Below are 56,947 nucleotides of genomic sequence, written 5' to 3'. Positions count from 1 at the left end.
GCAGCCACGCCAGGTCGGTCACGGTGGCCTTGGAACCGGGCAGCACCACCAGGTCCGCGTCCGCGATCCGCGACGGCTCGGTGACGAACCGGACCGACACGCCCGGTTCGCACGCCAGCGCCTCCACGTCCGTGGCGTTGGAGATCCGCGGCAGCCGCACGACGGCGACGCGCAACCACTGCTCGCCCACCGGCGGCTTCGGCCTGCCGATCACGCCGTCCGCGGTGTAGGACAACGAGTCCTCGGCGTCGAGCCACAGGTCCTCGCGCCACGGCAGCACGCCGTGCACGGGTCGGCCGGTGAGCCGTTCGATCTGCCGCAGACCGGGTTCGAGCAGCGCGGGGTCGCCGCGGAACTTGTTGACCACGAACCCGGAGACGAGCGCCTGGTCGGCCGGGTCGAGCAGCGCGAGCGTGCCGAACAGGTGCGCGAAGACGCCGCCGCGGTCGATGTCGCCGACCACCAGCACCGGCAGGTCCGCCGCCCGCGCGAGGCCCATGTTCGCGATGTCGTTGGCGCGCAGGTTGATCTCGGTCGGCGATCCCGCGCCCTCGCAGACGACGACCTGGAAGTCACTCCGGAGGGAGTCCAAAGTGGACAGGACGGTGCGGAACAGCTCCGCCTTGCGCTCCCGGTACGACAAAGCGGACACCTCGCCCATCGCGCGGCCCAGCACGACCACCTGCGACGTGCGGTCGCCGCCGGGCTTGAGCAGCACGGGGTTGAACCTCACGCTCGGCTCCAGCCCGCACGCGGCGGCCTGCACGGCCTGCGCGCGACCGATCTCGCCGCCCTCGAGCGTGACCACGGAGTTGTTCGACATGTTCTGGGCCTTGAACGGCGCCACGCGCACGCCGCGCCGGGCCAGCCACCGGCAGATCCCGGTCACCAGGACGCTCTTGCCCGCGTCCGACGTGGTCCCCGCCACCAGCAGCGCACCCGCCACGACCGCACTCCCCCCGCCGACCGGTCCAGACTGACATCATTCCCCCCATGGTCGACGTTCCCGCCACCACGGTCCTGGTGCACAGCCCCTTCCTCGGACCCGCCACCCTCCGGCCGCTCGCCGACGCGCTCGCCGCGCACGGCCACCCGGTGGTGCTGCTCGACCTGCGGGTGAGCGTCAACTCGGCACCCGTGCACCAGCGGATGATCGGCGAGTTCGCCGACGCCGTCGACAACTCCGCCGTCGAGGGCGAACTGGTCCTCGTCGGCCACAGCGGCGCGGGGCCGCTGCTGCCCGCGTTCGCCGACGCCCTGGAGACCGAGGTCGACGCGCTCGTCTACCTAGACGCCGACCTGCCGACGCCCGGCAAGAGCTGGCGCGAGACGTTCCCGGCGGACCTGATGGCGCACATGCGGAAGATCTCCCGCGAGGACGTCATGCCCCGCTGGGACCGCTGGTTCCCGCCGGAGGTGCTGCCCGGCCTCATCCCGGACCCCGTGCAGCTCGCGGAGATCCTGGAGGAGGCCCCGGAGGTGCCGCTGGCGTTCCTGAAGGAGCAGCGGCCGTCCGTGCTGTGGAACGGCCCGTCCGCGTACCTGCGGCTCAGCGACCGGTACTCCGACGCCGCCGCGGCCGCCCTCGCCGACGGCTGGCCCGTCAGCGAACTGGACCTGCACCACCTGGCGGCGGCGACCCACCCGTCGCAGGTCGCCGCGGCGCTGGTGGAGCTGCTCAGCAGACTGTGAGGATCTCGGCCCCGTCGTCGGTCACCAGGATCGTGTGCTCGAACTGAGCGGTCCAGCTCTTGTCCTTGGTGGTGATGGTCCAGTCGTCGTCCCACGTGTCGTGCTCGATCCCGCCGAGGGTGATCATCGGCTCGATCGTGAACGTCATACCGGTCTCGATGACCGTCGGCACGTGGGGCGCGTCGTAGTGCAGCACGACCAGGCCGCTGTGGAACGAGCGCCCGATCCCGTGCCCGGTGAAGTCGCGCACCACGCCGTAGCCGAACCGGTTCGCGTAGGCCTCGATGACCCGCCCCACCACGTTCAGCTGACGACCGGGCTTCACGGCCTTGATGGCCCGCATCGTCGCCTCGTGCGTGCGCTCGACGAGGAGCCGGTTCTCCTCGGAGACGTTGCCCGCCAGGAAGGTGGCGTTCGTGTCGCCGTGCACGCCGCCGATGTAGGCGGTCACGTCGATGTTCACGATGTCGCCGTCCTCCACCACCGTGGAGTCCGGGATGCCGTGGCAGATGACCTCGTTCAACGAGGTGCAGCACGACTTGGGGAAACCGCGGTACCCCAACGTGGACGGGTAGGCCCCGTTGTCGCACAGGAACTCGTGCGCCACCGCGTCGATCTCGTCCGTGGTCACACCGGGCACCACGACCTTGCCCGCTTCCTGCAACGCCTGCGCGCCGAGCCGACCGGCGATCCGCATGGCCTCGATCACCTCGGGCGGCTGCACCCACGGGTCGCTGTTCTTCGTCGGGCCGGGCTTGCCCACGTACTCGGGGCGGGCTATGCGCGACGGAACGGAACGACGGGGGGACAGCTCACCTGGCTTCAGGGCGGCACGCACGGACATGCCTCCACAGTACGGCGCGGTACCGGATCGGCGTCACGTGGTCACCGACCACCTCGAACGGCCGGGAAGTCAGATCCGGTTCGTTCGCCGTCCACCGACCTCAGCCCGTTCAGCCCAACGCCCGCAGGAACTTCCCCGTCGTCTCCACCGCCGGGATGGAGGAGTTCGCGCCCAGGACCAGGGTCGCGAACGCCAGGTCGCCCTTGTAGCCCACGAACCAGCCGTGGGAGTTGACGCCGTCGCCGAACTGGGCCGTGCCGGTCTTCCCGCGCACGTCCGGGATGTCCGCCAGCAGTTGCGCCGTGCCCACCTCGACGACCTCGCGCATCATCTGGCGCACCGGGTCCAGGACGGCGGGCGGGACGGGGGCCGAGACGTGGTTGACCTTGGTCTCCGAGCCGCGCAGCAGGGTCGGCAGGGGTTGCGAGCCCTTGGCCACCGTGGCGGCCACGACGGCCATGCCGAACGGGCTGGCGAGGACCTTGCCCTGGCCGAAGCCGTCCTCCGCGCGTTCCACGACGTCGGACGCGGCGGGCACCGAGCCGGTGATCGTGGTGATCGCGGGGATGTCGAAGTCGACGCCGACGCCGAGCTTGTCGGCCGTCTTGGTGAGGGCGTCGGCGGGCAGGCCCGCGGCGATCTCGGCGAACGTGGTGTTGCAGGAGAACGCGAACGCGCTGTGCAGCGGGATGGTGCCCTTGTCGAAGTCGTGGTCGTTCGGCACGACGCGGCGGCCGTCGATGGTGGTCTTGCCGGGGCACGGGACGGCGGTGTCGGCCTGGACCTTGCCGTCCTCCAGGGCGGCCGCCGCCGTGACGATCTTGAACGTCGATCCCGGCGGGAACTGGCCGGTCAACGCGATCGCGCCCTGCGCGTCGGCGGGCTCGTTCTGCGCCACGGCCAGGATGTCGCCGGTCGACGGCTGGATCGCGACCAGCATCGTGGGCTGGGTGAGCGGTTCGACGGCGTCCTCCGCGGCGATCTGCACGGCCTTGCTGAGCCCGGACTTCACCGCCTGCGCGGGTTCCGACGGCTTCTCGAACAGGCCTTCCAGCTCGTCACCGCCCGCGGCGACGGTGTAGACGCGGAAGCCGGACCGGCCCGCGATCTGCTCCTCCACGGCCTTGCGCACGGCGGGCAGGATCTGCGAGCCGAAGTTCTTCACCGGCGGCAGCAGGCTGGTCTGGGTGCTGAACCGGACGCCGGGCAGCTCGTAGATCTGCGGTTTCACCGACTGGTAGTCGGCGTCGCGCAGCGCGGCCACCTGGTAGACCTGCCCCTCGGGCACCTTGGTCGCGCCCTCGGTGATCGACTGCTGGGTGATCCCCTTGTCGAACGGCGTCAACGCGGTGGCCAGCGCGGCCGTGACCGCGGGCAGGTCGGGCGCCTCCTTGCGGTCCAGCAGCACCGACACGACCGACTCGGGGGCCAGCAGCGGCGTGCCGTCGCGGTCCAGCACGGGTGCCAGGTTCGGCGTCAGCTCGGCGACCGCGAGGCTCTGCTGGGCCGCGAGCTTCGGGTGCAGCAGCGACGGCAGCCAGTGCACCTTCCAGTCGTCGTCCTCGCGGCGGAGCTCGACGGTGCTCTGGTAGTTCCAGACGTGGTTGTGCCCGAGGTTCCAGTCGAACGTCACGGTCGCATCGGCCGTGGTGCCCTCGCCGCCCGCGTTGCGGACCTGGTCGACCTTGACGGTCATCGACTCCGGCTTGAGCGCGCCGCGGACCTTGTCCAGCAGGCCCTTCGCCTGGCCCGGATCGTCGGTCAACGCCGCCGCGGCCTGGGTGTCGCCGCTGGAGAGGCGGGCGACGAAGTCGGACGTGACCTGGTCAGGACCCGGCCTCGACTGGAACAGCCCACAGCCGGTCACGACCAGCAGGGCGCTCAACACGACGGTCAACTGAGGGTTCACCCGCACGGCGGCAGTATGCCGCACACCGTCAAAAGAGAACCGTCGCGTATTGGCCTACCTGGGTGAACCCGATCCGCTGGTACGCGGCGCGGGCGATCTCGTTGTACCCGTTGACGTACAGGCTCGCGGTCCGCCCCAGCCCGCGGACCAGTCGGTCCGCCACCGCCGCGGTCGCCGCCGTGCCGATGCCGTGGCCACGCCGGTCCGGACGCACCCACACGCCCTGGATCTGGCCGACCTTGCTGGACAGGGCCCCGATCTCGGCCTTGAAGACGACCTCGCCGTGCTCGAACCGGGCGAACGCCCGCCCTCCCGCGATCAGCTCGGCGACGCGGGCGCGGTAGCTGGTGCCGCCGTCCTCCGCGCACGGGTCCACGCCCACCTCCTCGATGAACATCGCGATGGCGGCGGGGAGGTAGCGGTCGAGCTCGTCCGGCCGGACCGGGCGGACCAGCGGGTCCGGGTCGACGTTCGCGGTCGTGCCGAGCGCCATGAGCGGCTGGTCGTCGCGGACCTCCCTGGCGGGGCCCCAATCGGGCTGCAACTCCTGCCAGAGGCCCATCACCTGCTCGGCGGGACCCACGAGCGAGGAGCACATGCGGCCCCGGCGACGGGCCCGGTCCGCGAAGCTGCGCAGGGCCGACGGGTTGCCCCGGAGCGGGATCAGGTTGGGACCCGCGAAGCAGAGGCCGTCCACGCGGGCGCCGCGCAGCGCGCGGTGGTCGCAGGCCCAGACCTCACCGCCCAGCCGCCACGGGTCGAGACCCGCGACCTCGACGCGAGCGGCGACCATGCACGAGGCCACGGGATCGGCCTCCAACAGCCCGAGAACCTCGGGCAAATCCCGTCCGTCGAGCAGCCGCGCACCGGCCAACCTGAGCACGGCACCAGCCTGCCAGATGAACGGGGGATTGCGCTTGCCCCCGGTCGTGTGTCCTGGCCGATCGGGAGGGCCGACCTTTCCCGTGGAAAAGGCCGGCCCGATTCCCTAGCTGACGCTGACCGCGGGAACGGAACCCTCGACGGGTTCCATGTCCTCGGCGAGGCGCATGGCCTCTTCGATGAGGGTTTCCACGATCTGGTGTTCGGGAACGGTCTTGATGACCTTGCCCTTCACGAAGATCTGGCCCTTGCCGTTTCCGGAGGCGACACCGAGATCGGCTTCCCGCGCTTCACCGGGACCGTTCACGACGCAGCCCATGACGGCCACGCGCAGCGGGACCTCCATGCCCTCGAGGCCTGCGGTGACCTGCTCGGCCAACGTGTACACGTCGACCTGCGCGCGACCGCAGGAAGGGCACGACACGATTTCCAGCTTGCGCGGCCGGAGGTTCAACGACTGGAGGATCTGAATGCCCACCTTGACCTCCTCCACCGGAGGGGCCGAGAGGGACACGCGAATCGTGTCGCCGATTCCCTGGCGCAGCAGCGCGCCGAAGGCGACGGCGGACTTGATGGTGCCCTGGAACGCCGGACCGGCTTCCGTGACACCGAGGTGCAACGGGTAGTCGCACTGCTCCGCGAGGATTTCGTAAGCGCGGATCATCACGACCGGGTCGTTGTGCTTGACCGAGATCTTGATGTCGTGGAAGTCGTGCTCGGCGAACAGCGACGCCTCCCACAGGGCCGACTCCGCCAACGCCTCTGGCGTCGCCTTGCCGTGCTTGGCCATGAGGCGCGGGTCGAGCGAGCCCGCGTTCACGCCGATGCGGATCGGCGTTCCGTGGTCCTTCGCGGCGGCCGCGATCTCCTTGACCTGGTCGTCGAACTTGCGAATGTTGCCGGGATTCACCCGAACGGCCGCACAGCCCGCTTCAATGGCCGCGAAGACGTACTTCGGCTGGAAATGGATATCCGCGATGACGGGGATCTGCGACTTCGTCGCAATGGCCTTCAACGCGTCCGCGTCGTCCTGCGAGGGGCACGCCACCCGCACGATGTCGCAGCCGGACGCGGTGAGTTCCGCGATCTGCTGCAACGTCGCGTTGACGTCCGAGGTCAGGGTGGTGGTCATGGACTGCACGGACACCGGGAACTCGCTGCCCACGCCTACCGAACCCACCATGAGTTGCCGGGTCTTTCGACGATCGGACAACACCGGCGGCGGCAATGCCGGCATACCGAGCATTACGCCGTCACTCATGGAATAGCACCTCTCACTAGGGAAGTCTGATCGGGTTGACGATGTCGGCGGTGACGGTCAACAGGGTGATACCGCCACCGATGAAGATGACGAAATAGGTGAGGGGAAGGAGGCGCAGGTAGTTCACAGGCCCACCGGCCGGCTTGCCGCGGAGCTTGCGCAGCCAGTCTCGCACCCGTTCGTAGAGGTTCACCGCAATGTGCCCACCATCGAGTGGAAGTAGCGGCAGGAGGTTGAAAACACCGACGAAGAAGTTAAGGCCGGCGAGCATCAGCAGGAAGAACTGCCAAAGGCCCTGCTCGGCCGCGTCGCCGCCGAGCCTGCTGGCCCCGACGACGCTCACCGGGGACTCCAGGTCGCGCTCGCCGCCACCGATCGCCTTGATCACCGCGGGGATCTTCTCCGGGAACCGCAGGAGGCCTTCCCACGTGTTCGCGAACATCGTGCCGGTGAACGCGGTCGCGCCGCCGACCGCCGTGAGCGGGTTGTACTCGAAGTTGGACCGCCAGCCGACGCCGATGGCCCCGACCTCGCGCTTCTCCGTCGAGCCGTCCGCCTTCTTGTACTCGCGGGTGACCTTGGGGACGTCCATGGTGACCTTGAGCTGCTCGCCGTCCCGCAGGACGGTGAACTCGGTGGGCCCGCTGCGCGCCTGGGTCTTCTCCAGCAGGTCGGTCCACGTCGGCGTCGCCTGACCGGCCACGGCGATGATCTGGTCGTCGGGCCTGATGCCCGCGGCCTTGGCGGGTGCGGGGGCGCCGGGCACGCACGCGTCCGTCGCCGGGCCGCTCTGCACGCAGTCGCTGACCGACGCGATGACCGGCTCGCCCTTGAGGTTCGGCAGGCCCATGGTCGCGGCCATCACGTAGAGCACGACGAACCCGACGATGAAGTGGGTGATCGACCCCGCGGACAGCACCACCACGCGCTTCCACGTCGCCTGCTTGTAGAAGGCGCGCGGGGCGTCCACTGGGTTCACCTCGTCCAGCGCGGTCATGCCGGTGATCTCGCAGAACCCGCCCGCGGGGATCGCCTTCAGGCCGTACTCGGTCTCGCCCTTGCGGAACGACCAGATCTTCGGCCCGAACCCGATGAAGTAGCGGGTCACCTTCATGCCGAACGCCTTGGCGGTCAGCAGGTGGCCGAACTCGTGCAGGGCGATCGAGATGCCGATGAGCAGCGCGAACAACACGATGCCCAGGATGTTGACGACCACGTTCAGTCCCTTCCAGACTCCACCGAAGTGGCCACGAGTTCCCGTGCCCGTGCGCGCGCCCAGTCCTCGGCCGCCAGCACCTCGGCGACGTCGGCGGGCTCGTGCGCCCACCCGCCCGCCTCGTCGAGCACTCGCGAGACAGTGTCCACGATGGAGGTGAAAGCCGTGTTGCCGTCGAGGAAGACGTCGACGGCCTCCTCGTTCGCCGCGTTGTAGACGGCGGGCAGGCAACCCCCCGTCGACCCCGCGTGCCGGGCCAGTTCCACCGCGGGGAAGGTCTCGCCGTCCAGCGGCTCGAACGTCCACGCCGTCGGCACTTCGAAAGTACACCGCTCGGCGGCGCCGGGGACGCGGTCCGGCCAGCCGAGGCCCAGCGCGATCGGCAGCTTCATGTCCGGCGGGCTGGCCTGGGTCAGGATCGAGCCGTCGGTGAACGCGACCATCGAGTGCACGACCGACTGCGGGTGCACGACCACGTCGATCCGGTCGTAGGGGATGCCGAACAGCAGGTGCGCCTCGATCAGCTCCAGCCCCTTGTTGATGAGGGTGGCCGAGTTGATCGTGATGACCGGGCCCATCGCCCACGTCGGGTGCGCCATCGCGTCCGCCGACGTCACGCTCGCCAGGTCGGCGCGCGTGCGGCCGCGGAACGGGCCGCCGGACGCCGTGAGGATCAACCGGTCCACCTCGTCGGCCCGGCCGCCGCGCAGGCACTGCGCCAGCGCGGAGTGCTCGGAGTCGACGGAGACCAGCTGGCCGGGCTTGGCGGCGTTGAGCACCAGGGAGCCGCCCGCGATCAGCGACTCCTTGTTCGCCAGCGCCAGCAGCGCGCCCGTGTCCAGCGCGCGCAGCGTCGGTTCCAGGCCGCGCGAGCCGGTGATGGCGTTGAGCACCACGTCGGCGGGCGTGGACTCGATGAGGTCGAGCACGGCCGAGGGGCCCGCGAAGACGCGGGGCATCCGGAACTCGCCCTTGGCGTACCCGCGGCGCTGCGCCTCGGCGTAGAGGGCGAGCGTCACGTCCTCCGCGGCCGTCGCGCGGGACACGGCGACGGCCTGGACGCCGAACGTGATGGCCTGCCGGGCCAGCGCGGCGGGGTCGGCCCCGCCCGCGGCGATGCCCGCGACGGTGAACCGGTCGGGGTTGGCGGCGACGACGTCGAGGGCCTGGGTGCCGACCGAACCGGTCGATCCGAGGAGGAGCACCGAGCGCGGAGCAGGGCTGAGCTGCGACGCCGGTCGTGTGGCTTGCGCGGAGGAGTCCATCACCGTCCATTGTTCCGGAAGCGACCTGATGAACCGCGTGGCGGTACTCAGGTAACAGAATGATAAAGCACGAGTAGGCCGGTCGGTTCCAGGGCACTCCATCCCCGAACGCCGCGGGGGACAAGCCCCATCGCGGCCCGCTGGAAGGAGAGCCCCCGTGGGCATCTTGGGCTGGATCGTCCTGGGTCTTATCGCGGGTGCCATTGCCAAGGCGATCATGCCGGGCAAGGACCCCGGCGGCATCATCATCACGATGCTGATCGGCATCGTCGGTGCCATCCTCGGCGGCTTCATCGGCCGCGCGCTGTTCAACAGCGACATCAACAGCTTCTTCGACCTGAGCACGTGGCTGCTGGCCATCCTCGGCTCGCTGATCCTGCTGGGCATCTACCGGTTGGTCACCGGTCGACGCGCACACGTCTGACCTCCCACCACGTGGAAGAGGGCCGTCCCCACAGGGGCGGCCCTCTTCGCGTTCTCAGCCCGCCAGCCCGGCGTCCCTGGCCAGCAGCGCGGCCTGCACCCGGTTGGTGAGCCCGAGCTTCGCCAGCAGCCTGCTCACGTACGTCTTCACGGTCGCCTCGCTCATGTGCAGCCGCTGGCCCACGTCGGCGTTGGACATCCCCAGCCCCAGCAGGGCCAGGACCTCGACCTCGCGCTCGGTCAGCCCCTCGACCTGCCGCTTGGCCTCCTGCCGCCGCGGCTGCCCGGCGTGCGCGACCATCCCGACCACCCGGCTCGTCACCATCGGCGACAGGTACGCCTCGCCGCTGTGCACCGCGCGCACGGCCCGCAGCAGCTCCTCCGGCGCGGAGTCCTTCAGCAGGAACCCCGCGGCCCCGTCGGACAGCGCCCGCACGATGTTGTCGTCCTCGCCGAAGGTGGTCAGCATCACCACCCGCACGGTCGGCGCGACGGACTTCAGCTCACGGGCCGCGGCGAGCCCGTCCATCCGCGGCATCCGGATGTCGAGCACGGCCACGTCGACGCGGCGCTCGAGCGCGATCCGCACCGCTTCCCGCCCGTCACCGGCCTCGGCGACCAGCTCGATGTCGTCGGCGGTGCCGAGGATGGCCTTGATGCCCGCCCTCATGAGCGGTTCGTCATCGGCGATCAAGACCCGGATCACGGTCACTCAGATCCTTTGCACGTGGGAGTTCTTCTCGACGACCTTGCCGCCCGCGAAGCAGAAGCGCAGGACCAGTTGGCCGCCCGAGGTGTAGGTCTGCTGGTCCGACAGACGGTATTCGCACACCGAGCCGGGCGGTTCGGGAGCCGACTTGTCCCGCAGGTCGCCGATCGACGCGGCCGTCCCCCCGCTCTTGAGGTGCGCCCGCACCTCGCTCTCCGGCTGGCCGAGGTACACCGAGTCGTAGAAGGACTTCTGCACCACGTTCGTCACCGGCTGGATGCCGATCCACGTGTAGCCGCCGACCACAACGAGCACCACCAGCCCGGCGGCGATGATCGACCCGACCCCGGCCCACTTGCGCACGCTGGAGCGGCCCATCGCGGACTCCGCGACCCGCACCTCGTCGCTGTCGTCGGGCTCCTCGGCGACCGTCGTGTCCTCGTACGGCAGCACGGCCGCGATCCGGAAACCCCCGGCGGGCAACGGCCCCACGTGCAGCAGCCCCCCGGCGACCCGCACCCGCTCCCCCAGGCCGATCAGCCCGACCCCCGGCCCCCCGACCACGAACCCGGCGCGCGGCGGGTTGTTGCGCACCTCGACCACCAGCGCGTCCGGCTCGTACTTCACCGTCACCTGCACGCTCGCCCCCGGCGCGTGCTTGTTCGCGTTGGTCAGCCCCTCCTGCGCCACCCGGTACGCCGCGTGGCTCACCTTCGACGGCAGCGGGCACGGCTGGCCGCCGCGCACCAGGCTGACCCGCACGCCCGCCCGCCTGGCCCCGTCGACCAGCTCGTCGATCGCCTCGACCGTGCGCCGCGCCAGGTCCTCCTCCGGCGGGTCGTCGCGCCGCAGCACCCCGATGACCCCGCGCAACTCCTCCATCCCGGTCAGGGCGGCGCTGCGCAGCACCTGCACGGCCTCGCGCTGCTTCTCCCCCAGTTCGCCGTCGAGCGCCAACGCGCCCGCGTGCACGGAGATCAGGCTCAGCCGGTGGCCCAGGCTGTCGTGCATGTCCTGGGCGATCCGGTTGCGCTCGCGCAGGCGGACCTGCCGCGTCAGCATCGCCCGCTCGCGCCGCATCCGCTCCTCGCGCTCCTGCAACGCGGCCACGAGCGCGTTGCGCTGGGCGATGTAGCGGCCGACCAGGAACGGCAGCGCGACGACCATCCCGTAGACGGTCAGCATCACGAACGACCCGAGGAACCCGCTGAGCCCCGGAACCCCGCCCTCCCACTGGAGCATGTGCAGCGCGAGCCCGACGACGGCGGTCAGCAGCGCCCGCTGCCACGACACGATCCGGTAGCCCGCCGCGTACGCCACGACCACCATCAGCGTGATGCCGCCGTTGTCCGCGCCGAACACCACCAGCAGCGCGACGAGCAACGTGGTCGCCGGGAACGTCAACCGGAGCAGGTAGAGGGCGGTGAACAGCACCACCATCCCCACCAGCGCCATCCCGGACGGGTGCTGGTCGCTCAGCCAGCCGGGCAGCAGGTCGAGCAGCAGCACCCAGACGAGCCCGAACACCTCGCAGCCGAGCCGCCACTTCGTGACGCCCCTGATCCGCTCGGCGGTGTCCCGGAGGTAGGCCGACGGCCACTCCCGGACCCCGGCGAGTTCGGGCAGGAAGCGGTGCACGACGGTGGTCACACCCCTCAACGTACGAGATCAGGGGTGGTCCTGTCGGCGGACGTTTGTCGCTTCGGCGGACGACGAAAGTTGACTCGTCGACCCGACCGGTCCCACCCGGACCCGTGTGCGAAAATCTTCGCGGAACACCGGATCAGAAGGGTCGTGGCAGCTGTGTCTTCGTCTTCGGAGCTGGACAAGCGTCCCGCTGTCGACGTCCACGACGAGCCGTCCGCCGAGTGGGGTTGGCACGGGTCGTTCCCGAAGGCCACCCGCATCGCGGGCTGGGCCTCCACGGTCGGCGTCTTCGGTCTCCTCATCGGCAACCACCACGGTCGCACCGAGAACCTGTTCCTCGTCCTCATCGGCATCGCGATGATCGCGATGCTGGTCCGCGACCAGGTCCGCAGCCGCACGTCCTGGCGCCGCTAGGACGCCGTTGGGCGGGCCCGGCCACCGGACCCGCCCCCGCGCTCACTCCACGACGGACAGCACGATCTTCCCGGTGCTGCGTCCCGCCTCACCCAGTTCGTGGGCCTTCCCGGCGTCCTCCAGCGGGAGCACGGCCTCGATCCGCACCTTGATCTTCCCGTCGGCCACGAGCCCGGCGATCTCGGTCAGCGCGGCGCCGTCCGGCTCGACGAGGAACGCCGAGGACCGTACCCCGGCCTTCGCGGCGGCCTCGGCCACCCCCTCCTGGAGCCCGCTGGGGACGGCCACCAGGATCCCGCCCGGCTTGAGCACCCCAACGGACCGGATCGCGTTGTCGCCGCCGACCAGGTCGATCACGACGTCCACGTCGGACACGACGTCCTCGAACCGCACGGCCGTGTAGTCCACGACCTCGTCGGCCCCGATGGACTTGAGGAACTCGTGCTTCCCGGCGCTGGCCGTGCCGATCACGTACGCGCCCTTGGCCTTCGCGATCTGCACCGCCAGGTGCCCGACGCCACCGGCCGCGGCGTGCACCAGCACCCGCTGCCCGGCGCTCACGTGCGCCGTGTCGACCAGCGCCTGCCACGCCGTGAGCACGGCCAGCGGCAGCGCCGCCGCCTCGACGTGGGAGATGTTGGCGGGCTTGAGCGCGAAGTGCCGGGACGGCGCGGTCACGTACTCGGCGTAGGCCGAGGCCGCGCGCGGGAACCACGGCATCCCGTAGACCTCGTCACCCGGCTTGACCGTGGTGACGCCGAACCCGACCTCCTCGACGACCCCGGACACGTCCCAGCCGAGGATGAACGGCGGGTCGCCCAGGACCCCGGCCATGCCACCGCCCGCGCGGGACTTCCAGTCGACGGGGTTGACGCCCGCGGCGTGCACCCGGACCAGGACCTCGGTCTGGATCGGGGTGGGGCGGTCGACCTCGGACACGACGAGGACTTCCGGCCCGCCGAACGTCTGCTGCGTGATTGCCTTCATGTCCACAATGGTCGGATACCTGGTACCTGTTCGCAATTAGGCACTAATTTCCTCCCTAGGTACCCCAGGGAAACTACCCGTGACGTGGTAGAACACCATCGTGGACACATCCTGCACCCCTGACGTCCGTGACGTCTACCTCAAGCAGTGCCCGTGCCGCGAGGTGCTGGACATGGTCGCGAGCAAGTGGACCGCGCTCGCGATCGGCGCGCTCGAAGACGGGCCGCAGCGGTTCGGCGAGGTGCGCCGCAAGGTCGAGGGCATCACCCAGAAGATGCTCACCCAGACCCTGCGCGCGTTGACCCGCGACGGACTGATCACCCGAACGGTGTACCCCACCGTGCCGCTGCGGGTGGAGTACGAGCTGACGCCACTCGGCCGCAGCCTGGTTGCGCCGCTCAGCGCGCTGCGGACGTGGTCGGAACAGCACATCGACCTGATCCAGACGGCCCGCGCCGACTACGACGAGACCGCCGATCTGGACCCCTCACCGGTGCGCTGATCAGGTTTTTTTCGGTCGTCTCCCACTTACTGGGAACTGTTGCGGGTATGCGCATGCGGCAGTTGACTCGCGCCATGTCCGTAACCGATGAGCTCCTCGCCAACAACGCCGCCTACGTCGCGCAGTTCAGCGGCCCGCTCCCCCTGCCGCCCGCCAAGCACATCGCGATCCTGGCGTGCATGGACGCGCGGATCGACGTCTACCGGGTGCTCGGCCTCAACGAGGGCGAGGCGCACGTCATCCGCAACGCGGGCGGCGTCGTGACCGAGGACGAGATCCGCTCGCTCGCCATCAGCCAGCGGCTGCTCGGCACGCGGGAGATCGTCCTGATCCACCACACCGACTGCGGGATGCTGACCTTCACCGACGACGAGTTCAAGCGGTCCATCCAGGACGAGGTCGGCTCCAAGCCCGCGTGGGCCGCCGAGGCGTTCAGCGACCTCGACGAGGACGTGCGCCAGTCCGTCCAGCGGATCAGGAACAGCCCGTACATCCCGGTGAAGGACTCCGTGCGCGGGTTCGTGTTCGACGTCGCGACCGGGAAGCTCGACGAGGTCGTCTAGGTCAGCACCCAGCCGTACTGGAACTCGACGGTCTGGCCCTCGCAGTCGGTGGTGACGGAGTCGAAGTGCTGGCTGCCCGTCACGCAGCGGAACAGCGGCAGCGAGGGCAGGTCGGCGGGCTTCTCCGCCAGGACGTACCCCAGCAGGCCGTACACGGTCTGGCCCTCGCAGTTCGAGGCCAGCGACGACATGCGGTCCTGCGAGTTCTTGATGGCGCACGAGTACAGGGGTTTCGTGCCGGGGTCGGCGTTGGCGAGCAGCTTGCCGATGCCGCCCTCCACGGTGAACCCGACGGGCGGCGCGACCTTCGCCGACCCGGTGTAGTGGAAGCCCGCCGCGTTGCGGAAGCGTTGCAGCGCAACGGCTTCCGGCGGTGGCTTCACCGCGGACGTGGTGGTCACCACCGGCGGATCGGGTTCCTTGGTGACGGTCACCGTGGACGGCGTGACGGACGTCGTGGGGGCGACCGATTCGCTGGAAGGCGCGCTGCTGCTCGACGTGGTCTCGGTCGACGGGGCGGTGGACGACGAGGTGGTCGGGCTCGGCGCGGGCAGCGCGTCACCGCCGTTCGTGGGCTTGAGCAGGAACACCCCGGCGAGCACGAGCGCGACGGCGACCCCCGCCACCACGAACCACTTGCGGCGCCTGGGTTTCTCCTCGACGGGCTCGTCGTCGGCCCACGGCGGCGTGTCCACCGGCTTGGTCGCGTAGGACGTGACGGGTTCGAGGTACACCGTCTCCGGCTCGCCGGGTTTGCGCAGCATCTCCCGCACCTGCGCGGCGGTCGGCCGGTTGTCGACCGCGCGGGTCAGCAGCCGCATGATCACCGCGCCCAACGGCCCGGTCCCGTGCTTCAACACCGGCGGCTCGTAGAGGACCGCGTGCATCGTCGACGCCGTCGTGTCGCGCAGGAACGGCGACCGGCCCTCGACGGCGTGGAACAGCGTCGCCCCCAACGCCCACAGGTCCGTCGCGGGCGACGGCACCTGGCCGTTGAACAGCTCCGGGGCCATGTAGCCGGGGGTGCCCATCATGCTGCCGGTGGCCGTGAGCCGCGGGTCGTCCATCGCCCGCGCGATGCCGAAGTCCGCCAGCTTCGCCCCACCGTCGGGCAGCACCATGATGTTGCTGGGCTTCACGTCCCGGTGCACGATCCCCGCCGCGTGCGCGGTTTCCAGCGCGCTGAGCACGTGCAGCCCGATCGACACCACCTGCTCGGCGGGCAGCGCGCCGCGGCGTTTCATCACGTCGGCGAGGGTGGGCGCCTCCACCAGTTCCATCACGAGGTACGTGGCGCCGTGCTCGATGATCACGTCGTACACGCCGACCACGTTCGGGCTGTTCAACCGCCCAGCGGTCCGCGCCTCGCGCAGAACCCGTTCGGCTTCGACCGGCGAGGACGTCCGCAACTCCTTGAGCGCCACCCGCCGCCCGATGATGACGTCCTCGGCCAACCAGACGACACCCATGCCCCCACGACCGAGTTCCCGCAGCGTGCGGTACCTACCCGCAACCAGCTTCGTCGACTCCGCCACGCCCGGATGCTATCCCGAGAACCATCCACGTTCGCCCATTACGCCCAACCGCAACCGATCACCGTTAGACCGTTCGCGACCCTAACGACCTCAGGCGGACTCGCGGTACACCCGTCGCGCGATCTCCTCGACCTGCTCGACCGTGAGCACGGGACTGCTCGGCTGTTCGAGCGCCTGCGTGAGCATCCGCCGAACCAACGCCGACAGGGGAATCCGCTCAGCTTCGGCACGGGCCTTGAGCGCCATCGACAGCGAAACGGGAACTCGCAACGACAGGGCTGCCTGCTCGTTCTCGACGATGTCGGCGGCGACCGCGTCCGCTTCCTCCTCGGCGAGGTCCGCGCGCGACCTGGCGTGCCTCAGCATCCGATCACGCCTCGCCGGGTCGGCCTCGTGCTCAGCGGCGTCTCGCTGCTCGGCGATCTCCTGGTTGATGCCCGCCAGCACTTCGTCACGAGTCATCGGCTCATTCATGGTGGACCTCCCCTTCCTCGCGCTTGTTCCGGTAAGCCCGCAGGTCGGCGCCGTTGGTCTTCCAAGCGTTGATCCCCGAGTGATCCACCCGATCGATGATGACCGTGATCACGAACCCGGCCGAGGGTGAGTGACCGATGAGCCGGATGTCACCCCAGTGACTCTTGGGATCCGGATCACGGGTGATCCGATGGGGATCGGCAGCCGCCTCCAACGTCCAGGCCAGATCGATGTCGGTAGCCCTCGGGTAGCGAACCGAGCGCTTACCGACGTACTCGGTGTGCGAATCGTCCCACCACAGACCAATAGTCACACACACATTGTCACACGTCTACACACAAGCGAGGACTCAGCCCTCGGCCGCCAACTGCCCGCAGGCCGCGGCGATTTCCTGGCCGCGGGTGTCGCGGACGGTGCAGGTCACGCCTTGGGCGATGACGCGGCGGACGAACTCGCGTTCCACGGGCTTCGGGGAGGCGTCCCACTTCGAGCCCGGTGTCGGGTTCAGGGGGATCAGGTTCACGTGGACCAGTGGGCCCAGGTGCCTGCGGAGGAGTTTGCCCAGCATGTCGGCGCGCCAGCCCTGGTCGTTGATGTCGCGGATCAGGGCGTACTCGATCGACACGCGGCGGCCGGTCTTGTCCGCGTAGCCGCGGGCCGCCTCCATGACCTCGGCGACCTTCCACCGGGTGTTCACCGGCACCAGCGTGTCGCGCAGTTCGTCGTCCGGCGTGTGCAGCGAGACCGCGAGCCGCACGTGCAGGCCTTCCTCGGTCATCTTGCGGATCGCGGGCACCAACCCGACCGTGGACACCGTCACCGACCGCTGCGAGATGCCCAGGCCGTCGGGGGCCGGGTCGCAGATGCGGTGGACGGCCTCGATCACGCGCTTGTAGTTCGCCAGCGGCTCGCCCATGCCCATGAACACGATGTTCGACAGCCGCCCCGGACCACCGGGGAGTTCGCCGTCGCGCATCGCGGCGGCGCCGCGGCGGACCTGGTCGACGATCTCCGCCGTCGACAGGTTGCGCTGGAGGCCGCCCTGGCCGGTGGCGCAGAACGGGCAGGCCATGCCGCAGCCCGCCTGGCTGGAGATGCACAGGGTGGCGCGGTCCGGGTAGCGCATGAGGACGCTCTCCACGAGCGTGCCGTCGTGCGCCTTGAGCAGGGTCTTGCGGGTCGTGCCGTCGTCGCAGGCCACCGAGCGGATCTCGGTGAACAGCGGCGGCATGAGTTCCGCGACCAGCGCGGCGCGCGAGGCGGCCGGGATGTCGGTCATCGCGTCCGGGTCGGACGTGAGCCTGCCGAAGTAGTGGTTCGACAGCTGCGCGGCCCGGAAGGGCTTTTCGCCCAGCGCGGCGACGGCTTCTCGACGCCCTTCGGCGGAGAGGTCGGCCAGGTGGCGCGGCGGAAGCCCGCGCTTGGGTGCGTCGAAGACGAGGGGGAGGGCAGTCATAGCACCTACCAGTGTCCCACGGCCGGGCAGGTGCTCCCGACCACTCTTCCGACTATCGCCGTTGCATCGCGATAGGTTCCGATATATCGTTAGCTCGTACCTACCGATACACCGAGCAAGGAGACAGTCAGATGCGATCCCCCTTCAGCCACGACCACCACGGTCACCGGCACCACCGCTCCGGCGGATTCGACGACCAGCGCCGCGGCTTCGGCGGCGGCTTCGGCGGCCCCCCGCCTCCCCCGTTCCCGCCGGAGGGCGAGATGCCTCCCGGCCCCTGGGGTCGGGGGCGCGGCGGCGGCAGGCGCGGCGGGCCCCACCACGGGCCCGGCGGACGGCAGCGGCGCGGCAACGTGCGCGCGGCGCTGCTCGCCCTGCTGGCCGAACGGCCCATGCACGGCTACGAGATGATCCAGGAACTCGGTCAGCGCACCGACGGCCTCTGGCGGCCGAGCCCCGGCTCGGTCTACCCGACGCTCCAGATGCTGGCCGACGAGGGCCTGGTCGCGTCCACCGAGGAAGCGGGCGGCAAGAAGCTGTTCACGCTCACCGAGGCGGGCACGGCCGAGGCCGCGAAGAGCGAGGGCGCGACCCCGTGGGAGCAGGTCAACGACGACGTGGACATCGTCTCGGCCAAGCTCCGCACGGCGTCGCGGCACCTCGGGTCCGCGATGCAGCAGATGGCGCACGCGGGCACGCGGGAACAGCAGGGCAGGGCGGTCGAGGTCCTCAACGAGGCCCGCCGCAAGATCTACGCGATCCTGGGTGAGCTGGACGTCGCCGAGGACACCGAGTAGTTACCAGCGGCCGTGCACGTGCGGCCGCACCAGTTCGTCGTAGACGGCCGTGACCTCGGCCAACGCCTCGGGTGTGAGGGGCGCGAGGTCGGCCGCCGCGACGTTGCCCTGAACCTGGTCGGCGTTGCGCGCGCCGGGGATCACGACGGTGACACCCGGCTGGTCGACGATCCAGCGCAGCGCGAACTGGGCGAGCGTGGCGCCCGCCGGTACCAGCGGGCGCAGCCGTTCGACGGCCTCCAGGCCCACCTCGAACGGCACGCCGGAGAACGTCTCGCCCTGGTCGAACGCCTCGCCGTTGCGGTTGTACGTGCGGTGGTCGTCGTCACCGAACGTCGTCGCGGCGGTGTACCGCCCGGACAGCAGGCCCGACGCCAGCGGCACCCGCGCGATGATCCCCACGCCCGCCTCGGCCGCCGCCGGGAGCACCCGCTCCAGCGGCTTGAGGCGGAAGGCGTTCAGGATGATCTGCACGCTCACCACGTTCGGCCGCGCGATGGCCAGCAGGGCCTCCTCGACCGTCTCGACGCTCACACCGTAGGCCGCGATCCGCTTGGCCTGCACCAGTTCGTCGAGGCTGTCGAACACCTCGTCGGTCGAGTACACCGGCGTCGGCGGGCAGTGCAGCTGCACCAGGTCGATGGTGTCCACGCCGAGGTTGGCGCGCGACCGGTCGTTCCACGCGAGGAAGTTCTCCCGCGAGTAGTTCTCCGGCACCTGCTCGACCCGGCGGCCCATCTTGGTCGCCACGAAGACGCCCGAGTCGTCCCGTTCCCGCAGGAACTGGCCGACGAGCTTCTCGCTGCGCCCGTCGCCGTACACGTCGGCGGTGTCGAAGAAGGTCACGCCCGCGTCGGCGGCCGCGTGGAGGAGGGCGATCCCGTCGCCCTCCACCCCCAGGCCCCACTGGCCGCCGAGCTGCCAGCAGCCCAACCCGATGACGCCGACGGGGCGTCCGATCCTGTTCGCGCTCCGGTTCTCCACGACCGAAATCCTACGGTCAGCGAGGCGTCCGGGCGTACCGGCCGAGTTCGTCGCCGGACGGCCCGGAGAACGTCAGGTCGTCGCCGCGCACGGCTTTGCCCTCGTCCCCTGGGCGGAACAGCCTGGGCAAGCGGTCGCACGTCAGGGCAGGACGAGCCCGATCGGCTTGCGGCGCACGTGCAGCCGGTAGCCGACGTCGAACGACAGCCCAGGCGTCTCGTCGATGGCCCGCTGCGCGACCGGCGCGGAGAACTCGATGCGCAGCACCGATTCCAGGTCCTCGCGCCGCTGGAACGCCCACCGCGCGGTCACGTGCCGCACGCTGAACCCGTTGGCGGCGAAGAACTCCGCCACGGCGGCCGGGTCGTAGCGGGCCTCGTCGGCGCACAGCCACGGCCCGTACGGCGGCGCGGCCCCGTCGATGTCCACGATCGCCAGCGCGCCGCCCGGACGCAGCACGCGGTCCGCCTCGCGCAGCCCCGGCTCGCAGCCGGGACCGAAGAAGTACGCCGTGCGCGCGTGCACGAGGTCGGCGCTGCCGTCCGGCAACGGCAGCCGTTGCGCGGGACCGGCGACCACGGAGGCGTTCGCGATGCCCTCGACACGGGTCTTGGCCCGCTTGACCAGCGGCGCGTACGGCTCGACCCCGGTCGCGGAGCGCGCGGTCGCGGCGAACAACGGCAGGTGGAACCCGTCACCGCAGCCGACGTCGACGACGTCCAGCCCGGCCCAGTCGCACTCCTCGCGCAACGCCGCCCAGATCGCGCCGTCGACGTCCTGCGCGCGGTTCTCGACCTGGTAGACCTCGGGCCAGTGCCAGATGTTCGGGCTCGGCAGGACGTCGGCGGGGCGAATTGCCGCCAAAGCCGCGCGCACGAATCCCTTCACCACACAGACTGTAGAGGCCGCACGCCGATCGGACGGTGCTATTCCAGCCGAACGCGGCGTAGCGTGATCAAGACAGTTGCCCAGAGGAGGCGTCCGTGTCCATCACGCCGAACTCACCCGCCCTGGCGGACCTCCACCCCGGCGCCCCCTGCTGGGTCGAACTGCCCGTGACCGACCTGGCCGCCGCCAAGGACTTCTACACCGGCCTGTTCGGCTGGGAGTACGTCGACGACGAGGGCTACGCGGTCGCCGTGCTCGACGGGGTGCCCGTCGCGGGCCTGCCCGTGGACCGCGCGCTGCCCGAGCAGTACACGGCGTGGACCCTGTTCCTGCACACGCGGCACGCCCGCGCGACGGCGGAGAAGGTGTACGCGCTGGGCGGCTCGGTGCTGCGCAACCCGAGCGTGGCCGCCGACCACACGCAGACCACGATCGTCAGCGACCCGACCGGCGGCGTGATCGGCTTCCGGCACGTGCCCGCGGACTGGCGGTTCGGCACGACGGGCCACGGCGCGTTCGCGTGGGCCGAGCTGAACACCCGTGACGGGGCCGCGGCGGACGCGTTCTTCAAGGAGCTGTGCCACTTCGACGTGATGCAGATCGGCGACGGCCACACGGTCGACTACACGGTCTGGTCCGTCGAGGGCGAGAGCGTCCTGGGCAGGCAGCGGATGGGCCGCCGCTCGTTCCCGCCTGCCGTGCCCGCGCACTGGATGATCTACCTCACCGCGTCGCCCGAGATCGGCGCGGACTCGGTCGCGAGCCGCGTGCTCGAACTGGGCGGCCAGGTAACGGTCGAGCCGTACGACACGCCGTACGGCCGCGTGACCGAGGTCCGCGACCACGCGGGCGCCACGTTCTCGGTGATGGACTCGTCCCGCGCGATCACCCTGTCGGAGGACGAGACCGGCGCGAACGTGGACGACCCGTACGACGACTGAGGTCGGCTACGGCACGAACAGGTGCAGCAGCAGCCAGCCGACCACGGCCGACGGCAGCAGCGAGTCCATGCGGTCCATCAGCCCGCCGTGACCGGGCAGCAGCGTGCCCATGTCCTTGATGCCGAGGTCCCGCTTGATGAGCGATTCGACCAGGTCACCGGCCGTGGAGCTGATCACCAGGGCGGCACCGAACAGCACGCCCTGCCACCACTGGCCCTCCAGCAGCAGGCTCACCGTGAGCGCGCCGCCGACCATGCCCGCGACGAGCGAGCCGGCGAAACCCTCCCAGGACTTCTTCGGGCTGATCGTGGGGGCCATCGGGTGCTTGCCGAACAGCACGCCAGCGATGTAGCCGCCGGTGTCCGACAGCACGACGCCGAGGATGAACGCGATCACCCGGAACGCGCCGTCCTCCGGCACGACCAGCATCACCGCGAACGAGGCGAACATCGCGACGTACGCGACCGTGAAGATCGACGCCGTGAGGTCGCGCAGGTAGCCGTCCGCACCGTCCTTCAGGCGCCACAGCATGCACGCGAGCATCGTGATCACGAACGCGCTGAGCACGCCCGCCCGCTCGTACGGCCAGGCCAGCCACACGACGGCCTGCCCGCCGACGAGCACGGGCACCAGGGCGACCTGGATGCCCGCGCTCGTCTTGAGCGCGCGGGACAGCTCGAAGATGGACACGGCCACCGCCGCCGCGACGACGGCGATGAACACCTGCCGCACGGTGAACAGGGAGACGAGGACCACGACGCCGAGCCCGACGCCGACCGCGATGGCCGACCGCAGGTCACGCCCCGCCCGTGACGGCTTCTTCCCACCGTCCGCGCTCACAGCCCGCGCGTCCTGCTCACCACCGGCTGGCACCTGTGCTCCTATCACGACTCCCACGTCACCATCAGACTTCGAGCAGCTCGGCTTCCTTGTGCTTCACGAGCTCGTCGATCTGGTGCACGTAGTTCTGCGTCACCGATTCGAGTTCCTTCTCGCCGCGAGCGCCCTCGTCCTCGCCGGACTCGCCGTCCTTCACCAGGCGCTCGATCTCTTCCTTCGCCTTGCGGCGGATGTTGCGCATGGTGATCTTGGCGTCCTCGCCCTTGGTCTTCGCGACCTTCACCATCTCCCGGCGGCGCTCCTCGGAGAGCTGCGGGATGACGACGCGGATGATCGAGCCGTCGTTGCTGGGGTTCACGCCGAGGTCGGAGTTCCGGATCGCCTTCTCGATGGCGTTGAGCTGGCTCGCGTCGTAGGGCTTGACGACCGCCATCCGCGCCTCGGGGATCGCGATGCTCGCCAACTGGTTCAGCGGGGTCGGCGAACCGTAGTAGTCCACGACGATGCGCGAGAACATGGAGGGCGAGGCGCGGCCCGTGCGGACGGCCGCGAGGTCGTCCTTCGCCACGGCCACGGCCTTTTCCATCTTCTCCTCGGCTTCGAGGAGGGTCTCGTCGATCACGGCTACTCCTTAGTGCGAGCCGGGGCAGTACTGCCTGTTCCCAGCGGGTCTAGAAGGACGGGCGACCACCGGGGGTGCTCACCAATGTTCCGATCTTCTCACCACGCACCGCCCGCGCGATGTTCCCCTCGGTGAGGAGGTTGAACACCATGATGGGCATGTTGTTGTCCATGCACAGGCTGAACGCGGTGGAGTCCGCCACGTTGAGCCCGCGTTCCAGCACTTCGCGGTGCGTGATGTTGTCGAACATCAGCGCGTCCGGGTCGATCTTGGGGTCGGCGGTGTAGATGCCGTCCACGGCCTTCGCCATGAGCACGATCTCGCAGCCGATCTCCAGCGCGCGCTGCGCGGCCGTCGTGTCGGTGGAGAAGTAGGGCATGCCCGCGCCGCCGCCGAAGATCACGACACGGCCCTTTTCGAGGTGGCGCATGGCGCGGCGGGGGATGTAGGACTCGGCGACCTGGCCCATCGTGATGGACGTCTGGACCCGCGTGTCGATGCCGTGCTCGCGCTCCAGGAAGTCCTGCAACGCCAGGCAGTTCATCACGGTGCCCAGCATGCCCATGTAGTCCGCGCGGCTGCGGTCCATGCCGCGCTGCTGGAGTTCGGCGCCGCGGAAGAAGTTCCCGCCGCCGATGACCACGGCGACCTGGGCGCCGGTGCGGACCACGGCCGCGATCTGGCGGGCGACGACGGTGACGACGTCGGGGTCGACCCCGACCTCCCCGCCGCCGAACATCTCCCCACCGAGCTTGAGCATCACGCGCTTGTAACCATCAACGTCTTCGCTCACAGGTCCTCCTCGCGGCGCTGGAAGTCTGGACACGGCGAAGGCGGGGTTGCGATGCACTGCAACCCCGCCCTCACGCGAATCAGGCCTGGCCGACCTCGAACCGGGCAAAGCGGGTAACCGCGACGCCGGCCTCGTCGAGCACTGCCTTGACGGTCTTCTTGGACTCCTTCACCGAGGACTGCTCCAGGAGCACGACGTCCTTGAAGAAGCCGTTCACGCGGCCTTCGGCGATCTTGGCGATCGCGGCTTCCGGCTTGCCCTCCTCGCGGGCGGTCTCCTCGGCGATGCGGCGCTCGTTGGCGACCACCTCTTCGGAGACGTCCTCGCGGGTGAGGTACTTCGCGCGCATGGCCGCGATCTGCTTCGCGGTGTCGGCGGCGACGGCCTCGTCGGTGCCCGTGTACTCGACGACCACGCCGATGGCGGGCGGCAGGTCCGCGGAGCGGCGGTGCAGGTAGGTGGTGACGGTGCCGTCGAACACGGCCACGTTGCCGACCTCGAGCTTCTCGGACAGCTTCGCCGAGTACTCCTCGACCACGGTGGCGACGGTCTTGCCGTCGACCTCGCTGGTCAGCAGGGTCGCGACGTCGTTGGCGCGCGAGGCCTTGGCGGCCGCGAGCACCGTGGCGGCGAACTCCTGGAAGCCGTCCGTCTTGGCCACGAAGTCGGTCTCGCACAGCACCTGGACCATCACGCCGTCCTCGGCGGTGACGAGACCGTTGGTGGCGGTGCGGCCGGCGCGCTTGCCGACGTCCTTGGCACCCTTGATGCGCAGGATCTCGACGGCCTTGTCGAAGTCGCCGTCGGTCTCCTCGAGCGCGTTCTTGCAAGCCATCATGCCCGCGGCCGTGAGCTCGCGGAGGCGCTTCACATCAGCGGCGGTGTAGTTCGCCATCGTGCGATTTCCGTTCCTTCTGCGGTCCGATGTCGGCGGTGGCCGACGTGGGTTACGCGCGAGTTGGTGCTGAACACGCCGCGCCCACGGGTCCGTGGGCGCGGCGTGCCGCTGCTATCAGGACTGGACGGGCTGCTCGGCAGGCGCCTCGGCGGTCTCGGCGGCCGGGGTGGCCTCCGCTGCCTCGGGCGTCGTGCTGGTGAGCAGCTCCTGCTCCCACTCGGCCAGCGGCTCGTCGATGCCGGGCTCCGGCTTGTCGTCGCCGTCAGCCGCGTTGTTGCGCGCACCGGAGCGGGCCATGAGACCGGCGGCGGCCGCCTCGGCGACGACCTTGGTCAGCAGCGCCGCGGAACGGATCGCGTCGTCGTTGCCCGGAATCGGGAAGTCGACCTCGTCCGGGTCGCAGTTCGTGTCCAGGATCGCGACGATCGGGATGTGCAGCTTGCGCGCCTCGCCGACGGCGATGTGCTCCTTCTTGGTGTCGACGATCCACACCGCGGAGGGCACCTTGGCCATGTCGCGAATGCCGCCCAGCGTGCGGGACAGCTTGTCCTTCTCGCGGTTCATCATCAGGATTTCCTTCTTGGTGAAACCCTGGAAACCGCCGGTCTGCTCCATCGACTCCAGCTCCTTGAGCCGCTGGAGGCGCTTGTGCACCGTCGAGAAGTTGGTGAGCATGCCGCCCAGCCAACGCTGGTTCACGTACGGCATGCCGACGCGGAGCGCCTCGCTGGCGATCGCTTCCTGCGCCTGCTTCTTGGTGCCGATGAAGAGGATCGACCCACCGTGCGCGACCGTCTCGCGGACGAACTCGTACGCCCGGTCGATGTAGGTCAGCGTCTGCTGGAGGTCGATGATGTAGATGCCGTTGCGCTCGGTGAAGATGTAGCGCTTCATCTTCGGGTTCCAGCGACGGGTCTGGTGCCCGAAGTGCACGCCGCTGTCGAGCAGCTGCTTCATGGTGACGACGGCCATAGCCGGGTTCGCACCTTTTCGATCAGGCGCACCGGACCGGCCGGTACGCGCATTCCGGTTGTCGCGGTAAGCCGGGATGGCCGACCGCCCTAGTGCCCTGCCGCCGCCCAGACCCGAAGTTTCGTGCACCTTTGGGACCGCCGGACGCCGTGACTCGACCACACTCGAAAGGGATCGGATCAGCAGTGGCACGCGAAGTCGCCCTGTACGCAGACGGGGCGTGGAACAAGTGTACGCCGAAACCCCCTGAAGTCCGAACCGGGGCCTCCAGTTGTCCACAGGCCACCCCGTTGTCCACAGATCCGAATTACGCGATGGCGTAACCGCAGGTCAGCCCGGACCGTGAACCCATGACCACGACACCGAGCACCACCGGTCCAGAAACCACAGCGCGGGCGACGTCATGGCTCCACCACGCCCTACGCCAGGCCATGGGGAAACCCGCACCACCCCCATCACCGAGGCCCCGACCAAGCACCACCCGAACGGGCTTCATCCACTCGATCCGTCCACGCCTGGCCGGTCTCCGCACTCCTTGCCCCCGTGTCACCCGTGCAGCTTCACGCCCCACCCCGATCCCCCAGCCACTGCTCACCCCGGATCACGAGGCCTGCCTCCGCCGCTTCACCACCGGAACCACAAACCCCACCAGCGCACCCAAACCCCGACCCGCTCATGCCACCTGACCTGGCCACAGTGGGCTCACCACCACCCTCGCCGCCCCCACCGGCGCACTCCCCCACCCCACGCAACCCGTCCAGGCAGAGCACCCCACCCGCACCGGCCCGCTCCGCGCTGCCAGCGCCAGCAGCCCTACCGCTGCCAGCGCAGCCAGCGCAAACAGTGCTGGCAACGCCACCCGCGCTGCTGCTGTCGCCTGCCCTACCCATGCCAGCCACACCACCCGCGTTGCCCCTGCCACCCACCTCAGCCACGCGGCCAGCATCAGCCGCGCCGCGAGTCTCGCCTGCTCTGGCCATGCCAACTGCGCTGCTCGCACGACCCGCACCACCACTGCCGCACGATCCCGCCGCGCCACCAACACCAGCCGCCCCGCTGGTGTCACCTGCCCTACTCGCGCCGACTGCACCATCCGCGCCACCAGTGCTGTCCAAGCCAGCCACACCACCAGCCACGCTGCGGGTGCCACCCGCCCCAGCCATGCCAACTGCGCTGCCCGCGCCACCCGCACCACCATTGCCGCGTAAGCCAGCCGCGCTACCTGCCCCAGCCGCGCCACCGGTGTCGCCCGCCCTAGCCATGCCGGGTGCGCTGGCCGCACCACCTGCGCCGATGGTGTCGCCCAAGCCAGTCGCGCTATCAGCGCTAGCTGGCCTACTCGCGCTGCGCGTGCTGTCCATGCCGCTCGCGCCGCCGGTGCGATCAGCGGTACGGGCTGTGCTGTCTGTGCTGGTCACCGTGGTGATGGTCGTGTTGGCCGTGTGTCCGCCTGCTGTGGCGCGGCGGGGTGTGTACGTCTGGCCTCTTGCGCCGCCGCACCCGGTGTTGCGGGCCTTCAGTGCGCCCATGACCACCTACGGGCCGGGGCATCGGGGGGTTGACCTGGGCGGGACCGCCGGTGATGCGGTGTTGGCCGCCGGTGATGGCACCGTGCTCTTCGCGGGTGAGGTGGGTGGGCGGCCGGTGGTGTCGCTTGTGCACGGTGGTGGGGTGCGGACCACGTACGAGCCGGTGGAGCCTGGTGTTCGCGTGGGGACTTCGGTGCGGCGTGGGGAGGTGGTTGGGGTGCTTCTGGCCGGGCATTCCGGCTGTCCTCAGGCCGCTTGTCTGCACTGGGGGGCTCGGCGCGGGCTGGAGTACGTCGACCCGATTCGGTTGGTCTCGCCCGGTCGAGTGCGGTTGTTGCCCCTGCCACCTGCGGTGACTGCCGGGCGGGCTCTATCGGTGGGGAGCGGGTGAAGCGGTTCCGGCGTGGGCGTGGCCGGAAGTGCGGGACTTCCGGCCACGGACGGCTGGTGCGGACTCCTCGTGGGAGTGGTCAGTCCGACTGCTCGTTGAGCTTGGTGCGGAGGCGGAGCACCGCTCGGGTGTGCAGTTGGCAGACCCTGGACTCGGTGACGCCCAAGACCTTGCCGATCTCGGCGAGGGTCAGGTTCTCGAAGTAGTAGAGGGTGACCACTATTCGATCGCGTTCCGCGAGTTGGGCGACGGCGTCCGCGAGTTGGCGGCGGCTGTCGAGGTCGACCAGGGTGGCGACGGGGTCTTCCGCGTGGTTGTCGGGCAAGGACTCGGCTAAGGACGCGCCTGCCCCGGTACCCCCGCGACCTGCGGCGATCAGCTCGTCGAGTGCGACGACGCTGGTGAGTTGCAGCTGGGCGTACAGCTCGCGGAGCTCGGCGAGGCCGATCTTCAGCTCGGCGGCGAGTTCGCGGTCTGTCGGTGTCCGCTGCAACTGTGCGCCGAGGCGTTCCAGCGCCCGCTCGACGTCCCTCGCGCGGGAGCGGACCGAGCGCGGGACCCAGTCCTGGGAGCGGAGGTCGTCGAGGATCGCGCCGCGGATGCGCTGCATGGCGTAGGTCTCGAACTTCAAGCCGCGTTCGAACTCGAACTTCTCGATCGCGTCGACCAGCCCGAAGATGCCGGACTGGATCAGGTCGCCGACGTCGACGTGGGCGGGCAGGCCCGTGCCGACCCGGCCCGCGACGTACTTGACCAGCGGTGCGTAGTGCAGGACCAGCCGGTCGCGCACGACCTGCTCGTGCGAGCGGCCGTAGGTCTGCCACAGGGCGATGATCCCGGCTTCGACGTCGTCCGCGGTCCGCGATTCGGACGCCGGGTGGGCCGGGCGCTGGGAGCCGTTGCGCACGGCGGGCGTGAGCATGACGGAATGGCCGTTCGTCACGGCACTCCCGTTGCGGAGCGGGTCACCGTCGATGCGGTGACCGTTGGTCCCTGTCGGGGAGTGCTCCTCCGACGTGGTTCCGACGTGCGCGGCGGAAGGGGTGTTCACGGTTGCGGTCCGCGAACCTCCCCCTGCGACGTCAGGAACGGGGGTGGGTTCGGTCATGGATCGCCTTCAGCCGTTCGACAGTGACGTGTGTGTAGAGCTGAGTTGTTGCGAGCGTAGCGTGACCAAGGAGTTCTTGGACTGTGCGCAGGTCCGCTCCCCCTTCCAAGAGGTGTGTCGCCGCTGAGTGGCGAAGTCCGTGCGGCCCGAGGGGGGCCGTGCCGGGTACCGCACCCACTACATCGTGAACAACCCGTCTAGCGGTACGGGTATCCAGCCGCCGACCTTGGACCCCCACGAACAGCGCGTTCGACGCACCGGCGCTGACCAGCGCCGACCGGCCCTGTTCCACCCAACGTCGTACCGCACGTTCGGCCGGAACGCCGAACGGCACAGTGCGTTCGCGACTGCCCTTGCCCAGAACTCGAATCACCCTCAGGGAGTAGTCCACGTCGTCGAGGTCGAGACCGCACAACTCGGCGACTCGAACACCCGTTGCGTAGAGCAACTCCACCACGGCTTGGTCACGGAGCGCAACCGGATCGCCATTCTCCGCTGCGAAATCCGCTACGGACATCGCCGCCTCGGCCTGATCGGGACGCAGCACGGCGGGCAGCGTCCGGTGCGGGCGAGGAGCGGAAAGCCGCGGTCCGGGGTCGTCGGCGAGCAGCCCGACGCGAGCCGCCCAGGCGGTGAACGTGCGGGCCGCCGCAGCTCGGCGCGCCATCGTCGTCCGACTGGCACCACCGGCCAACTGCGCCGCCAACCACGAGCGCAGCGCGGCGAGGTCGACGGAGTCGACCGTCGCGTCGGCGGGGTTGTCGGCGGCCACATGTACGAGGAGTCCGACGACGTCGCCTTGATACGCACGCACCGTGTGCGGCGACAACCCGCGCTCCGCGGCAAGGTGGCGCTCGTAGCGGTCCAGGACCTCGCGAACGTCCGCGGGCAACTCGGCGCGCGACCGGACGAGGTCGACACGGCGCGTCCGCGCGGGCGGTGGCAGGGACATAGCCCATGACGCTGCGCCCTCGGTGACCCTTGGTCAAGCATCGCCACACCCTTCTAGGCATGAGAGCGCTTCCAACCGGACTCGACTCGTTCCGCCAGGCCCGCCAATTCCAACTCCGGCAGAAATGCCCTGACTGTCGACAAAGCGACTCCCGAGTCGACGGCGATCCTTTCCGCGCTGTGGCCCGACACCAGCCCCAACGCCTCGTGCACGCGTGCCGCATCTCCTTGCTGCGGACCGATGACGGGCGACGACCGCCGCGTCGCCTCGACCAGGTCGACGCCGAGCCGCCCGGTCGACTCGATCACCTCGGCGACGCTGCTCACGGCGATCGCCTCCCCGGACCGCAGGAGTTCGTGGCAGCCGGTGGAACTCATCGACGTGACCGGCCCCGGCACCGCCATCAGCACGCGCCCCAACGCGGACGTCGAAGCGGCCGTGTTCTTCGCCCCGCTGCGCCGCCCGGCCTCGACCACCACCGTGCCGTCACCGAGCGCGGCGATGAGCCGGTTCCGCGTCAGGAACCGATGTCGTGCAGGCGTTTGCGCGGGCGGGTACTCGCTGACCACGAGGCCACGCGCCGGAATCCGCGCGATCAACCCGGCGTGCCCGGCCGGGTAGGCGACGTCCACACCGCAGGCCAACACCGCGACGGTGGCCCCTTCCGCGGACAGCGCCCCGCGATGCGCACACCCGTCGATCCCGTACGCGGCCCCGGACACGACCACGACACCGGCCTCGGCGAGCCCGTACCCGAACTCCGCCGCCACGTGCTCCCCGTACCCGCTGGCCGCACGGGACCCCACCACAGCGACCGCGCGCTCGGCCAGTTCGGCGACGTTCGCCTTGCCGCGCACCCACAACGCCAACGGCGCCAACCCGCACTTCAACCCGTTGGCGGCAGCGAGGACAAGCGCGTTGAACGGCCACTCAGGCCATTCCTCGTCCTCGGGAATGACCAACCGCCCACCGACCTCCGCCACCCGTCGTAGGTCGTCCGCGGCCCGATCCTCCGCCCGCCGCGCCGACGTCTGCGTCTCCACGCTGGGAGGCACCTTGCCCGCTTTGACGAGTTCGGCCGCCCTGATCGGGCCTTCCTCGGCGACGAAAGCGGCCAGGGCGGGAGCGGGCGGCTCGGCGACACGGGAGAGGTAGGCACGGGCCAAGCGCACTCGATCAAGGCTCACGGTTGCCCCCGGTGACGGGATTTCGTTGGCGCTGCGGGGTTCTGGTGAGGGCGGGGAGGGCCGGATGAAGGGATTTGGGCATGGAGGACTCCTTGGTTGTTGGTGTGAAACGGTTTCGCGCGACGGTCGAGGTAAAGGTGTTGGTACCGAAGGGATTTGGGAGTGCATGGCGGCAGGGACCACTCGGATTTACGACGAGTGGGAGTACAGCGGGAACCTTCGGCACACGGGCAGCAAGTGGGCAGAAGGAAGCGGGCGATGAACGAGCAGGAGCGGCGCGGGATGGGTTGGCGAATGAGCCCGGATGGTGGGCTCTGGGTGTGAAGGACGGGCGAATGTGGGAGGGCACCGGAAGGGAGAAGAGGTCCGGAGGACTGGGGATGGGATAGGCCAGGGCTGGTGAGTGAGTGGTGGATGAGGAGGTGGAAGGGGTCGATGAGCCACCCGAGAGGCGACTGCGGCGAACAAGCCGGGTGAGCCCAGTGGGTGGCCCAAGCGATGACCAGATCGCTTGGGCGGTGGTCGGGCTACTCGAAGGCGGCCTGCGCGATAAGGCGGATGCCCCGCGGGAGTGAGTCCGAGCAGCAGCCTGGCGGCGAGCGGGTCGGGTGTGGTCAGGGGCGGCGTTCGCGGAATTCGAGGGCGGCTGCCACGTGGGCTGGTGTGGGTTGGGGGGCTTCTGCCAGGTCGGCGAGGGTCCAGGCGACTCGGATGCAGCGGTCCGCGCCGCGGCCGGTGAGAGCGCCTGTGGAGAGGGCTCGGTCCAAGAGGGCTGTTGTTTGGCGGGGTAGGGCGAATTCTCGGCGTAGGGCTGGGCCTGGGACTTCGGCGTTGGTGAGCCACGGTTCGCCGTGGGAGGACCAACGGGTCGCCGCTCTGGTGCGGGCCTTGAGGACGCGGTGGCGGACCACCTCCGTGGGTTCTGGGGACGAGACTTCCGCGCCGTTCATGGCGGTGAGAGGGCGCATCCGCACGCGGAGGTCCACTCGGTCCAGGAGCGGGCCGGAGAGCTTGGTGAGGTACCTGCGGCGGTCTCTCGGGGTGCAGGTGCAGTCGATCTCCTTCGGTGGGGCGCAGGGGCAGGTGTTGGTGGCCAGGACCAGTTGGAAGCGGGCCGGGTAGCGGACCGTGCCCGCTTGTCTGGCCAGGCGGACCTCGCCTTCCTCCAACGCCGTGCGGAGGGCGTCGAGGCCTACTCGGCTGAACTCGCAGGCCTCGTCCAGGAACAGGACGCCGCGGTGGGCCTTGCTGGCCGAGCCGGGTTTGGCCAGGCCGGTGCCGCCGCCGACCAGGGCCGCCACCGACGCCGAGTGGTGCAGGGCGATGAACGGCGGGGCGTTCACCAGCGGGGCCTCGGTGGAGAGCAGGCCCGCCACGGAGTGGATGGCGGTGACCTCCAGGGCCTCCGGGGTGGTCAGGGGCGGCAGGAGACCGCTGAGGCGTTGGGCGAGCATGGTCTTGCCGGTGCCGGGCGGGCCGCTGAGGAGCAGGTGGTGGGCGCCCGCCGCGGCGACCTCCAGGGCCCACCTGGCCTCGGGTTGGCCCACGACGTCCGCCAGGTCCGCCGACGGTGGCAGCGCTGGGCACTCCGGGGGCGGGGCTGGGGTCAGGGCCGTGTCGTCGCCGCGGAGCCACGTCACGACCTCGGTCAGGGTGGTGGCCCCGTGGATGGCGAGGCCCTCGACCAGCGACGCCTCGGCCAGGGACTCGACGGGGACCACGGCCTGGAGCAGGCCGGACCGGCGGGCCGCGAGCAACGACGGCAGCACGCCGCGAACGGCCCGGAGCCTGCCGTCCAGGGCCAGTTCGCCCAGCAGGACCGTGGTGGCCAGGCGGTCGGCCGGGATGGTGCCCGCCGCCGCCAGCACGACCGAGGCCAAGGCCAGGTCGTAGCCCGCGCCACCCTTGGGCAGCGCGGCCGGGGACAGGCCCAGGGTGACGCGTTGGCTCGGCCAGTCGTGGGCGCTGTTGCGGATCGCCGCACGGACGCGGTCCTTCGACTCGTGCAGGGCCGCGTCGGGCAGGCCGAGGAGCTGGGTCTTCACGGTGCCCGCGCCGACGTCCGCCTCGATCTCGACGGGCACGCCGTCGACCCCGAACAGGGCCACCGACCAAGCCCTCGCGAGGCCCACTACAACCCCTTCAGGTGATGCAGGCGGACTTCACCCTCCGGTGGCCACAGAACGGCGACGGCGTCGTACCGGACGTCCACCCAGCCGACCCGGAACGCCATCAGCCAGCGCTGGGTCGCCTTGCGGACGCGCGCCAGCTTCTCCGGGGTCACGGCCTCCAGCGGGCCGCCGAACTCGGTGCCGGATCTGCTCTTGACCTCCACGACGACCAGCCGGTCGCCGTCGGTCGCCACCACGTCGAGCTCGCCCTCGCGGCAGCTCCAGTTGCGGCTCAGCACCACCAGGCCCTGGCGCTCCAGGTACTCGCAGGCCAAGTCCTCGCCCTGCCTGCCAAGGTCCGGCCTGGTCCGGTCCACCACGGTCGTCATCCCTCGGTCCCCCTCGGTCGTCTGGTGTCGACTTTGCCGAGGGGCGGAGGGACGGGCCAGGGGGAATTCCGGAACTGTGGACAGGTGGTGGGGTTGTGGACAACTCGCGATCTTGAACGGCGAATTGTCGGTACCCGGTGCTATACGCGCGAGCGGCGGACAGCCGTCAGGGGACCCCTCCACGTGCGGAGGGGTCCCCTGACGGCAGAGGTCGGCGGATCAGGTGTCGAACGGGCCGCCCTCGGGAAGTCGCAGGTCGGGCTTGTCCAACTCCTCGACGTTGACGTCCTTGAACGTGATCACGCGGACGTTCTTCACGAACCTCGCCGGGCGGTACATGTCCCACACCCAGGCATCGGACATGCGCACCTCGAAGTAGACCTCGCCGTCCGCGTTGCGAACCTGCACGTCGACCGAATTTGCCAGGTAGAACCGCCGTTCGGTCTCCACGACGAACGAGAACTGGCTGACGATGTCGCGGTACTCCTTGTACAGCGACAACTCCATCTCGGTCTCGTACTTTTCGAGATCCTCTGCACTCATTACGCCTCCGCGCGGGTAATCATCGAATCCGCGCCCCTCCTCGTCGCGAGCCCTGCCACCCCCGCAGCAGCAGGGGGTGCCCCATTCTGGACCACGCCGATCGCGGCCACACTGCGCGCCACACGGTGTGGCGGCTCAAGTCCGTGCCGGATCGCGGCTGACGCCACGTTCGCATACGACCACCGGTGCTCCGCGCTCGGCCCGTGCTCCACCAGCGCGGAGGTGTGGACGGCGGTGCAGTACCCCTTGTGGACGTCGAAGCCGTACTCCGGGAACGTCCGGTGCATCCCGGCCATGATGCGGTCCCTGGTGACCTTCGCGAGCACCGAGGCGGCGGCGACGCAGGCCGCGACCTGGTCGCCCTTGACCACCGGCATGCTCGGCGCGGTCAGGCCCGGAACCCGGAACCCGTCCGTCAGCACGTAGCCGGGGTGGCCCTTGAGCTGGGCGACGGCCCGCCGCATGCCCTCGATGTTGGCCACGTGCACGCCGATCCCGTCGACCTCGGCGGCCGGGATCACGATCACCGCGTAGTCGACCGCACGGGCCAGCACGACGTCGTACATGCGGTCCCTGGCGGCCGCGGTGAGCAGCTTGGAGTCGGTGAGGCCCTCGAAGCGGGCGGCGTCCTTGGGCTTGAGCACGCACGACGCCACGACGAGCGGACCCGCGCACGCGCCGCGGCCCGCTTCGTCGACCCCGGCGACCGGGCCGAGCCCGCGCCGGTCCAGCGCGGCCTGCAGAGCCCAGATCCCGGCGTCCCGCCGAACGACCGCGCGGGGTGGGTTGAGGATCACCCGACGACCTTATCCCAGCGTCTTGCGGCGGAACCTGGCCCGCGCCCGCTTGCCCAGGAACAGCACCGGCCACGCGAAGGCGATGCCGACGCCCGCGGGCACGGCGGACTGCCAGCCGGGGGCTCCCATGGCCACGGCCTGGCCCTGCGGGTTGTGGTCCGTCACGCCCTGCCAGCGCGAGGGCGGCAGCACGACCGCGCGGGCCTTGCCCACGACGTTGCCGATCGGCACGAGGCCGCCCTCACGGCCGTCGCCCTGGCAGCGCGAGTCGCACGAGTCGTTGCGGTTGTCGCCGAGCACGAACAGGAAGCCCTGCGGGATCGTCAGGTCGGCGAACGACTCCTGGACCGTGCTGCGGCCCGGCTCCCAGTAGATGTACGACTCGTCGAGCGACTTGCCGTCGACCATGACGCGGTTCTTGTCGTCGCAGCACTTCACCGTCTGGCCGCCGACCGCGACGACCCGCTTGACGAAGTCCTCCTGGCTCGCCGACGGCAGGCCGATGAGCGATCCGAGGCCCTGGAGGGCCTTCTGGAACGCGTTCGTCGGCTCCTGCGTCACGAAGTCGTTCTGCCAGCTCTGCGGCCCGTGGAAGACGATCACGTCGCCGGGAGAGGGCTCGCTGAAGTCGTACGTGATCTTGTCGACCAGCACGCGGTCGCCGTAGCAGCCGTTGCAGCCGTGCAGCGTCTGCTCCATCGACTCCGACGGGATCATGTAGACGCGCGCCAGGAACGTCTGGATGAGGAAGGCGAGGCCGAAGGCCACCACCACCAGGATCGGCAGTTCCTTCCAGAACGAGCCCTTGCGCTTGCCCTTCTGGGCCTTCCGCGCGCGCGCTCGCCAAGCCTCGACCGCCTCTTCATCGCTGGAGCGATAGGGGTCTTCATCGGATGGGCCTCGGGAGGGCACGACGTCTACCACCCGCTCAGAGTACCCAGATCACGTGTGTGGGCCCGGTCAGCGACGGGTGAAAAGGCGTTTCCGCAGTCGGCGGCCGAGCAGCAGAACCGGCCATGCCGACGCGATTCCGACACCGGCGGGCAAACCGCGCTGCCAGTCCGGCGCCCCGATGGCGACGGCTTGGGGGTTGTGGTCGCTGATGCCGCCCCAGCGTGAGGGCGGGATGACGATCACGCGGGCCTTGCCGATGACGTTCTCCTCGGGCACGGTGCCCGCCACGCCGCCGCCGCCCTGCTTGCGCGAGTCGGTGGAGTTCGTGCGGTTGTCACCCATCACCCAAAGGTGTCCCGCGGGGACCTTCACGGGCTCGAACGGGTCGTGGTCCTCGGGACCGGTGCCCGGCTGCCAGTAGATGTACGGCTCGTCCAGCGGCTTGCCGTCGACGAGGAGCCGGTGCTGGTCGTCGCAGCACTGGACGGTCTGGCCGCCCACGGCGATGACGCGTTTGACGAAGTCTCGTTCGTCCGGCGGCGCGAGGCCCACCACGGAGGCGGCGCTCTGGAGCGCGGCGACGACCGGGTTGTCCGAACGGTTGGACTGGATGTCGTTCTGGCCCCACGAGTCGGGACCGCGGAAGACGACCACTTCACCAGGGGAGATGTCGGTGAAGTCGTAGGTGATCTTGTCGACGAGCACCTTGTCGTTCACGCAACCGGGGCACCCGTGGAGCGTTTTCTCCATCGACGCCGAGGGGATCACGTAGACCCGCGCCAGGAACGTCTGGATCACGAAGGTGAGCACCAGTGCCGTCCCCGCGAGGATCAGCAGTTCACGCCACAGCGGGGTCTTCTTCTTCGCCTTGGACCTGCCGCCCCCGGCCGAGTCCGGAATGGACTCGAACTCGGCCTCGGGGGTAACGGCTGGGTCGCTGACACGATCTTCACCGGAGGGTTCTGAATCGTTGTCGTCAGCGGACGAACGCACGGGGTCTGCCACGAAGGCAGGCTACGCGTAGTGCTGCGAGGTGCTGTCAGGCACCCGGCTTGGCGGTGCGCTTCTCCTTGATCTTGGCGGCCTTGCCGCGCAGATCGCGGAGGTAGTACAGCTTCGCGCGACGCACGGCGCCGCGGGTCGCGACCTCGATCTCCGAGATGTTCGGGGAGTGCACCGGGAAGGTGCGCTCGACGCCGACGCCGAAGGAGACCTTGCGAACCGTGAAGGTCTCGCGAATCCCGCCACCCTGGCGGCGAATCACGATGCCCTGGAACACCTGGACCCGCTCGCGCGTGCCCTCGATGACCCGGACGTGAACCTTCAGCGTGTCGCCCGGCCGGAAGCTGGGAATGTCGGAGCGCAGCGACTGGGCGTCAAGAGCGTCCAGGGTGTTCATCGGTGGTCCGTCCTCGTCCTCATGTGTCTCGCGTACTCCCCCAGAGCGCATTGAAGCTTCAGAGTGCGACACCTTGGGGGCGGGCTTGCGGCGCGCGCCGGAACGAATAACCGGCTGCAGCAACCTGTCCAGTGTGCCAGATGGGCACCTCCGGAATGAAATCGACCCTACTCCTCCACCGACCGCAGTCGGTCGAGCAGGGCCCGGTCGTGCTTGTCGAAGCTCTCCGCGGGGAGGGCTTCGAGCAGTTCAGGACGCCTGTGCAGCGTCCGTTCGAGCGATTGGTCACGCCGCCAGCGGTCGATCAGCTTGTGGTTGCCCGACAGCAGCACGTCCGGCACGGACAGGTCGCGCCACACCTCGGGCCGCGTGTAGCTCGGCCCTTCCAGCAGGCCGTCGGAGAACGAGTCCTCCGCCGCCGAGCGCGGGTTGCCGAGCACGCCGGGTAGCAGCCGGACGACGGCCTCGACCATCACCAGCACCGCCACCTCGCCGCCGACGAGGACGTAGTCGCCGATGGAGACCTCGTCCACGCGCATGCGGGTCGACGCGTCGTCGATCACGCGCTGGTCGATGCCCTCGTAGCGCCCGCAGGCGAACACCAGCCGCGGCTCGGCCGCGTACTCGTGCGCCAAGGCCTGGGTGAACGGCCGCCCCGCCGGGGTCGGCACGACCAGCCGCGGCGGCGGGTCGCCCGCGCACACCTGGTCGAGCGCGTCGCCCCAGATCTGCGGCCGCATCACCATGCCGGGACCGCCGCCGTACGGGCTGTTGTCCACGGCCTTGTGCACGTCGTGCGTCCAGTCGCGGAGGTCGTGCACGTCAACGCTGATCAGGCCCTTGTCGATCGCCTTGCCGAGCAGCGCGGCCCTGATCGGGTCGAGGTACTCGGGGAAGATCGTCAGAACGTCAATCCGCATCGAGCAGGCCCTCCGGCGGGTCGATGACGACCTTGCCCGCCTTCACGTCCACGGTCGGCACGATCTGCCGCACGAACGGGACCAGCAGCTCGCCACCGCCCTCGCGGTTGACGACGAGCAGCTCGGCGCCCGCTCCGTGCGCGATCTCCTTGACGGTGCCGACCTTCGTCCCGTCGAGCATCTCCACGACCAGGCCCTCGAGCTCGTGGTCGTAGAACTCGTCCGGGTCGTCGGTCGGCGGCAGGTCGTCGGTGCTGCCCAGCAGCAGCGTGCCGCGCAACGACTCCGCGACGTCCCTGGTCAGCACCTGCTCGAAACGCACCAGCAGCCGCCCGGAGTGGTTCCGGGCGGCTGCGACGGTGAGGGTGCGCGTCGTCCCGTCGCGCAGCTTCGCGACCAGTGCCGAACCGAGCGCGAACCGCGTCTCGGGTGAATCGGTGCGCACGTCAACGGCGAGTTCGCCGGTGATCCCGTGCGCCTTGGCCACGCGGCCGACGACGACGTCCATGCCCTACTTCTGTGTTCGTGTTGTGGCTAGCGGTCGGTGTCGACCACGTCGACGCGCACGCCACGACCGCCGATGCCGGCCATGACGGTGCGCAGGGCGGTGGCGGTGCGACCGCCGCGCCCGATCACCTTGCCGAGGTCGTCCGGGTGGACGTGCACCTCGAGGGTGCGACCGCGACGAGTGGTGACCAAGGTCACCCGGACGTCGTCCGGGTGGTCGACGATGCCACGAACGAGGTGTTCGAGGGCGTCAGCCAACAAACTCACGCCTCGACCTTGGGCGCCTCGGCGGCAGGTTCCGCGTCAGCCTTCTTCGCGGACTTCTTCTTCGGGGTGGTGGCCTCGGCCATCGGCTCCGACGAAGCGGCGGCGAGCGCGGCGGCGAAGAGGTCGGCCTTCGACGTCTTGGCCTCCTTCACCTTCAGCGTGCCCTCGGCGCCCGGCAGCTTCTTGAACTTCTGCCAGTCACCGGTGATCTCCAGCAGGCGCTGGACGGACTCGGTCGGCTGCGCGCCGACGCCCAGCCAGTACTGCGCCCGGTCGGAGTCGACGTCGATGAACGACGGCTCTTCCTTGGGGTGGTACTTGCCGATCGTCTCGATGGCCTTGCCGTTGCGGCGGGTGCGAGCGTCCGAAACGATGATCCGGTAGTACGGCTGACGGATCTTGCCAAGCCGCTGCAGCTTGATCTTGACGGCCACGGGTACTGGTACTCCTCAAGCTCTCGTTTACCAAGGTGCGGGCGCTCGTCACCCGAGTGGGGCACGGGTGGGAAAGCCCAAAGAACATGGCGCCACAGCACGGTGAGAGGGTCCGGCCTCGGCGAACAACAGTCCATTCTGCCAGACGGCCCGCGCTACGGCCGAATCGGTGGGGCGAAAGCCACCAGATCGACCCCCGCCGAGGTCAACGAGTCCCGCACCGCGCGGGCGTGCTCGACGGCTCCGGGGGTGTCCCCGTGCAGGCAGAGCGAGGCGGCGTCGGTCTTGAGCACGGTGCCGTCGACGGCGACCAGCTCCCCCGCCTCGGCGAGCCGCAGGGCGCGGTCGACGACCGCCGCGGTGTCCGTGAGCAGCGCGCCGGGGTCCTTGCGGGGCACGAGCGTGCCCTCCGGCGTGTACCCGCGGTCCGCGAACGCCTCGGGCACCGCGCGCAGCCCCGCGGCCTCGGCGGCGGCCAGCAGGCGCGAGCCGGGCAGGCCGAGCACCGGCAGCCCGCCGAACGCCCGCACGCCGTCCACGACGGCCCTGGCCTGCGCTTCGTGGTGCACGGCGGCGTTGTACAGCGCGCCGTGCGGCTTGACGTACGTGACGGCCGTGCCCGTCGCTCGGGCGCACGCGTCGAGCGCGCCGACCTGGTAGAGCACCTCGTCGGCGAGTTCGAGCGGGTCGACGTCGATGAACCGGCGACCGAACCCGGCGAGGTCGCGGTAGGACACCTGCGCGCCGACGGCGACGCCGCGCTCGGCGGCCTCGCGGCAGACGCGGCGCATGGTCGACGGGTCGCCCGCGTGGAAGCCGCAGGCGACGTTCGCGCTGGTGACGACGTCGAGCAGCGCGGTGTCGTCGCCGAGCCGCCAGACGCCGAACCCCTCGCCGAGGTCGCTGTTGAGGTCGATCACGACGGCATGACCCCCAGTGCGATGAGCAGGAACGTGAGGCCGGGCAGGAAGTTGTTGATCACGTGCGCCACCACGCTGGCGGTGAGCCTTCGGGTGATCAGCCGGGCGATGCCGATGGGCAGCGCGATGACGATCAGCAACGACGTGCGCAGCGGTTCGAGGTGGCTGGCGGCGAAGATCACCGTGGTGAGCAGGAACGCCGCCCAGCGGCTCCAGCCCTGCCGCTCGATCGCGCCCCACAGCAGGCCGCGGTAGATCAACTCCTCGCACACCGGGCCGAGGAAGCACACGTAGAGGAACATCACGACGGCCGCGGACACCGGCAGCGACTTGCCGTCCACGAGCTCGCCGATCGCCGACGTGGCGTTCTGGTCGCCGACGACCCGCGCCCACACCATGGCGGCCACGTAGGTCAGCAGGATGCCCAGCGCGCCGAGCTTGAGCCCGACCTTCACGTCCGCCCAGTTCCAGCCGAGGCGCAGGTCGATCAGCGGGCCGTTGCCGCGGACGTGCGTGATCACGATGGCCGCGACCGCCGCCAGGACGGTCGGCACCATCGAGCCGACCAGCACGAACGTCACCGAGCTGGAGAGGTCCGTGCCGGACGTGCTGGCGATGGCGGTGATGAACACCGCGCTCAGGATGAAAACGGCCTCCACGAGCAGGAACGCGCCGAAACCCCAGCGCTGCCCCTCCCGTCGCGGCTCCGGCTCACGGCTCACCGCGCGGACGCTGGCCAGCAGGCCCTGAGGTGGGGGTTCGAGCGGTGGGTTCACGGGACATCACCCTAATCAGGAGGCGCCGACGTACAGGTACACCGCCGGGAGCAGGTTGTTCGTGGCGTGCGCCACCATGCTGGACGACGTGCGCCCGGTGATCATCCGCGCCGAGCCGATGGCCAGGCCCTGGGCGAAGAGGCCGATCGTGCGCCAGGACTCCTCGTGCAGGAACGCGAAGATCAACGCGGTGAGGGCGAGGATGGTGAAGCGCGGGATCTTGTAGTGCTCCAGGGCTTTCCAGAGCGCGCCCCTGGTGAGGAGTTCCTCGGTGATGGGGGCGCCGACGAACACGAAGAGGGCGGCGACCGCCAGCCAGACGGATTTTCCGCCGGAGAGGAGGCCGATGTCCTCCAGGGCGGATCGGGTGTCGGCGGTGTCGCGGCGGACGCTGAGGAGGACCACGCCGACGATCCAGGCGAGCAGCAGGGACAGGCCACCACAGGCGAGGCCGACCTTGACGTCGCGGACCGTGGGCTTGAGGCCGAAGTCGACGGTCGGACCGTTGGCCTTGAGGCGCGAGACCACGGCGGGGCCCGCGCCCAGGAGGACGTTGGGGAGGAAGAGCAGGAGCAGCAACGGACCCAGCACGGGAGGGCTGGTGACGTCGAACTGCTCGAAGCGGTCGGCGGTGAGGGCCGTGACGACGAGGGTGGACAGGTAGTAGCCGGCCAAGCCGGTGAAGAAGGCGGCGAACGCCCAGTGCGCGCGTTCGGGGGTTGGTTCCTCCACTTGTACGAACGTACTGGGGCTTGGGCGCGGGTACCGAACAGGTCAACCCGGATGGAGGCGTCGGGGTCGAGAAGTCGATCTCGTCGGTGATCGCGGGCAGCGTCGGATTCCCCTTGCGCGCACGAGGGATGGGCGCAGGGGCGCGGACCGCGAAGCCGGGGAAACTCATGGCGGAGCTTCCCCGGTCCGCTAGTGGATGCGGCCCCGGAGCATGATCAGCTTCGGGTGGCGGAGGGCGTTGAGGTCGGTGCGGGGGTCGGTGTCGTAGACCACGATGTCGGCTGCTGAGCCCTCGGTGAGGTTGGGGTAGCCGAGCCAGGTTCGTGCCGACCAGGAGGCCGCTGCGATGGCCTGTTCCGTGGTCATGCCTACGCGGTGGAGGGCCTCGATCTCGTCGACGATGAGGCCGTGGGCGATGCCGCCGCCCGCGTCCGTGCCCGCGTAGACGGGGATGCCCGCTTCGATGGCCTTGGCCACCGTGGTTCCCACGCCTGCGTGGAGGGAGCGCATGTGGGTGGCGTAGGTCGGGTACTTCTCGGCCTTCGCGGCGATGCCGGGGAAGGTCTCGATGTTGACCAAGGTTGGCACTAGGGCGGCACCCGAGGTGGCCATGAGGGCGATGGTGTCGTCCGTCAAGCCCGTGCCGTGTTCGATGCAGTCGATGCCCGCCCTGAGCAAGCCCGGCAGGGCGTCCTCGCCGAAGACGTGGGCGGTGACCTTCGCGCCTGCCTCGTGGGCGACCTTGATCGCCTCGGTGAGGACGTCGTCGGACCACAGGGGGGCCAGGTCGCCCTGGGAGCGGTCGATCCAGTCACCCACGAGCTTCACCCAGCCGTCGCCGTAGGCGGCCTGCTCGGCCACGGCGGCGGGGAGGTCTGCCGGGTCCTCGACGTCCGTGCCCAGGTACGGGATGTAGCGCTTGGGGCGGGACAGGTGCCTGCCCGCGCGGATGATCCTGGGGAGGTCCAGGCGCTCCTGGAGCGGGCGGGTGTCCAGGGGGGCGCCGCAGTCGCGGAGGAGCAGGGTGCCCGCGTCGCGGTCGATCACGGCCTGCTCCGCGGCCTCGGTCAGGTCGACCGGGCCCTTCATGCCGATGCCCACGTGGCAGTGGGCGTCGACCAGGCCGGGCAGCAGGTAGCCGCCGTCCACGACGGTGCGGGCGCCGGGGACCTCGCGGTCGCGGATGCGGCCGTTGACCACCCACAGGTCGCGCTGGTCGCCGTCCGGGAGGACGACGCCCCTCAGGTGGAGACCGCTCATTTGTCGAACTTGAACTTCGACGGGTCGAAGCCGGGCGGCAGGTCGTTCAGGCCGCCGAGACCCGGAGGCAACTCCGGTGCGCCGCCGCCGGGGGGCAGGCCCGGCATGCCGCCGGGGAACATGCCGGGGAAGCCGCCCTTGATCTTGGGCTGGGTCGGGCCGCGGCCGCTGCCCTTGCCCTTCTTCCCCTTCTTGCCCTTGCGGTTCGTCTTGTTGCCACCGGGCATGCCGAAGCGGCCGGCCATCTGCGACATCATCTTGCGGGCGTCGAAGAAGCGGTTCACGAGGTCGTTGACGTCGCTCACCTTCACGCCGGAGCCGTTCGCGATGCGCAGACGGCGGGAAGCGTTGATGATCTTCGGGTCGTCGCGCTCGGCGGGCGTCATGCCGCGGATGATGGCCTGCACGCGGTCGAGGTGCTTCTCGTCCAGCATCGCGAGCTGGTCCTTCATCTGGCCCGCGCCCGGCAGCATGCCGAGCAGGTTCGCGATGGGGCCCATCTTGCGGATGGCGAGCATCTGCTCCAGGAAGTCCTCCAGCGTGAGCTGGCCGGACCCCATCTTCTGCGCCGCGACCTCGGCCTTCTCCTGGTCGAAGGCCTGCTCGGCCTGCTCGATCAGGGTCAGCATGTCGCCCATCCCGAGGATGCGGCTGGCCATCCGGTCGGGGTGGAAGACGTCGAAATCTTCGAGCTTCTCGCCGTTGGACGCGAAGAGGATCGGCTGGCCGGTCACCTCGCGGACGCTCAGCGCGGCACCACCGCGGGCGTCGCCGTCGAGCTTCGTCAGCACCACGCCGGTGAAGCCGACGCCGTCGGCGAAGGCCTGCGCGGTGTTGACCGCGTCCTGGCCGACCATCGCGTCGACGACGAACAGGACCTCTTCGGGCTGGACCGCGTCGCGGATGTCCTTGGCCTGCTGCATCAGCTCCGCGTCGATGCCGAGGCGGCCGGCGGTGTCGACGAGCACGATGTCGTGCTGCGCGCGCCGGGCTTCCTCGATCCCTCGGCGGGCCACGTCCACCGGGTTGCCCACGCCGTTGCCGGGCTCGGGGGCGTACACGGGCACGCCCGCTCGCTCGCCGACGACCTGGAGCTGCGTGACCGCGTTCGGGCGCTGGAGGTCGCAGGCCACGAGCATCGGCGTGTGGCCCTGGGTCTTCAGCCACTTCGCGAGCTTGCCCGCGAGGGTCGTCTTGCCCGCGCCCTGGAGGCCGGCGAGCATGATCACGGTCGGCGGGTTCTTCGCCAGGTTCAGCCTGCGGGTCTCACCACCCAGGATGCCGACCAGCTCTTCGTTGACGATCTTGATGACCTGCTGGGCCGGGTTCAGCGCGCCGGAGACCTCCGCGCCCTTGGCGCGCTCCTTGATCTTCGCGATGAACGTCCGCACCACGAGCAGTGCGACGTCGGCCTCGAGCAGCGCCACCCTGATCTCGCGGCAGGTGGCGTCGATGTCGGCCTCGGACAGCCGCCCCTTGCCCCGCAGGTTCTGCAGGACCGAGGTGAGCCGGTCGGAAAGGGTGTTGAACACGGTGCCGCCAGACCTCGCACGTCGTCGGATAGAGCAACGACCAGCGTAGCCGCACCGGATCAGTCGGGTGTCACGGACAGCCGCACCCGGTCCCGCCGGGTCAGCACGGTCAGCGCGTGCCAGCCGCGCGGCACCCAGCCCTCGGCGAACCGGTCGCGCAGCCACGCCGCGCGCCGGACGTGCCGGGCGAACGACGTGCCGCGCACCAGGCGGCCGCGTTCGACCTGGCCCGCCATGGCCTCCTCCGGCGTGGCGTCGAGCCAGAGGAACTGCCGGTGGCGGCCGGTGAGGACGCCGATCAGCACGAGCCACGCCCTGGTCGTCGGCCTGGTCGACGGCTCGTGGACGACGAGCAGACCGGTGCGGCCCAAGGCGTGGCGCAGGACCCTCAGCCGGTGCACCAGGTGCACCAGGGGGCGGTAGTAGCGGTAGGGCAGGCCAGCGGGGAGCACGGCGCGCAACTGGGGACGCACCTGGTCGGAGTCGAGCACCACGACCGGCGCTTCCCCCGGATCGAGGCGCGCCAACAGGGTGCTCTTGCCCGCCCCCGGCAGGCCGGCCAGGACAACGAGGGAACGTGGCCGAACCGCGACGGCAGTCATCGACTCCATAGTAGGAGGACGTTCGTCCTACTAGTCCGGTTCATCCGAAGTCGAGGGGCGGCCCAACCCCTCGACGGGCCGCCCCTCCCCACGCGGCCCGCACCCCCCTCGGGCCGCCGGTCACAGCCTGCCGGGCGGCGCGGAGGGGCGGGAGCGTGAGCACCCGGATCGGTTGTGCGTAGTCCTACGCGACTTCACCGGGACGCCGCGAGCACCAGCCTCTCGACCTTCTTGCGCAGCGCCGAGTCCAGCGCGTCGCCGTCCGTGGCCAGGCTGAACGAGTCCACGACCGTGCCGCCGAGGGTGGCGACGCGGGCCCAGAGGATGTCGACGCCGCACTGCTCCAGCGCGTCGGCGACGTGGTGCAGCAGCCCGATCCGGTCGGCCGCGCGCAGTTCCAGCACGACCGCGCCGGTGGCCTCGTCGTCGAACCACAGCACCTTCGCGGGCGGCGGGTCCTGCGGCGGGCCCCCGTAGTCGCGTTCCTTGGCGGCGAGCTTGTCCGCCAGCGCCAGCGACCCGTCCACGGCCCTGGAGAACTGCTCGCGCAGCAGCGTCACGTCCGGCAGCGAGCCGAACCGCGGCGACACGGTGAACGCGTCGACCGCGACCCCCTCCTGCGCCCGCAGCGTGGCCGCGTGCACCTCCAGGGAGTTCAGCGCCAGCACGCCCGCGGCGCGCGACAGCACGCCGGGCCGGTCCGGCGCGGCCATCGTGACCAGCGCCGCGCCGTCGACGGGCGTGATCAGCACGTCCGGCCTGCCGGAGGAGGCGACCTTGGCCGCCAGCTCGACCTGCTCGTCGTCCAACGGCTCCGGGTCGGGCAGCGGGTCGCCCGCCATCGCGGTCCGGCAGCGGCGGACCAGGTCCGCGATGAGCGAGGCCTTCCAGTCCGTCCACACGCCGGGACCGGTGGCCAACGAGTCGGCTTCCGCCAGCGCGTGCAGCAGTTCCAGCAGCACCGGGTCGCCGCCGAGGGTGTCGACGACGCGGTGCACGGTCGCCTCGTCCTCGACGTCGCGGCGGGTCGCGGTGTGCGGCAGCAGCAGGTGGTGGCGGACCATCGAGGTCAGCGTCACCACGTCCTGCGGCCACAGGCCGAGCCGTTCGCCGATCTGGGTCGCGAGCGCGGCCCCGACCTCGGAGTGGTCGGCCTGCCGCCCCTTGCCGATGTCGTGCACGAGCGCGCCGAGCAGCAGCAGGTCCGGCCGGGACACCGTGGTCGCCAGCCGCGCGGCGTGCGCGGTGGCCTGCACGAGGTGCCGGTCGACGGTCCACATGTGCGCGGCGTCGCGCGGCGGCAGGTCGCGGACCGCGCCCCACTCCGGGAAGAGCCTGCCCCAGAGCCCGGTGCGGTCCAGCGCCTCCACGACGTCGATGAGCCCGGCGCCGCTGCCCAGCAGGGCCAGCAGCTCCTCGCGGGCCTCCCTCGGCCACGGCTGGCGCAGTTCCGGTGCGGAGTCGGCGAGCCGCGACAGCGTGCCCGCGGCGATCGGGTGCTTGCTGCGCGCGGCGGCCGTGGCGACCCGCAGCAGCAGTGCGGGATCGCGGTTGGGCATGGCGTCGCGGGCCAGCGCGACCTCGGAGCCGTGCAGCACCACGCCCTCGTCCAGCGGACGACGGGCGGGCGAGCGCCGCAGCGGTGACCGGGCGAACGCGCCGAGCCCGCGCTTCGGGGCCGCGGCACGGGCCGTGCGCATGGCCACGTCCACGGCGTAGACGACCGTGCGCGCGGCCGACGACAGGGCGCGGGCCAGCGCGAACCGGTCCGTGAGGCCGAGCGCGGACGCGACCTCGTCGCCGTCCTGGGCGCGCAGCACGTCCCTGGGCTTGCGGGCGACGCGGCGCAGCTCGGTGCGCACGTCCAGCAGCAGCCTGCGGGCGTCGTTGACCTCGACCGACGCCCGGTCGGTGAGCTGGGCGACCGACAGCGCGTCGAGCAGCGTGATGTCGCGCAGACCTCCGCGGCCGTGCTTGAGGTCCGGTTCGACGCGGTGCGCGATCTCGCCGCTGCGCGCCCACCGGCGCTGCGCGGACTCGGCCATCTCGTCGAGCCGGGTGCGGACGTTCGAGCGCCACGCCTGGCGCGCGCTCTCCGCGAGTCGTTGGGACACCTCGGGATCACCCGCGAGGTGCCGGACGTCGAGCAGGCCGAGCGCGGTCCGCAGATCGCCCGCCGCCACGCGCAGGCCCTCGCCGACCGTGCGCACGGAGTGGTCCAGGCCCACGCCGGAGTTCCACAGCGGGTACCAGAGCTTGTCGGCGATCGCGTCGATCCCCTTGTGCCCGTTGTGGACGAGGACCAGGTCGAGGTCGGAGTAGGGCACCAGTTCTCTTCGCCCCAGCCCGCCGACGGCGACCAGCGCCATGCCGGGACCCGTGACCCCGGCGCTCGCGGCGTGCGCGGTCAGCCAGAACTCGTGCAGGTCGACCAGAGCTTCGCGGAGGAGTTCCCCGGTGAGACGCTTGCGACCGGGGGCCAGCAGTCTGTCGCGGGCCTTCACCAGGTCGTCGGCGGTCACGATCTCCGCACCAGGGTTCGCCTCGGCCGAGACGCCGTCCATCAGGCCTCTTTCCCCGTAATAGGCCGGAAGGGGCATGCGGATGACGCTCCCGCATGCCCCGTCTCGGACTTCATCGTTCCTACAGTGCGTCCGACCCGCGCTCCCCAGTGCGGACCCGGATGACCGTCTCGACCGGCGTGACCCAGACCTTGCCGTCACCGATCTTGCCGGTGCGGGCGGCCTCGACGACCGCGTCCAGCACCTTCTCCACGGCGGCGTCGTCGATCAGGACCTCGATGCGCAGCTTGGGCACGAAGTCGACGGCGTACTCGGCGCCGCGGTAGACCTCGGTGTGGCCCTTCTGCCTGCCGTAGCCCTGCACTTCGCTGACCGTCATGCCCAGCACGCCGAGCTGCTCCAACGACGCCTTGACGTCGTCGAGGGTGAACGGCTTGATGATCGCGGTGACCAGCTTCACGACTTGCTCCCCTCGAGAACCGCGGACGCGCCCGCGGCCGCACTGACCTTGCCCGCTCCGCGCGAACCGGAGAAGCCGCCGAACTCGTACGCGGTCTCCGCGTGCTCGGCCTCGTCGATGCCGCTCACCTCGGCCTCCTCGTCGGCCCGGAAGCCGACGGTGAACTTGACCAGGTAGCCGAGCGCCAGCGAGAGGACGAACGAGTACACGAGGACCGCGAGGGCGCCGACGACCTGGCGCCACAGCTGGTCGACGCCGCCACCGTAGAACAGGCCGTCGATGCCCGCAGGGGCGGACTTGCTGGCGAAGAAGCCGATCAGGATCGTGCCGGACAGACCACCGACGAGGTGCACGCCGACGACGTCGAGCGAGTCGTCGAAGCCGAAGCGGAACTTCAGGCTGACCGCCAGCGCGCAGAGCGCGCCGGTGATCAGGCCGATCGCGATGGCGCCCAGCGGCGTGACCGACGAGCACGACGGGGTGATGGCGACCAGGCCCGCGACCACGCCGGACGCCGCGCCGAGGGTGGTGGCGTGGCCGTCGCGGATGCGCTCCACGAGCAGCCAGGCGAGCATGGCGGCGCAGGTGGCGACGGTGGTGTTGATGAAGGTGACGCCTGCGGTGGTGTTGGCGGCCAGCGCGGAACCCGCGTTGAAGCCGAACCAGCCGAACCACAGGAGACCGGCGCCGAGCACGACCAGCGGGAGGCTGTGCGGCTTCATCCGGTCCTTGGGCCAGCCGACGCGCTTGCCCAGCACGATCGCCAGCGCGAGACCCGCGGCACCGGCGTTGATGTGGACGGCCGTACCACCGGCGAAGTCGATCGCGAGGAGCTTGTTGGCGATCCAGCCACCGGCGCTCGTGACGTTGCCGTCGGCGTCCTTGACGTCGAAGTCGAACACCCAGTGCGCGACCGGGAAGTACACGATCGTGGCCCAGAGGCCCGCGAACAGCAGCCACGGGCCGAAGCGGGCGCGGTCGGCGATGGCGCCCGAGATCAGCGCCACGGTGATGATCGCGAACATCGCCTGGAAGGCGACGAACACGGTGCTCGGGATGGTGCCGAACAAGGACTCCTTGCCCAGCAGGCCGTCGAGCGCGAAGTACTCGAACGGTTTGCCGACGAGGCCGCCGCCGACGTCGGAGCCGAATGCCGTGGAGTACCCGAACAGCACCCAGAGGACACCCACGACGCCCATGGCGCCCAGGCTCATCATCATCATGTTGAGCACACTCTTCGAACGGACCATGCCCCCGTAGAAGAAGGCAAGTCCCGGTGTCATCAACAGCACCAGTGCGGCACTGGTCAGCACCCAGGCGGTGTCCCCTGTATCCACGTCGACCTCCACTGCATGTCGGTTGCAGGGAGCATCGAAGTGTCCTGTTTCGGCTGGTTGCGCCGAAGGTTTCGCGCAGGTGAACTGTGAAGGTGCTGGTGTTACGGATGGGTTTCGCGCACTTTATCGGACAAGTTCCGGTCACGAACCTGGATTTCCGGCCGTGACTGTGCGCTGGTGACGTTGATCTGTTCAGGTGTTTTCCCGAGGCACTTTCGAGGCTGGATGACCTTGGTGAACACCCGAGGTAACGATGTTATGCGACCCCGGTGGGGATTACCGATAGCGAGCACGTGATCCGGAACGCCGTGCGGGTCGACGGTGAGCGCGATGGTCACCAAAGCGGGAGGGCGACCGGAGATGGTCGGTCGCCCTCCCGCGTCACGTCAGCCCTGCCAGCCGGGCAGGCCCGGCTTCGGGCCCGCCGGCAGCACCTTCGACGGGACCGCGGACCTGGCGTCCGCCGCAGGGGTCTCGGCCGGTTCTACGGCCGCACAGCGGATCCCGTCGCGCGGCACGGTCAGGTCGACGAGGTAGCTGTCGGACGTGCCCCGCGTGCAGTCCGAGCGGTCGTAGGCACCGTGGCCCCAGCCCTCGTACGTCAGCAGCACGGTCTTGTCGCGGCTCTGCCGGTGGGCGTTGGCCGCCCACGCGTACGCGGTCGCGGGGTCGTGCAGGGCGTTGAGCATGAGGATCTTCGGGCCCGCGGTGATGCGGAGCCGGTGCTGCGGGTTGTTGGCCTTCGCCGGGAACCCGATGCAGCCGGCCACGGCGTAGTGGCCGAGCCGGGAGCTGCGCATGTGCGGCGCGAGGCGCCTGGCCTCGGTGATCAGGCCGTTCAGCTCGCGGTAGTCCTTGACGCGGAACTGGAAGTCCTGGCAGAAGACGGCGGGGAACGGGTTCGACGCGACCTCGTCGGCGGCGGACCCGAACGCGGTGGGGGCCGGGACGCCGGTGCCCAGCGCGACGAGCCAGTCGGCCAGGTAGCTCCACGCGGGACCGTAGAAGACGCTGAACGCGGTGCCGGTGATCTCGTCGGCGGTCACCGGGCGGGTCGGGTCGTCGGGGTCCTTGAGCTCGCCGCGGTCGGCCTTGGCGAGCAGGTCGTCCCAGTAGGCGGCGACGTCACGGCCGTGCAGCGCGCACGACTCGGTGCGGTCGCACCACTTCACGAACTCGCGGAACGAGTCCTCGGCGGTGGCGGCCTCGGTGGCGTGGAAGGCCTTGGCGTCGAGGCTGTGGTCCATGTTGCTGTCGATCACCATGGCGCGAATGCGGCTGCCGTAGCGCTCGGCGTACTGCTGGCCCATGATCGTGCCGTAGGAGATGCCGTAGTAGTTGATCTTCTGCTCGCCGAGCGAGCGGCGGATGGCGTCCATGTCGTCGGTGACGGCGATGGTGTCGGCGTGGTCGAAGATGGGGCCGCTCTTGGCGCGGCAGTCCTTGACCAGGGACTCGTTGTACGCCTTGAGGGTGTCGAACTCGGCCTGGTTCTTGGGGAACAGCGACGGTTGCGCGGTCAGCAGTTCCCGCGAGCACTTCACCGGCTGGCTGCGGGCCACGCCGCGCGGGTCGAAGCCGATGATGTCGAAGCGGGCCCGCACCTCCGGACTGAAGTAGGTGTTGGCGCTGAAGGCGAAGTTCACGCCGGAACCGCCGGGGCCACCGGGGTTGATGAGCATGACGCCGACGCGCTTGGCCGGGTCGGTGGCCTTGCGGCGGGCCACGGCGAGGTCGAACTTCTCGCCGCGGGGCTTGCTCCAGTCGATCGGCAGGCTGAGCTTGCCGCATTCCACGTCGGGGACTTCTTCGCACGGTGACCAGGCGATGGAGCCGACGGCCCCTTGGACGTCCGTGTTCCGGTCGGGTGCCGCTCCGGCTGTGCCGGACCCCAGTAGCAGCGTCCCGGAGACCACGACGGCCCCGAACGCCCTGATGATCGATCGCACAGGTTCCTCCCTCGGTCCTGTCCGCCCACCGGAGGACCGGTGGACGGCCCGAGGCTGGCAGCGGGGCGACCGACCTCACATCCGCCTGAGGTCGGAAGGCGATCTCACCCCCGAGGCTGATGACGCCGGACGGGATCTGCGGGATAGAGGCGTTCCGGGGGCAGCAAACACCGCGCCTGCGCGGTTTTCCCGGACCGGAGCAGGTCGGCGATCCTGCGGGTCCGCTCGGTCAGGTCGGTGATGCCGACGGTCCACTCCTCCACGTAGGAGCGGATCACGCCGCGGCCGAGGCCGACCTGGATGCTGTACTCGTTGAGCGCCGCCCCGCGCAGCGACCGCTCCGGATCCCACTGGACGTGCACGTCGGCCCGCGCGAGCACGGCCTGGTCACCGCTGGTCAACGCGCCCGCGGCGAGCGCTTCCTCCCAGCCCGCGCGGGTGATGCGCACGGCCAGGATCCGCTCCTGGCCCGGCTTGCGGCCGAAGTTGCTGCGATGCAGCAGCCACCGGTACGACGGCTTGATCCACGTCATCCGGCCGGAGGAGAACGGCGGCACGAACCGGCCCGCCCGCAGCGCCGGATCGGCGATCCGGTCCGCGTAGGCCTGGTAGACGACGATCGTGTCGGCGTCGTAGTCGGCGCGCACCTCGTACACGATCGGCATCCTGCCCGCGGCCCGCTTCCGGGCGCGACCGGTTTACCGCGGCCGGGACGGCCGACGAGCCGCGCCGGTCCGAGGACGGCGGCGGCCCGATCGGCGATCCGGCCAAACGGCCCTACTCGGCGACCAGCCGGGCGTGCGACTCGGGCAGGAGGTCCAGCCACCGGCGGGTCAGGGCTTCGTGGCCGCTCGCGGTGAGCGCGCCGAAGAGCCGCAGCCGGGCCATGCCGCCGTCGGGGAAGATGTCCAGCCGGGCGTGGGTGACCTCGGTGTCGCCGGGCAGCCGGAAGCGGTGGCGGGTGTCGGGTTGCAGGCGGGTGCGGGGCAGCAGCTCGAACCAGGTGTCGGCGTCCTTGCGGGCGTCGCAGCCGAGCACGGAGGCCCAGCCGGGGGCGTTGCCGAGGAAGTGGCTGGTGTCCAGCTCGGCCATCGTGACCGTGCCCGCTTCCGCGAGCTTCACCACGACCCAGTCGTTGCCGTCGTCACGGCGGCGCGAGGTCTCCCAGCCCTCGCCCATCAGACCGGCCTGGCCGGGGGCGATGAGGTTGCTGGGCGAGCTGTAGAACATGTTGCTGCAGTCGGTGATCGACGCGCCGTTCTCCAGCGCCGCCAGGTCCAGCGCCCCCGCGACGAGGAACCGCGGATCGGCGACCGGGTCGCCGAACACCCGCAGCCGGGCCACGCCGCCGTCCGGGTGCATGGTCAGGCGGACGTGGGTGTAGCGGCGCTCGGCGGTGACGTCGAAGTAGTGCTTCCGGTTGCCCCCCAACGGGGACTTGGGGACGAGCACCTCCCAGTCGGCCGCCGCCAGCTCGTCCGGGGACGGGTAGCCCTCGACTGAGGTGGCCTCCACCGACCCGTGCGGGGGGTAGTTGCCGGTGAAGAACGCGGTGTCGACCACCACGCCGCGCACCACGCCCGGCAGGCCGAGGCGGACGACCGCCTGGTCGTTGCCCGGTGTTCGCCGCCTGCGCGTCTCCCAGCCGTCGTACACCTGGCCTTTGTGGCCGAAGGTGTAGGTCTGGTAGACGGGCTCGGTCGGCCTGATCAGGTTCTCGCGCTCGGCGAAGAACTCGTCGTTGGCCCACACCACGCTCCCGCCCACCGCGCGGGAAGCCAGGTCGGGGAGCCTCGTCCAGCCGGGCACGTCCGTCATGCGTCTCCTCTGGTCAGCAACCGCCCGCGAGGGGTGGTTCCGGTGATTTCCTGGCCGTGCAACCACGTCTGGCGCACGACGCCCGCGAGCGGGCGGCCGTGGTAGGGGGTGACGGGGTTGCGGTGGCGGAGTTTCGTGCGGTCGACGACGAAGGCGTCGTCCGGGGCGAACACGCAGAAGTCGGCGTCGCCGCCCACGGCGATGCGGCCCTTGGTGGTCAGGCCGACCTGGTCGGCCGGGGCCGAGGCCATCCAGCGGACCACGTCGGTCAGGGCGTGGCCGCGTTGTCTGGCCTGGGTCCACACCGCGGGCAGGCCCAGTTGGAGGCTGGCGATGCCGCCCCACGCGGTGGCGAAGTCGCCTGCCTTCAGGTCCGGGGTGCACGGGGAGTGGTCGCTGGCGATGAGGTCGATCGTGCCGTCCGCGAGGCCGCGCCACAGGCCCTCGCGGTTGGCCGCCTCGCGGATCGGGGGGCAGCACTTGAACTGCGTCGCGGTGTCGCCGATCTCCTCGGCGGTGAACGTCAGGTAGTGCGGGCAGGTCTCGACGGTGAGGCGCACGCCGTCGCGCTTGGCCGCGGCGATGACCGGTAGCGCGCCCGCATTGGAGAGGTGCAGGACGTGGGCGCGCGCGCCGGTCCGGCGGGCGGTCTCGATCACCTGCTCGATGGCGATCGTCTCCGCGGCGGGCGGGCGGGAGGCGAGGAAGCCCGCGTAGTCCGGCAGCGAGTCGGTGACGGTGTGCGCGTCCTCCGCGTGCACGATCGCCAGCGCGTCGAACGACCCCAACTCCTCCAAGGCCGCCGTGAACTCGGCGGGCTGGACCTGCGGGAACTCGTCCACGCCGGAGTGCAGCAGGAAGCACTTGAAGCCGAACACGCCCGCGTCGTGCAGGCCGCGCAGGTCGGGCAGGTTGCCGGGGATGATGCCGCCCCAGAAGCCCACGTCGGTGTGCACGCGCCCGCGCGCGGTCTTGCGCTTGACCTCCAGCGCGGCCACGTTGACCGTCGGCGGCAGGCTGTTGAGCGGCATGTCGACGATCGTCGTCACGCCGCCCGCCGCCGCGGCCAGGGTCGCGGTCTCGAAGCCCTCCCACTCGCTGCGGCCGGGGTCGTTGACGTGCACGTGCGTGTCCACGAGCCCCGGCAGCAGCACCTCGTCGTCGGCCAGCGCGATCACGCGGTCGCCGTCCAGTGCGGGCTCGATCGCCACGACGCGACCGTCCCGCACGCCGACGGCGGTCTCGATCTCACCGTCCGGCGTGACCACTCTGCGAGCGCGGAACACCAGGTCGAAGGTCATGCGGCTCACTCTTCCAGCCAGTCCCCCGCGATGCGACCGGCAAGTTCGGCCAGCAGCCGTTCGGGCTCGGCGAAGCAGCGGGTCACGTCCGGTTCGACGTCCAGCAGGGCGTAGGCGCACGTCAGGCCGAGGTCGGCCGGTTCGACCTCGCACCGGCCCGCCACGGCGACCACCGGCACGCCGCCGGACGCCGCCGCCACGCCCGCCGGGGCCTTGCCGTGCCGGGTCTGGGCGTCCAGCGAGCCCTCGCCGGTGATCACCAGCCGGGCGCCGGGCAGGGCGTCGGCGAAGCCGATCAGGTCGAGCACCACCTCGATGCCCGGTCGTCGGCGCGCGCCCAGCAGGGCGAGGGCGGCGAAGCCGATGCCGCCCGCCGCGCCCGCGCCGGGGGTGTCGGCGAACTCGTGGCCCACCTCGTCCGCCCAGGCGCGCAGGCGTTCCTCGAGCACCTCGACGTCGGCCGCCGAAGCGCCCTTCTGGGGCCCGTACACCGCCGCCGCGCCGGTCGGGCCCAGCAGCGGGTTGTCCACGTCGCTCGCGAGCACCACGTCGATGCTGGCGAAGTCGTAGCCCTCCAACGCCTCCACCATGCCGCGCCCGCCGTCGGTGCACGCGCTGCCGCCGACGCCGAGCACGATCCGCGTGCAGCCGACGTCCAGCGCGCTGCGCAGGAGTTCGCCGGTGCCGCGACTGGTCGCCGTCAGGGGCGCCAACGGGCGGAGCCCGGCCAGTCCGGACGCCGCCGCGACCTCCACGACGGCGGTGTCGCCGCGCACCGCGAAGGAGGCGGCAACGGGTTTGCCGACGGGACCCGTGACCCACCGGCCGACGCGGGTGAACCCGGCGGCGATGGCGGCGTCGACCGTGCCGTCACCGCCGTCGGCCACCGGCAGGCAGCGCACGTCCAGGCCGGGGACCGCCTCCCGCAGGCCGCGCGCCACGGCGTCGGCGACCCGCGGGGCGGTGAGCGATCCCTTGAACTTGTCCGGCGCCACCAGGACGTGACCGGTCACGGCACCGGCTCGAACTCGCGCACGGCGGCGATGGAGACGCCGTTGGCCGTGTTGCCCTCGCGTTCGATCATGATCTCGACGAGCACGGGGCGGCTGGTGCGGTCGGCCTCCTTGCGCGCCCACTCCAGCGACTCGCGGATCCGCTCGGGCTCGGTGACGCGGAGGCCGGAGCAGCCGTAGGCCTCCATGATCTTGACGTTGTCGGAGCCGTTGACGTCGTAGTGGATGTCGACCTCGTACTTCATGTCGTAACCGCCGTGGTCCTCGGCCATCCGGATCAGGCCCAGGTACTCGTTGTTGAGCATGATCAGCACGAACGGCACGTCGTACTGCGCTCCGACGGCGAGTTCCTCCACGAGGAACTGGAACGAGTAGTCGCCGACGATCCCGACGACCTCGGCTCCGGGATCGGTGCGCTTCAACGCCTTCTTCACGCCGATGGCCGCCGGGATCTCCCAGCCGAGCGGTCCGGCCTGCCCGCACACCTGGTAGTGCCGCGGCTTGTGCGCCTTCTGGTGCTGCCCGGACCAGATCTGGTACAGCCCGATCGCCGTGACGAAGTAGGTGTCGGGTCCGTAGTACTCGTTGATCTCCTTGAACACCCTGGGCGCCTTGACCGGCACGTTCGGGAAGTCCTCGCGCCGCGTCAGGGTCGCCTTCAACTCCTGGACGCGCGCGACCCACTCCCCCGCCGCGCGACCGGCGTCACGGGAGCGCGCGAGGTCGACGATCGCGCGCAGGAACAGCTTCGTGTCGGCGACGATCCCGAGGTCCGGCCCGAAGACGCGGCCGATCTGCGTGGGCTCGGAGTCCACGTGGATGAACGTCCGCGAGCCCCGGTAGGTGTCCAGGTCGCCGGTGTGCCGGTCGCCGAACCGCGCGCCCAGCGCCAGCACCAGGTCCGACTCCAGGAAGGACGCGTTGCCGTAGCGCTGCGAGGTCTGGATGCCGGTCATGCCCGCGTACAGCGGGTGGTCCTCGTCGATCGCGCCCTTGCCCATCAGGGTCGCCTGGATCGGCACCTGGAGGTACTCGGCCAGCTCCAGCAGCTCCTGGTGCGCCTCGCCGAGGATCACGCCGCCGCCCGCGAGCAGCAGCGGCTTCTCGGCCGCCAGCAACAACTCCAGCGCGCGCTCGACCCGTGGACCGTGCGGCACCGCCCGCGTGACGGGCAAGGGCGCGTCGATCGTGGAGTCCCACTCGATCTCCTGCTTCTGCACGTCCACGGGCAGGTCGATCAGCACCGGGCCCGGCCGTCCCGAACGGGCGATCCGGAACGCCTCGCGGAAGATCCACGGCGCTTGCGCGGCCTCCTTCACCTGCACCGCCCACTTGGTGACCGGCTTGGCGATCTCGACGATGTCGACCGCCTGGAACGCCTCTTGGTGCAGCTTGGTGGACACCGCCTGGCCGGTGATGCACAGGATCGGCACCGAGTCGGCCTGCGCGGTGTACAGCCCGGTGATCATGTTCGTGCCCGCGGGACCGGACGTGCCGATGGCGACGCCGACGTTGCCGGTCGTGCGCGACCAGCCGTCGGCCATGTGCGTCGCGCCCTCCTCGTGCCGCACGATCAGGTGCTCGATCGTGCCGTCTAGTTCCATCGCCTTGTAGAACGGCAGAATCGCGGCGCCGGGGCAGCCGAACACGGTGTCGACGCCCTCGGACTTGAGGACCTCGACGACGGCCTGCATGACGGGGATCTTCGGCATTACGCCCTCCCGGAGAGGTTCTCGACGACCTTGAGCAGGGCGGAGTGGTCGAGGGAGCCGTACCCCTGCGC

At 70.4% G+C, this 56,947-nt stretch carries 59 protein-coding genes (2 of these 59 cut by a window edge); 8 read left to right on the top strand and 51 right to left on the bottom strand.

The window, feature by feature from the left end; translation table 11 throughout:
- Positions 1-946, bottom strand: the 5' portion of a protein-coding gene (locus ACFWW9_RS04925) for a cobyric acid synthase (RefSeq protein WP_390371472.1). Its footprint begins 581 nt before the window's first position; the window shows 946 of its 1,527 coding nt (coding positions 1-946); its start codon is at positions 944-946; its stop codon lies off the left edge, out of view.
- Positions 947-993: 47 nt separating this feature from the next.
- Here ACFWW9_RS04925 and ACFWW9_RS04920 point away from each other — a divergent pair, with 47 nt between their 5' ends.
- Positions 994-1,692 (top strand): hypothetical protein, encoded by a 699-nt coding sequence (locus ACFWW9_RS04920; RefSeq protein WP_390371469.1) that lies wholly within the window; start codon positions 994-996, stop codon positions 1,690-1,692.
- Here ACFWW9_RS04920 and map read toward each other — a convergent pair.
- From map to dxr, 6 genes are all read right to left on the bottom strand, one after another.
- A complete protein-coding gene (gene map / locus ACFWW9_RS04915; protein ID WP_390371466.1) occupies positions 1,679-2,536 on the bottom strand; it encodes a type I methionyl aminopeptidase in 858 nt (285 codons plus the stop codon). The genes ACFWW9_RS04920 and map overlap by 14 nt on opposite strands.
- Before the next feature lie 109 nt (positions 2,537-2,645).
- Entirely contained in the window at positions 2,646-4,451 is a 1,806-nt protein-coding gene (locus ACFWW9_RS04910; RefSeq protein WP_390371463.1) for a penicillin-binding transpeptidase domain-containing protein, read from the bottom strand.
- Positions 4,452-4,473: 22 nt separating this feature from the next.
- A complete protein-coding gene (locus tag ACFWW9_RS04905) occupies positions 4,474-5,328 on the bottom strand; it encodes a GNAT family N-acetyltransferase (RefSeq protein ID WP_390371460.1) in 855 nt (284 codons plus the stop codon).
- Between the two features lie 105 nt (positions 5,329-5,433).
- On the bottom strand, positions 5,434-6,588 hold the full coding sequence (gene ispG / locus ACFWW9_RS04900) for a flavodoxin-dependent (E)-4-hydroxy-3-methylbut-2-enyl-diphosphate synthase (RefSeq protein WP_390371457.1): 1,155 nt from the start codon (positions 6,586-6,588) through the stop codon (positions 5,434-5,436).
- A gap of 16 nt (positions 6,589-6,604) precedes the next feature.
- A complete protein-coding gene (locus ACFWW9_RS04895; RefSeq protein ID WP_390371455.1) occupies positions 6,605-7,804 on the bottom strand; it encodes a M50 family metallopeptidase in 1,200 nt (399 codons plus the stop codon).
- Positions 7,805-7,806: 2 nt separating this feature from the next.
- Positions 7,807-9,069: a 1-deoxy-D-xylulose-5-phosphate reductoisomerase gene (dxr, locus tag ACFWW9_RS04890; RefSeq protein WP_390371452.1), complete on the bottom strand. Its 1,263-nt coding sequence runs from the start codon at positions 9,067-9,069 to the stop codon at positions 7,807-7,809.
- A gap of 157 nt (positions 9,070-9,226) precedes the next feature.
- Here dxr and ACFWW9_RS04885 point away from each other — a divergent pair, with 157 nt between their 5' ends.
- A complete protein-coding gene (locus ACFWW9_RS04885) occupies positions 9,227-9,493 on the top strand; it encodes a GlsB/YeaQ/YmgE family stress response membrane protein (protein ID WP_390371449.1) in 267 nt (88 codons plus the stop codon).
- 54 nt (positions 9,494-9,547) lie between these two features.
- Here ACFWW9_RS04885 and ACFWW9_RS04880 read toward each other — a convergent pair whose 3' ends face one another.
- Together ACFWW9_RS04880 and ACFWW9_RS04875 are read right to left on the bottom strand one after the other, a co-directional pair.
- Positions 9,548-10,198 carry a response regulator gene (locus ACFWW9_RS04880; protein WP_390371447.1) on the bottom strand — a complete coding sequence of 217 codons (651 nt, stop codon included), beginning with the start codon at positions 10,196-10,198 and terminating at the stop codon, positions 9,548-9,550.
- Between the two features lie 6 nt (positions 10,199-10,204).
- Positions 10,205-11,851, bottom strand: a complete 1,647-nt coding sequence (locus ACFWW9_RS04875) for a sensor histidine kinase (protein ID WP_390371444.1) — start codon at positions 11,849-11,851, stop codon at positions 10,205-10,207.
- Between the two features lie 153 nt (positions 11,852-12,004).
- Between ACFWW9_RS04875 and ACFWW9_RS04870 the strand changes: the two genes are divergently transcribed.
- Positions 12,005-12,262 (top strand): DUF2631 domain-containing protein, encoded by a 258-nt coding sequence (locus ACFWW9_RS04870; RefSeq protein WP_390371611.1) that lies wholly within the window; start codon positions 12,005-12,007, stop codon positions 12,260-12,262.
- 42 nt (positions 12,263-12,304) lie between these two features.
- On the opposite strand, the gene ACFWW9_RS04865 is transcribed toward ACFWW9_RS04870, so the two are convergent.
- Positions 12,305-13,249, bottom strand: coding sequence for an NADP-dependent oxidoreductase (locus ACFWW9_RS04865; RefSeq protein WP_390371441.1), 945 nt, complete (start codon positions 13,247-13,249; stop codon positions 12,305-12,307).
- Between the two features lie 172 nt (positions 13,250-13,421).
- On the opposite strand from ACFWW9_RS04865, the gene ACFWW9_RS04860 reads away from it, so the two are divergent.
- Together ACFWW9_RS04860 and ACFWW9_RS04855 are read left to right on the top strand one after the other, a co-directional pair.
- Positions 13,422-13,751: a winged helix-turn-helix transcriptional regulator gene (locus tag ACFWW9_RS04860; protein ID WP_390371609.1), complete on the top strand. Its 330-nt coding sequence runs from the start codon at positions 13,422-13,424 to the stop codon at positions 13,749-13,751.
- A gap of 74 nt (positions 13,752-13,825) precedes the next feature.
- Entirely contained in the window at positions 13,826-14,314 is a 489-nt protein-coding gene (locus ACFWW9_RS04855) for a beta-class carbonic anhydrase (protein ID WP_390371438.1), read from the top strand.
- Here ACFWW9_RS04855 and ACFWW9_RS04850 read toward each other — a convergent pair.
- From ACFWW9_RS04850 to rlmN, 4 genes are all read right to left on the bottom strand, one after another.
- Positions 14,311-15,849, bottom strand: a complete 1,539-nt coding sequence (locus ACFWW9_RS04850) for a serine/threonine-protein kinase (protein ID WP_390371435.1) — start codon at positions 15,847-15,849, stop codon at positions 14,311-14,313. The genes ACFWW9_RS04855 and ACFWW9_RS04850 overlap by 4 nt on opposite strands.
- Positions 15,850-15,939: 90 nt before the next feature.
- Positions 15,940-16,311: a hypothetical protein gene (locus tag ACFWW9_RS04845; protein ID WP_390371433.1), complete on the bottom strand. Its 372-nt coding sequence runs from the start codon at positions 16,309-16,311 to the stop codon at positions 15,940-15,942.
- A gap of 4 nt (positions 16,312-16,315) precedes the next feature.
- Positions 16,316-16,636, bottom strand: coding sequence for a hypothetical protein (locus tag ACFWW9_RS04840; protein WP_390371430.1), 321 nt, complete (start codon positions 16,634-16,636; stop codon positions 16,316-16,318).
- Between the two features lie 36 nt (positions 16,637-16,672).
- Entirely contained in the window at positions 16,673-17,779 is a 1,107-nt protein-coding gene (gene rlmN, locus ACFWW9_RS04835; RefSeq protein ID WP_390371427.1) for a 23S rRNA (adenine(2503)-C(2))-methyltransferase RlmN, read from the bottom strand.
- Between the two features lie 131 nt (positions 17,780-17,910).
- Here rlmN and ACFWW9_RS04830 point away from each other — a divergent pair, with 131 nt between their 5' ends.
- On the top strand, positions 17,911-18,576 hold the full coding sequence (locus ACFWW9_RS04830) for a PadR family transcriptional regulator (RefSeq protein WP_390371424.1): 666 nt from the start codon (positions 17,911-17,913) through the stop codon (positions 18,574-18,576).
- Here the strand turns inward: ACFWW9_RS04830 and ACFWW9_RS04825 are convergent, their stop codons facing one another.
- Together ACFWW9_RS04825 and ACFWW9_RS04820 are read right to left on the bottom strand one after the other, a co-directional pair.
- The gene (locus tag ACFWW9_RS04825) at positions 18,577-19,560 is read right to left on the bottom strand and encodes an aldo/keto reductase (RefSeq protein ID WP_390371422.1); all 984 of its coding nucleotides are present in this window, start codon (positions 19,558-19,560) and stop codon (positions 18,577-18,579) included.
- 141 nt (positions 19,561-19,701) lie between these two features.
- Positions 19,702-20,448 carry a class I SAM-dependent methyltransferase gene (locus ACFWW9_RS04820; RefSeq protein WP_390371420.1) on the bottom strand — a complete coding sequence of 249 codons (747 nt, stop codon included), beginning with the start codon at positions 20,446-20,448 and terminating at the stop codon, positions 19,702-19,704.
- A gap of 95 nt (positions 20,449-20,543) precedes the next feature.
- Between ACFWW9_RS04820 and ACFWW9_RS04815 the strand changes: the two genes are divergently transcribed.
- Entirely contained in the window at positions 20,544-21,389 is an 846-nt protein-coding gene (locus ACFWW9_RS04815; RefSeq protein WP_390371417.1) for a VOC family protein, read from the top strand.
- Between the two features lie 6 nt (positions 21,390-21,395).
- Here the strand turns inward: ACFWW9_RS04815 and ACFWW9_RS04810 are convergent, their stop codons facing one another.
- From ACFWW9_RS04810 to rpsB, 5 genes are all read right to left on the bottom strand, one after another.
- Positions 21,396-22,262, bottom strand: a complete 867-nt coding sequence (locus tag ACFWW9_RS04810) for a phosphatidate cytidylyltransferase (protein WP_390371415.1) — start codon at positions 22,260-22,262, stop codon at positions 21,396-21,398.
- A gap of 31 nt (positions 22,263-22,293) precedes the next feature.
- Complete coding sequence (gene frr, locus ACFWW9_RS04805) at positions 22,294-22,851, bottom strand: ribosome recycling factor (protein ID WP_390371413.1); 558 nt, start codon at positions 22,849-22,851, stop codon at positions 22,294-22,296.
- 49 nt (positions 22,852-22,900) lie between these two features.
- Positions 22,901-23,611, bottom strand: a complete 711-nt coding sequence (pyrH, locus tag ACFWW9_RS04800) for a UMP kinase (protein WP_390371607.1) — start codon at positions 23,609-23,611, stop codon at positions 22,901-22,903.
- A 112-nt stretch (positions 23,612-23,723) separates the two neighbouring features.
- Positions 23,724-24,539: a translation elongation factor Ts gene (gene tsf, locus ACFWW9_RS04795; RefSeq protein ID WP_390371410.1), complete on the bottom strand. Its 816-nt coding sequence runs from the start codon at positions 24,537-24,539 to the stop codon at positions 23,724-23,726.
- A gap of 117 nt (positions 24,540-24,656) precedes the next feature.
- Positions 24,657-25,514: a 30S ribosomal protein S2 gene (rpsB, locus tag ACFWW9_RS04790; protein ID WP_259628078.1), complete on the bottom strand. Its 858-nt coding sequence runs from the start codon at positions 25,512-25,514 to the stop codon at positions 24,657-24,659.
- Between the two features lie 675 nt (positions 25,515-26,189).
- Between rpsB and ACFWW9_RS04785 the strand changes: the two genes are divergently transcribed.
- Positions 26,190-27,434 (top strand): M23 family metallopeptidase, encoded by a 1,245-nt coding sequence (locus ACFWW9_RS04785; protein ID WP_390371407.1) that lies wholly within the window; start codon positions 26,190-26,192, stop codon positions 27,432-27,434.
- 79 nt (positions 27,435-27,513) lie between these two features.
- Here the strand turns inward: ACFWW9_RS04785 and ACFWW9_RS04780 are convergent, their stop codons facing one another.
- The 30 genes from ACFWW9_RS04780 to ACFWW9_RS04635 all read right to left on the bottom strand — a co-directional run.
- On the bottom strand, positions 27,514-28,356 hold the full coding sequence (locus tag ACFWW9_RS04780; RefSeq protein ID WP_390371605.1) for a FliA/WhiG family RNA polymerase sigma factor: 843 nt from the start codon (positions 28,354-28,356) through the stop codon (positions 27,514-27,516).
- A gap of 160 nt (positions 28,357-28,516) precedes the next feature.
- Positions 28,517-29,494 (bottom strand): tyrosine recombinase XerC, encoded by a 978-nt coding sequence (locus tag ACFWW9_RS04775; protein ID WP_390371404.1) that lies wholly within the window; start codon positions 29,492-29,494, stop codon positions 28,517-28,519.
- Between the two features lie 53 nt (positions 29,495-29,547).
- Positions 29,548-30,666, bottom strand: a complete 1,119-nt coding sequence (gene dprA / locus ACFWW9_RS04770; protein WP_390371402.1) for a DNA-processing protein DprA — start codon at positions 30,664-30,666, stop codon at positions 29,548-29,550.
- Positions 30,667-31,295: 629 nt separating this feature from the next.
- On the bottom strand, positions 31,296-32,813 hold the full coding sequence (locus tag ACFWW9_RS04765) for a YifB family Mg chelatase-like AAA ATPase (protein ID WP_390371400.1): 1,518 nt from the start codon (positions 32,811-32,813) through the stop codon (positions 31,296-31,298).
- Positions 32,813-33,181, bottom strand: coding sequence for a YraN family protein (locus tag ACFWW9_RS04760; RefSeq protein ID WP_390371398.1), 369 nt, complete (start codon positions 33,179-33,181; stop codon positions 32,813-32,815). Before ACFWW9_RS04760 ends, ACFWW9_RS04765 begins: the two co-directional genes overlap by 1 nt.
- 219 nt (positions 33,182-33,400) lie before the next feature.
- Positions 33,401-33,724: a DUF2469 domain-containing protein gene (locus tag ACFWW9_RS04755; protein ID WP_259628072.1), complete on the bottom strand. Its 324-nt coding sequence runs from the start codon at positions 33,722-33,724 to the stop codon at positions 33,401-33,403.
- Positions 33,724-34,521, bottom strand: a complete 798-nt coding sequence (locus ACFWW9_RS04750) for a ribonuclease HII (RefSeq protein WP_390371395.1) — start codon at positions 34,519-34,521, stop codon at positions 33,724-33,726. The genes ACFWW9_RS04755 and ACFWW9_RS04750 overlap by 1 nt, the downstream gene beginning before the upstream one ends.
- A 9-nt stretch (positions 34,522-34,530) precedes the next feature.
- Entirely contained in the window at positions 34,531-35,445 is a 915-nt protein-coding gene (lepB, locus tag ACFWW9_RS04745) for a signal peptidase I (protein ID WP_390371393.1), read from the bottom strand.
- A 36-nt stretch (positions 35,446-35,481) separates the two neighbouring features.
- Positions 35,482-36,420: a signal peptidase I gene (gene lepB, locus ACFWW9_RS04740; RefSeq protein ID WP_390371390.1), complete on the bottom strand. Its 939-nt coding sequence runs from the start codon at positions 36,418-36,420 to the stop codon at positions 35,482-35,484.
- Positions 36,421-36,454: 34 nt separating this feature from the next.
- Positions 36,455-36,814 carry a 50S ribosomal protein L19 gene (gene rplS, locus ACFWW9_RS04735; protein WP_330878493.1) on the bottom strand — a complete coding sequence of 120 codons (360 nt, stop codon included), beginning with the start codon at positions 36,812-36,814 and terminating at the stop codon, positions 36,455-36,457.
- A 167-nt stretch (positions 36,815-36,981) separates the two neighbouring features.
- A complete protein-coding gene (gene trmD / locus ACFWW9_RS04730; RefSeq protein WP_390371387.1) occupies positions 36,982-37,734 on the bottom strand; it encodes a tRNA (guanosine(37)-N1)-methyltransferase TrmD in 753 nt (250 codons plus the stop codon).
- A complete protein-coding gene (rimM, locus tag ACFWW9_RS04725; protein ID WP_390371384.1) occupies positions 37,724-38,242 on the bottom strand; it encodes a ribosome maturation factor RimM in 519 nt (172 codons plus the stop codon). Before rimM ends, trmD begins: the two co-directional genes overlap by 11 nt.
- Before the next feature lie 26 nt (positions 38,243-38,268).
- Positions 38,269-38,508, bottom strand: a complete 240-nt coding sequence (locus tag ACFWW9_RS04720; RefSeq protein ID WP_025360511.1) for an RNA-binding protein — start codon at positions 38,506-38,508, stop codon at positions 38,269-38,271.
- The gene (rpsP, locus tag ACFWW9_RS04715) at positions 38,505-38,942 is read right to left on the bottom strand and encodes a 30S ribosomal protein S16 (protein ID WP_390371381.1); all 438 of its coding nucleotides are present in this window, start codon (positions 38,940-38,942) and stop codon (positions 38,505-38,507) included. Before rpsP ends, ACFWW9_RS04720 begins: the two co-directional genes overlap by 4 nt.
- 155 nt (positions 38,943-39,097) lie before the next feature.
- Complete coding sequence (locus ACFWW9_RS04710) at positions 39,098-39,862, bottom strand: LamB/YcsF family protein (protein ID WP_390371378.1); 765 nt, start codon at positions 39,860-39,862, stop codon at positions 39,098-39,100.
- Positions 39,859-40,638, bottom strand: a complete 780-nt coding sequence (locus ACFWW9_RS04705; RefSeq protein ID WP_390371376.1) for a CPBP family intramembrane glutamic endopeptidase — start codon at positions 40,636-40,638, stop codon at positions 39,859-39,861. Before ACFWW9_RS04705 ends, ACFWW9_RS04710 begins: the two co-directional genes overlap by 4 nt.
- Before the next feature lie 15 nt (positions 40,639-40,653).
- Entirely contained in the window at positions 40,654-41,370 is a 717-nt protein-coding gene (locus ACFWW9_RS04700) for a CPBP family intramembrane glutamic endopeptidase (protein ID WP_390371375.1), read from the bottom strand.
- Between the two features lie 189 nt (positions 41,371-41,559).
- Positions 41,560-42,630: an amidohydrolase family protein gene (locus ACFWW9_RS04695; RefSeq protein ID WP_390371373.1), complete on the bottom strand. Its 1,071-nt coding sequence runs from the start codon at positions 42,628-42,630 to the stop codon at positions 41,560-41,562.
- A complete protein-coding gene (ffh, locus tag ACFWW9_RS04690) occupies positions 42,627-44,162 on the bottom strand; it encodes a signal recognition particle protein (protein WP_390371370.1) in 1,536 nt (511 codons plus the stop codon). The genes ACFWW9_RS04695 and ffh overlap by 4 nt, the downstream gene beginning before the upstream one ends.
- 59 nt (positions 44,163-44,221) lie before the next feature.
- On the bottom strand, positions 44,222-44,764 hold the full coding sequence (locus tag ACFWW9_RS04685; RefSeq protein WP_390371369.1) for an AAA family ATPase: 543 nt from the start codon (positions 44,762-44,764) through the stop codon (positions 44,222-44,224).
- 194 nt (positions 44,765-44,958) lie between these two features.
- Positions 44,959-47,328, bottom strand: coding sequence for a [protein-PII] uridylyltransferase (locus ACFWW9_RS04680; RefSeq protein ID WP_390371366.1), 2,370 nt, complete (start codon positions 47,326-47,328; stop codon positions 44,959-44,961).
- A gap of 79 nt (positions 47,329-47,407) precedes the next feature.
- Positions 47,408-47,746: a P-II family nitrogen regulator gene (locus tag ACFWW9_RS04675; RefSeq protein WP_106188043.1), complete on the bottom strand. Its 339-nt coding sequence runs from the start codon at positions 47,744-47,746 to the stop codon at positions 47,408-47,410.
- The gene (locus ACFWW9_RS04670; RefSeq protein ID WP_390371364.1) at positions 47,743-49,083 is read right to left on the bottom strand and encodes an ammonium transporter; all 1,341 of its coding nucleotides are present in this window, start codon (positions 49,081-49,083) and stop codon (positions 47,743-47,745) included. The genes ACFWW9_RS04675 and ACFWW9_RS04670 overlap by 4 nt, the downstream gene beginning before the upstream one ends.
- A gap of 386 nt (positions 49,084-49,469) precedes the next feature.
- Positions 49,470-51,032 (bottom strand): alpha/beta fold hydrolase, encoded by a 1,563-nt coding sequence (locus ACFWW9_RS04665; protein ID WP_390371362.1) that lies wholly within the window; start codon positions 51,030-51,032, stop codon positions 49,470-49,472.
- A 104-nt stretch (positions 51,033-51,136) separates the two neighbouring features.
- Positions 51,137-51,697, bottom strand: coding sequence for a DUF4291 domain-containing protein (locus ACFWW9_RS04660; RefSeq protein WP_390371359.1), 561 nt, complete (start codon positions 51,695-51,697; stop codon positions 51,137-51,139).
- Positions 51,698-51,809: 112 nt separating this feature from the next.
- Positions 51,810-52,850 carry an allantoicase gene (alc, locus tag ACFWW9_RS04655; RefSeq protein WP_390371356.1) on the bottom strand — a complete coding sequence of 347 codons (1,041 nt, stop codon included), beginning with the start codon at positions 52,848-52,850 and terminating at the stop codon, positions 51,810-51,812.
- Positions 52,847-54,151 (bottom strand): allantoinase AllB, encoded by a 1,305-nt coding sequence (gene allB / locus ACFWW9_RS04650; RefSeq protein ID WP_390371353.1) that lies wholly within the window; start codon positions 54,149-54,151, stop codon positions 52,847-52,849. The genes alc and allB overlap by 4 nt, the downstream gene beginning before the upstream one ends.
- 5 nt (positions 54,152-54,156) lie before the next feature.
- On the bottom strand, positions 54,157-55,164 hold the full coding sequence (locus ACFWW9_RS04645) for a glycerate kinase (RefSeq protein WP_390371350.1): 1,008 nt from the start codon (positions 55,162-55,164) through the stop codon (positions 54,157-54,159).
- Positions 55,161-56,858: a glyoxylate carboligase gene (gene gcl, locus ACFWW9_RS04640; protein WP_390371602.1), complete on the bottom strand. Its 1,698-nt coding sequence runs from the start codon at positions 56,856-56,858 to the stop codon at positions 55,161-55,163. The genes ACFWW9_RS04645 and gcl overlap by 4 nt, the downstream gene beginning before the upstream one ends.
- Before the next feature lie 17 nt (positions 56,859-56,875).
- Positions 56,876-56,947, bottom strand: partial view of a 2-hydroxy-3-oxopropionate reductase gene (locus tag ACFWW9_RS04635; RefSeq protein ID WP_390371347.1) — the 3' end only. The gene runs 807 nt beyond the window's last position; only the last 72 of its 879 coding nucleotides appear in the window; its start codon lies beyond the right edge, outside the window — the gene reads right to left on this strand; it ends in the stop codon at positions 56,876-56,878.

Source organism: Umezawaea sp. NPDC059074 (assembly GCF_042738955.1).
Lineage (GTDB): Bacteria > Actinomycetota > Actinomycetes > Mycobacteriales > Pseudonocardiaceae > Umezawaea.
This window is presented reverse-complemented; position numbering and strand designations above follow the sequence as displayed.

Coding starts and splice junctions, on each gene's coding strand:
- ACFWW9_RS04660 (WP_390371359.1), bottom strand. CDS start 51,697: ATGCCGATCGTGTACGAGGTGCGCGCCGACTACGACGCCGACACGATC.
- rpsB (WP_259628078.1), bottom strand. CDS start 25,514: ATGGCCGTCGTCACCATGAAGCAGCTGCTCGACAGCGGCGTGCACTTC.
- ACFWW9_RS04775 (WP_390371404.1), bottom strand. CDS start 29,494: ATGTCCCTGCCACCGCCCGCGCGGACGCGCCGTGTCGACCTCGTCCGG.
- rimM (WP_390371384.1), bottom strand. CDS start 38,242: ATGGACGTCGTCGTCGGCCGCGTGGCCAAGGCGCACGGGATCACCGGC.
- alc (WP_390371356.1), bottom strand. CDS start 52,850: ATGACGGACGTGCCCGGCTGGACGAGGCTCCCCGACCTGGCTTCCCGC.
- ACFWW9_RS04920 (WP_390371469.1), top strand. CDS start 994: ATGGTCGACGTTCCCGCCACCACGGTCCTGGTGCACAGCCCCTTCCTC.
- tsf (WP_390371410.1), bottom strand. CDS start 24,539: ATGGCGAACTACACCGCCGCTGATGTGAAGCGCCTCCGCGAGCTCACG.
- ACFWW9_RS04830 (WP_390371424.1), top strand. CDS start 17,911: ATGCGATCCCCCTTCAGCCACGACCACCACGGTCACCGGCACCACCGC.
- ACFWW9_RS04755 (WP_259628072.1), bottom strand. CDS start 33,724: ATGAGTGCAGAGGATCTCGAAAAGTACGAGACCGAGATGGAGTTGTCG.
- dxr (WP_390371452.1), bottom strand. CDS start 9,069: ATGGACTCCTCCGCGCAAGCCACACGACCGGCGTCGCAGCTCAGCCCT.
- ACFWW9_RS04685 (WP_390371369.1), bottom strand. CDS start 44,764: ATGACTGCCGTCGCGGTTCGGCCACGTTCCCTCGTTGTCCTGGCCGGC.
- ACFWW9_RS04845 (WP_390371433.1), bottom strand. CDS start 16,311: ATGACTCGTGACGAAGTGCTGGCGGGCATCAACCAGGAGATCGCCGAG.
- trmD (WP_390371387.1), bottom strand. CDS start 37,734: ATGCGGATTGACGTTCTGACGATCTTCCCCGAGTACCTCGACCCGATC.
- ACFWW9_RS04760 (WP_390371398.1), bottom strand. CDS start 33,181: ATGACGACCGTGGTGGACCGGACCAGGCCGGACCTTGGCAGGCAGGGC.
- ACFWW9_RS04860 (WP_390371609.1), top strand. CDS start 13,422: ATGGTCGCGAGCAAGTGGACCGCGCTCGCGATCGGCGCGCTCGAAGAC.
- ACFWW9_RS04780 (WP_390371605.1), bottom strand. CDS start 28,356: ATGCTCACGCCCGCCGTGCGCAACGGCTCCCAGCGCCCGGCCCACCCG.
- gcl (WP_390371602.1), bottom strand. CDS start 56,858: ATGCAGGCCGTCGTCGAGGTCCTCAAGTCCGAGGGCGTCGACACCGTG.
- ACFWW9_RS04865 (WP_390371441.1), bottom strand. CDS start 13,249: ATGAAGGCAATCACGCAGCAGACGTTCGGCGGGCCGGAAGTCCTCGTC.
- ACFWW9_RS04785 (WP_390371407.1), top strand. CDS start 26,190: ATGCCACCTGACCTGGCCACAGTGGGCTCACCACCACCCTCGCCGCCC.
- ispG (WP_390371457.1), bottom strand. CDS start 6,588: ATGAGTGACGGCGTAATGCTCGGTATGCCGGCATTGCCGCCGCCGGTG.
- ACFWW9_RS04695 (WP_390371373.1), bottom strand. CDS start 42,630: ATGAGCGGTCTCCACCTGAGGGGCGTCGTCCTCCCGGACGGCGACCAG.
- ACFWW9_RS04855 (WP_390371438.1), top strand. CDS start 13,826: ATGTCCGTAACCGATGAGCTCCTCGCCAACAACGCCGCCTACGTCGCG.
- pyrH (WP_390371607.1), bottom strand. CDS start 23,611: ATGCTCAAGCTCGGTGGGGAGATGTTCGGCGGCGGGGAGGTCGGGGTC.
- allB (WP_390371353.1), bottom strand. CDS start 54,151: ATGACCTTCGACCTGGTGTTCCGCGCTCGCAGAGTGGTCACGCCGGAC.
- rplS (WP_330878493.1), bottom strand. CDS start 36,814: ATGAACACCCTGGACGCTCTTGACGCCCAGTCGCTGCGCTCCGACATT.
- rlmN (WP_390371427.1), bottom strand. CDS start 17,779: ATGACTGCCCTCCCCCTCGTCTTCGACGCACCCAAGCGCGGGCTTCCG.
- map (WP_390371466.1), bottom strand. CDS start 2,536: ATGTCCGTGCGTGCCGCCCTGAAGCCAGGTGAGCTGTCCCCCCGTCGT.
- ACFWW9_RS04680 (WP_390371366.1), bottom strand. CDS start 47,328: ATGGACGGCGTCTCGGCCGAGGCGAACCCTGGTGCGGAGATCGTGACC.